Annotated in this window: 51 protein-coding genes; 37 read left to right on the forward strand and 14 right to left on the reverse strand. The window is 64.5% G+C overall.

Annotation, left to right across the window (positions count from 1 at the left end; translation table 11 throughout):
• The first annotated feature begins 213 nt into the window (after positions 1–213).
• On the forward strand, positions 214–2430 hold the full coding sequence (locus tag ACFQX9_RS03585; protein ID WP_377786631.1) for an SLC26A/SulP transporter family protein: 2217 nt from the start codon (positions 214–216) through the stop codon (positions 2428–2430).
• On the opposite strand, the gene ACFQX9_RS03590 is transcribed toward ACFQX9_RS03585, so the two are convergent.
• Positions 2420–3253, reverse strand: a complete 834-nt coding sequence (locus ACFQX9_RS03590; protein ID WP_377786880.1) for an alpha/beta fold hydrolase — start codon at positions 3251–3253, stop codon at positions 2420–2422. The two genes, ACFQX9_RS03585 and ACFQX9_RS03590, sit on opposite strands and share 11 nt — an antisense overlap.
• Positions 3254–3474: 221 nt before the next feature.
• On the opposite strand from ACFQX9_RS03590, the gene ACFQX9_RS03595 reads away from it, so the two are divergent.
• The gene (locus ACFQX9_RS03595) at positions 3475–4416 is read left to right on the forward strand and encodes a GlxA family transcriptional regulator (protein ID WP_018455822.1); all 942 of its coding nucleotides are present in this window, start codon (positions 3475–3477) and stop codon (positions 4414–4416) included.
• An 11-nt stretch (positions 4417–4427) separates the two neighbouring features.
• Here ACFQX9_RS03595 and ACFQX9_RS03600 read toward each other — a convergent pair whose 3' ends face one another.
• From ACFQX9_RS03600 to ACFQX9_RS03610, 3 genes are all read right to left on the reverse strand, one after another.
• Positions 4428–5147 (reverse strand): hypothetical protein, encoded by a 720-nt coding sequence (locus ACFQX9_RS03600; protein ID WP_377786634.1) that lies wholly within the window; start codon positions 5145–5147, stop codon positions 4428–4430.
• A gap of 115 nt (positions 5148–5262) precedes the next feature.
• Complete coding sequence (locus tag ACFQX9_RS03605) at positions 5263–6756, reverse strand: NAD-dependent succinate-semialdehyde dehydrogenase (RefSeq protein WP_018455820.1); 1494 nt, start codon at positions 6754–6756, stop codon at positions 5263–5265.
• 122 nt (positions 6757–6878) lie between these two features.
• The gene (locus ACFQX9_RS03610) at positions 6879–7199 is read right to left on the reverse strand and encodes a hypothetical protein (protein WP_007603877.1); all 321 of its coding nucleotides are present in this window, start codon (positions 7197–7199) and stop codon (positions 6879–6881) included.
• A 346-nt stretch (positions 7200–7545) separates the two neighbouring features.
• Between ACFQX9_RS03610 and ACFQX9_RS03615 the strand changes: the two genes are divergently transcribed.
• Both ACFQX9_RS03615 and ACFQX9_RS03620 read left to right on the forward strand, forming a co-directional pair.
• A complete protein-coding gene (locus tag ACFQX9_RS03615; protein ID WP_085385547.1) occupies positions 7546–8739 on the forward strand; it encodes a serine hydrolase in 1194 nt (397 codons plus the stop codon).
• Positions 8740–8818: 79 nt separating this feature from the next.
• Positions 8819–10513, forward strand: a complete 1695-nt coding sequence (locus ACFQX9_RS03620; RefSeq protein WP_377786637.1) for an AMP-binding protein — start codon at positions 8819–8821, stop codon at positions 10511–10513.
• A 133-nt stretch (positions 10514–10646) separates the two neighbouring features.
• Here the strand turns inward: ACFQX9_RS03620 and ACFQX9_RS03625 are convergent, their stop codons facing one another.
• Complete coding sequence (locus ACFQX9_RS03625; RefSeq protein WP_018455817.1) at positions 10647–11648, reverse strand: adenosine kinase; 1002 nt, start codon at positions 11646–11648, stop codon at positions 10647–10649.
• Between the two features lie 125 nt (positions 11649–11773).
• Between ACFQX9_RS03625 and murJ the strand changes: the two genes are divergently transcribed.
• The 16 genes from murJ to ACFQX9_RS03705 all read left to right on the forward strand — a co-directional run bounded on the left by murJ (position 11774) and on the right by ACFQX9_RS03705 (position 26754).
• Entirely contained in the window at positions 11774–13324 is a 1551-nt protein-coding gene (murJ, locus tag ACFQX9_RS03630; protein ID WP_377786639.1) for a murein biosynthesis integral membrane protein MurJ, read from the forward strand.
• Between the two features lie 73 nt (positions 13325–13397).
• Positions 13398–14450 (forward strand): tryptophan--tRNA ligase, encoded by a 1053-nt coding sequence (trpS, locus tag ACFQX9_RS03635; protein WP_377786641.1) that lies wholly within the window; start codon positions 13398–13400, stop codon positions 14448–14450.
• Positions 14451–14558: 108 nt separating this feature from the next.
• Positions 14559–15053 carry a universal stress protein gene (locus ACFQX9_RS03640; protein WP_377786643.1) on the forward strand — a complete coding sequence of 165 codons (495 nt, stop codon included), beginning with the start codon at positions 14559–14561 and terminating at the stop codon, positions 15051–15053.
• Between the two features lie 174 nt (positions 15054–15227).
• A complete protein-coding gene (locus ACFQX9_RS03645; RefSeq protein ID WP_377786645.1) occupies positions 15228–15797 on the forward strand; it encodes a NifU family protein in 570 nt (189 codons plus the stop codon).
• Positions 15798–15882: 85 nt separating this feature from the next.
• Positions 15883–16581: a tRNA (adenosine(37)-N6)-threonylcarbamoyltransferase complex dimerization subunit type 1 TsaB gene (tsaB, locus tag ACFQX9_RS03650; protein ID WP_018455812.1), complete on the forward strand. Its 699-nt coding sequence runs from the start codon at positions 15883–15885 to the stop codon at positions 16579–16581.
• Positions 16578–17060: a ribosomal protein S18-alanine N-acetyltransferase gene (gene rimI / locus ACFQX9_RS03655; RefSeq protein WP_018455811.1), complete on the forward strand. Its 483-nt coding sequence runs from the start codon at positions 16578–16580 to the stop codon at positions 17058–17060. Before tsaB ends, rimI begins: the two co-directional genes overlap by 4 nt.
• Positions 17061–17098: 38 nt before the next feature.
• Positions 17099–17554 carry a Fur family transcriptional regulator gene (locus ACFQX9_RS03660; RefSeq protein WP_007598312.1) on the forward strand — a complete coding sequence of 152 codons (456 nt, stop codon included), beginning with the start codon at positions 17099–17101 and terminating at the stop codon, positions 17552–17554.
• Positions 17555–18235, forward strand: coding sequence for an HAD family hydrolase (locus ACFQX9_RS03665; protein WP_377786648.1), 681 nt, complete (start codon positions 17555–17557; stop codon positions 18233–18235).
• Positions 18236–18427: 192 nt separating this feature from the next.
• Positions 18428–19816, forward strand: a complete 1389-nt coding sequence (miaB, locus tag ACFQX9_RS03670; RefSeq protein WP_085349873.1) for a tRNA (N6-isopentenyl adenosine(37)-C2)-methylthiotransferase MiaB — start codon at positions 18428–18430, stop codon at positions 19814–19816.
• A 4-nt stretch (positions 19817–19820) separates the two neighbouring features.
• The gene (locus ACFQX9_RS03675; protein WP_085385549.1) at positions 19821–20879 is read left to right on the forward strand and encodes a PhoH family protein; all 1059 of its coding nucleotides are present in this window, start codon (positions 19821–19823) and stop codon (positions 20877–20879) included.
• Between the two features lie 61 nt (positions 20880–20940).
• A complete protein-coding gene (gene ybeY / locus ACFQX9_RS03680) occupies positions 20941–21450 on the forward strand; it encodes an rRNA maturation RNase YbeY (protein ID WP_377786651.1) in 510 nt (169 codons plus the stop codon).
• A 1-nt stretch (position 21451) separates the two neighbouring features.
• A complete protein-coding gene (locus ACFQX9_RS03685) occupies positions 21452–22570 on the forward strand; it encodes a hemolysin family protein (RefSeq protein ID WP_026233030.1) in 1119 nt (372 codons plus the stop codon).
• Positions 22567–24180, forward strand: a complete 1614-nt coding sequence (gene lnt, locus ACFQX9_RS03690) for an apolipoprotein N-acyltransferase (protein WP_377786653.1) — start codon at positions 22567–22569, stop codon at positions 24178–24180. Before ACFQX9_RS03685 ends, lnt begins: the two co-directional genes overlap by 4 nt.
• A 210-nt stretch (positions 24181–24390) precedes the next feature.
• Entirely contained in the window at positions 24391–24804 is a 414-nt protein-coding gene (locus ACFQX9_RS03695) for a helix-turn-helix domain-containing protein (RefSeq protein WP_007598327.1), read from the forward strand.
• 85 nt (positions 24805–24889) lie between these two features.
• Positions 24890–26047 (forward strand): M20 family metallopeptidase, encoded by a 1158-nt coding sequence (locus ACFQX9_RS03700; protein WP_377786655.1) that lies wholly within the window; start codon positions 24890–24892, stop codon positions 26045–26047.
• On the forward strand, positions 26044–26754 hold the full coding sequence (locus ACFQX9_RS03705; RefSeq protein WP_377786657.1) for a tRNA (guanine(46)-N(7))-methyltransferase TrmB: 711 nt from the start codon (positions 26044–26046) through the stop codon (positions 26752–26754). Before ACFQX9_RS03700 ends, ACFQX9_RS03705 begins: the two co-directional genes overlap by 4 nt.
• On the opposite strand, the gene ACFQX9_RS03710 is transcribed toward ACFQX9_RS03705, so the two are convergent.
• Positions 26751–27833 carry a DUF2336 domain-containing protein gene (locus ACFQX9_RS03710; protein ID WP_018455801.1) on the reverse strand — a complete coding sequence of 361 codons (1083 nt, stop codon included), beginning with the start codon at positions 27831–27833 and terminating at the stop codon, positions 26751–26753. The two genes, ACFQX9_RS03705 and ACFQX9_RS03710, sit on opposite strands and share 4 nt — an antisense overlap.
• 364 nt (positions 27834–28197) lie before the next feature.
• On the opposite strand from ACFQX9_RS03710, the gene rimP reads away from it, so the two are divergent.
• The 8 genes from rimP to pnp all read left to right on the forward strand — a co-directional run bounded on the left by rimP (position 28198) and on the right by pnp (position 38574).
• Positions 28198–28977 (forward strand): ribosome maturation factor RimP, encoded by a 780-nt coding sequence (gene rimP / locus ACFQX9_RS03715; RefSeq protein ID WP_018455800.1) that lies wholly within the window; start codon positions 28198–28200, stop codon positions 28975–28977.
• A gap of 2 nt (positions 28978–28979) precedes the next feature.
• Entirely contained in the window at positions 28980–30590 is a 1611-nt protein-coding gene (gene nusA / locus ACFQX9_RS03720) for a transcription termination factor NusA (RefSeq protein WP_007603900.1), read from the forward strand.
• Between the two features lie 22 nt (positions 30591–30612).
• The gene (locus tag ACFQX9_RS03725) at positions 30613–31296 is read left to right on the forward strand and encodes an RNA-binding protein (protein WP_018455799.1); all 684 of its coding nucleotides are present in this window, start codon (positions 30613–30615) and stop codon (positions 31294–31296) included.
• A 70-nt stretch (positions 31297–31366) separates the two neighbouring features.
• Positions 31367–34069 carry a translation initiation factor IF-2 gene (gene infB / locus ACFQX9_RS03730; RefSeq protein ID WP_018455798.1) on the forward strand — a complete coding sequence of 901 codons (2703 nt, stop codon included), beginning with the start codon at positions 31367–31369 and terminating at the stop codon, positions 34067–34069.
• Between the two features lie 156 nt (positions 34070–34225).
• Positions 34226–34657, forward strand: coding sequence for a 30S ribosome-binding factor RbfA (rbfA, locus tag ACFQX9_RS03735; protein ID WP_026233028.1), 432 nt, complete (start codon positions 34226–34228; stop codon positions 34655–34657).
• Positions 34654–35772: a tRNA pseudouridine(55) synthase TruB gene (truB, locus tag ACFQX9_RS03740; protein WP_018455796.1), complete on the forward strand. Its 1119-nt coding sequence runs from the start codon at positions 34654–34656 to the stop codon at positions 35770–35772. Before rbfA ends, truB begins: the two co-directional genes overlap by 4 nt.
• 2 nt (positions 35773–35774) lie before the next feature.
• Complete coding sequence (gene rpsO / locus ACFQX9_RS03745; RefSeq protein ID WP_007598346.1) at positions 35775–36044, forward strand: 30S ribosomal protein S15; 270 nt, start codon at positions 35775–35777, stop codon at positions 36042–36044.
• Between the two features lie 376 nt (positions 36045–36420).
• Positions 36421–38574, forward strand: a complete 2154-nt coding sequence (gene pnp, locus ACFQX9_RS03750) for a polyribonucleotide nucleotidyltransferase (RefSeq protein WP_018455795.1) — start codon at positions 36421–36423, stop codon at positions 38572–38574.
• Between the two features lie 76 nt (positions 38575–38650).
• Here the strand turns inward: pnp and katG are convergent, their stop codons facing one another.
• Positions 38651–40819: a catalase/peroxidase HPI gene (gene katG / locus ACFQX9_RS03755; protein WP_026233027.1), complete on the reverse strand. Its 2169-nt coding sequence runs from the start codon at positions 40817–40819 to the stop codon at positions 38651–38653.
• Positions 40820–40933: 114 nt separating this feature from the next.
• Between katG and ACFQX9_RS03760 the strand changes: the two genes are divergently transcribed.
• The 4 genes from ACFQX9_RS03760 to ACFQX9_RS03775 all read left to right on the forward strand — a co-directional run bounded on the left by ACFQX9_RS03760 (position 40934) and on the right by ACFQX9_RS03775 (position 44221).
• On the forward strand, positions 40934–41860 hold the full coding sequence (locus ACFQX9_RS03760; RefSeq protein ID WP_018455793.1) for a hydrogen peroxide-inducible genes activator: 927 nt from the start codon (positions 40934–40936) through the stop codon (positions 41858–41860).
• Between the two features lie 7 nt (positions 41861–41867).
• Complete coding sequence (locus ACFQX9_RS03765; protein WP_085349880.1) at positions 41868–42332, forward strand: GNAT family N-acetyltransferase; 465 nt, start codon at positions 41868–41870, stop codon at positions 42330–42332.
• Entirely contained in the window at positions 42305–43261 is a 957-nt protein-coding gene (locus tag ACFQX9_RS03770) for a hypothetical protein (protein ID WP_377786663.1), read from the forward strand. The genes ACFQX9_RS03765 and ACFQX9_RS03770 overlap by 28 nt, the downstream gene beginning before the upstream one ends.
• A gap of 72 nt (positions 43262–43333) precedes the next feature.
• On the forward strand, positions 43334–44221 hold the full coding sequence (locus ACFQX9_RS03775) for a hypothetical protein (protein ID WP_377786665.1): 888 nt from the start codon (positions 43334–43336) through the stop codon (positions 44219–44221).
• A gap of 88 nt (positions 44222–44309) precedes the next feature.
• On the opposite strand, the gene fabI is transcribed toward ACFQX9_RS03775, so the two are convergent.
• The 3 genes from fabI to fabA form a co-directional block, all read right to left on the reverse strand.
• Positions 44310–45110, reverse strand: a complete 801-nt coding sequence (gene fabI, locus ACFQX9_RS03780; RefSeq protein ID WP_085349883.1) for an enoyl-ACP reductase FabI — start codon at positions 45108–45110, stop codon at positions 44310–44312.
• 155 nt (positions 45111–45265) lie between these two features.
• Positions 45266–46489, reverse strand: a complete 1224-nt coding sequence (fabB, locus tag ACFQX9_RS03785) for a beta-ketoacyl-ACP synthase I (RefSeq protein ID WP_026233025.1) — start codon at positions 46487–46489, stop codon at positions 45266–45268.
• A 39-nt stretch (positions 46490–46528) separates the two neighbouring features.
• Entirely contained in the window at positions 46529–47050 is a 522-nt protein-coding gene (gene fabA / locus ACFQX9_RS03790) for a bifunctional 3-hydroxydecanoyl-ACP dehydratase/trans-2-decenoyl-ACP isomerase (RefSeq protein WP_007603915.1), read from the reverse strand.
• Between the two features lie 355 nt (positions 47051–47405).
• Between fabA and irrA the strand changes: the two genes are divergently transcribed.
• Entirely contained in the window at positions 47406–47897 is a 492-nt protein-coding gene (gene irrA / locus ACFQX9_RS03795; protein WP_018455787.1) for an iron response transcriptional regulator IrrA, read from the forward strand.
• Positions 47898–48030: 133 nt separating this feature from the next.
• Here the strand turns inward: irrA and ACFQX9_RS03800 are convergent, their stop codons facing one another.
• The gene (locus ACFQX9_RS03800; RefSeq protein ID WP_085349885.1) at positions 48031–48561 is read right to left on the reverse strand and encodes an SH3 domain-containing protein; all 531 of its coding nucleotides are present in this window, start codon (positions 48559–48561) and stop codon (positions 48031–48033) included.
• Positions 48562–48886: 325 nt separating this feature from the next.
• Here ACFQX9_RS03800 and ACFQX9_RS03805 point away from each other — a divergent pair, with 325 nt between their 5' ends.
• Entirely contained in the window at positions 48887–49888 is a 1002-nt protein-coding gene (locus ACFQX9_RS03805; RefSeq protein ID WP_377786668.1) for a 2-hydroxyacid dehydrogenase, read from the forward strand.
• Positions 49889–49891: 3 nt separating this feature from the next.
• Here ACFQX9_RS03805 and ACFQX9_RS03810 read toward each other — a convergent pair whose 3' ends face one another.
• Positions 49892–50803: a LysR family transcriptional regulator gene (locus ACFQX9_RS03810; protein WP_247475020.1), complete on the reverse strand. Its 912-nt coding sequence runs from the start codon at positions 50801–50803 to the stop codon at positions 49892–49894.
• A gap of 115 nt (positions 50804–50918) precedes the next feature.
• Here ACFQX9_RS03810 and ACFQX9_RS03815 point away from each other — a divergent pair, with 115 nt between their 5' ends.
• Positions 50919–51926: an aldo/keto reductase gene (locus ACFQX9_RS03815; RefSeq protein ID WP_377786671.1), complete on the forward strand. Its 1008-nt coding sequence runs from the start codon at positions 50919–50921 to the stop codon at positions 51924–51926.
• A 9-nt stretch (positions 51927–51935) separates the two neighbouring features.
• Here ACFQX9_RS03815 and ACFQX9_RS03820 read toward each other — a convergent pair whose 3' ends face one another.
• Positions 51936–52739: a molybdopterin-synthase adenylyltransferase MoeB gene (locus ACFQX9_RS03820; protein WP_018455782.1), complete on the reverse strand. Its 804-nt coding sequence runs from the start codon at positions 52737–52739 to the stop codon at positions 51936–51938.
• Positions 52740–52968: 229 nt separating this feature from the next.
• On the opposite strand from ACFQX9_RS03820, the gene ACFQX9_RS03825 reads away from it, so the two are divergent.
• On the forward strand, positions 52969–54327 hold the full coding sequence (locus tag ACFQX9_RS03825; protein ID WP_377786673.1) for a serine protease: 1359 nt from the start codon (positions 52969–52971) through the stop codon (positions 54325–54327).
• A gap of 77 nt (positions 54328–54404) precedes the next feature.
• Here the strand turns inward: ACFQX9_RS03825 and ggt are convergent, their stop codons facing one another.
• Positions 54405–56084 carry a gamma-glutamyltransferase gene (ggt, locus tag ACFQX9_RS03830; protein ID WP_377786675.1) on the reverse strand — a complete coding sequence of 560 codons (1680 nt, stop codon included), beginning with the start codon at positions 56082–56084 and terminating at the stop codon, positions 54405–54407.
• Positions 56085–56323: 239 nt separating this feature from the next.
• Here ggt and ACFQX9_RS03835 point away from each other — a divergent pair, with 239 nt between their 5' ends.
• Positions 56324–57067: an AAA family ATPase gene (locus ACFQX9_RS03835; RefSeq protein ID WP_377786677.1), complete on the forward strand. Its 744-nt coding sequence runs from the start codon at positions 56324–56326 to the stop codon at positions 57065–57067.
• Positions 57068–57226: the final 159 nt, after the last annotated feature.

Here is a 57226-nt window from a genome sequence, read left to right on the forward strand (position 1 = left end):
CACCCCGCGCAAATGCCTTGACTTCAGAACCCCGGCCGAGGCCTTCTCCTCTCAACTGTTGCACTTCGAGTGTGAATCCACCTCCTGGCTTTCGCCAGGACGACACCGAATGGCGGGCGCTTCGGTTTCTTCCATCCGGCTTGCAAGAATCTTGTTGCGCTAAGTCTCCAGTCGTCTACCTCTCGGAGGGGAATACTCAGCGAGTGGCACGGCGTGACAGATCCAGCGATTGGCTTCACTCCGTCGACCGGGCTCAATCCGGCCCTCAAGCGCGCGCTGAACGATATATTGGGCGGGAGCGCCGCCAGCGTCCTGACCGTCACGTTCGGACTGTCCTACGCGCTGCTGATCTTCGCGGGGCCGTTGTCGCCCTACCTGTCCTACGGCATCACGGCCACTTTCGTCAGCTCCGCGGTGCTTGCGGCCGTCGTCGGGCTCGGCAGCTCGCTGCCCTTCGCGATTGCAGCCCCCGACAGCTCGACCGCCGCGGTGACGGGTATCCTGGCGGCCTCGGTGGTCGAACGCATCGAGACGGCGAACCTGTCGACGCCGTTGCTGTCCCCGATCCTGATCACGCTCGGCCTGTCGACGATGCTGACAGGATTGGTGCTGTGTGGACTGGGCCTGACGCGGCTTGGCCGCGCCATCCGTTACGTGCCTTATCCGGTGGTCGGCGGCTTCCTCGGCGCCACCGGACTTCTCATCGTCATGGGTGCGGTCCGGGTGATCACCGACCATCCGCTGCAGTTCACGACGCTGTCGCACTTCGCCGACCGCACCATCCTGCTGGAGCTCGGTGCCGCCTGCGCGATGGCGCTGGTGCTGTATCTCACCTGGCACCGCTCGCGCAGCCCGTTCGGACTGCCGATCATCCTGGTCGGCGGCGTGCTCACCGCGCATCTGGCGTTCTGGATCACCGGCGTTTCCTTCGATGAGGCGCGCACATTGGGCTGGACCTTTCAGCCACCGCCGCAAGCGGTCTTCATGCTGCCCTGGCATACCGACGATCTCGCCCGCTATCCCTGGTTTGCCATACCGGACCTGCTTGGCAATGTCGTCGCCGTCATCTTCGTCACGGCCTCCAGCACGCTGTTCAACACCACCGGCATCGAGGTGGCCACGCATCGCGAAGCCAATCTGGAGTGTGAGCTGAACGTCACCGGCGCCGCCAACATCCTGACCGGCATGCTGGGCGGCTACCCCGGTTGCAGCTCGACCAGCCGCTCGATGCTCAATTTCAGCAGCGGCGGCCGCGGGCGACTGTCCGGCCTCACCGCCTCAGCGCTGTCGCTGCTGGTGCTTGCCGTCGCACCCGAGCTGCTCGGCTTCATCCCCAAATGCGTGCTCGGCGGGCTGTTGCTCTATCTCGGCGCCGACCAGTTGCACAAATGGATCATCGAGTCGCGCAAGCGGCTGTCGAAGCTCGAATATCTCTCGCTGATCGCCATCATCGCGATCATCGTGGCCTGGGGTTTCGTTCCGGGCATCCTGATCGGCGTCATCATCGGCTGCGCGACGTTTGCGTTCAGCGCCGCGCGGGTCGAGTCGATCAAATACAGTTTCGACGGCTCGGAGTACCGCTCCTCGCTCGACCGCTCGCGCGACGACCAGGACGTGCTGCTTGCCCACGGGGGCAAGATCCAGGGCCTCAATCTCCAGAGCTATCTCTTCTTCGGCTCCGCCAACCGGCTCTACCAGCACGTCAAGCAGCTGCTGCAGGAACGCCCCGAGTGCCGCTATCTGCTGTTTGACTTCAAGCTCGTCACCGGCGTGGATTCATCGGCTGCCTATAGTTTCGCCCAGATCAAGCGCAGCGCCGGCGATCTCGGAGTCGAGCTGATCCTGGTGCATCTGTCGGCTGCGGCCGAGAAGGTGCTGCGCTCCAGCGACTTCGTCGGCGAGGGCGTCACCATCATCCCCGAGCTCGATCGCGCGCTGGAATGGTGCGAGAACGAGCTCATCTCGCAGCATCAGGAGCTGGCGCAGGAAGAAGCCAGCCTGCGTGACTGGTTCACGCGAATGCTCGGCAGCGAAGACGGCGCCGACGAGCTGATCCGCCGCTGCCAGCGCATCGAGGTCGAAGCCGGCGAGGTCATCGTGCAGGCCGGCGCCCCCGCCGATTCCATGCATTTCATCCTCGACGGCCGCGTCGGCATCATGATCCCGGCCGATCACGACCGCACCACACGCGTGCGCAGCCTCGGCCGTTACACCACGATCGGCGAGATGGGGCTGGTGTCACAGACACCGCGCAGCGCGACCATCCAGGCCGAGGTCGACAGCGTGCTCTACGTGCTGAATACGCACCAGTTCGACGCCATCAAGACCGAGGATCCAGCGCTCAGCCACAAGCTGCTGACCTATTTCGTGTCGGTCATGGCGGAGCGGCTGACCTTTGCGAACCGCACGATCGCGGTGCTCAGGCGGTAGCCCTCGCATCCAGAAACGTTCTGCAATGTGCTACGAACAAATCCGGGTATTGGAAAGGTGCGCCGTGTCCGGAGTCGGGATACAGGATGAGCTGCGCATCACTCATCGCCTTGAACATGTTGTAGGCGTTGATGCTCGGGAACATTGAATCGTCGCTGCCGTGAACAATCAAGGTGGGCTGCGCGATTGCGCGGAGGATGGACGCCTCGTCCTTGCGGGCACACCAGGTGATGATCGCCTTCGCCTGAGGTTCGCTCACACTGTCTCCGCTTTCGGGATCCCGGTCCTGTGCGCGCGCAGTCGCTCGCGCGATAAAGCCCCTACCGGCGCGCTGGCTGGCCTCGGAGGGCGTAAAGAACAGCGGCAGCCTGACATCGGCAGCCCCACGGGCAAAGGCGTCGTTGACGACGGCCATCAGATGCTCCTCGCCGCCGCGCGGCGCCGCTCCCGCCACGATCATCTTGCGGACGAGCCCCGTCCCCCGGGCAGCGAGCACCTGAGCGATCATGCCACCGAGCGAGAAGCCGAGAAGATCGACCTCACCGAGATCGAGCGCCCTGATGAAAGTTTCGGCATCCGCCGCCATCTGCTCGACGTTGTCCGGCGTCGCGCCGGAGCTCGTGCCGACGCCCGCATTGTTAAAAACGATGACCGGCCTGGTTTCCGCGAGCCGGTTCACCACGGCCGGATCCCAGGAATCCATGTTGCCTGTGAAATGCTGAAGCAGGACCAGTGGCATACCCTTTGCCGGGTCGAGGCGCCTGAAGGCAAAGCGCATACCGCCGGCCTCGATGAATTCCGTTCGCGCCGTTTCAAGGGACATGCCTTTTCCTTTTTCTTGAAGTGCACGGATGGCTGCTGGCACGACGGCGAGCACTCCATATATGACGCTCGCCATATGTATGTCGTCTTCCCGCGCTCGAGGGTGGAGACGTATCAGCCGGCTTACGGCATCGACAGGACGTAGATGCCATCATTTCGGCCATCCAATTGGCGAGGGGAGCAGGCGCACAAACAGGTGGTCCGTCGCATCCAGGAGTCATCATGAGAATCGGCTTGGTTCTGTCTCCGAGCTTCCAAGCCGTCTGTTTCGGCGCCGTCGCCGCTTTCGACGTGGCGAACAAGCAGGCTGGAGAAAAAATCTACGATGTTCGTGCGTTCTCGGAAGACGGCGGGCTGGTCACCTCGTCTGCTGGGATGCAAGTCATGACGGAGCCTTTCGATCAGGCCGCTTTCGACACCCTCATCGTCGCGGCGGGCCTCGACATTCCAACCTCATCACCCGGCCTCGTCCGACTGCTTCGCGCAGCGGCCCGGAATGCGCGGCGGGTTTCGTCGATCTGTCTCGGCTCGTTCGTGCTCGGTGACGCCGGGCTGTTGAACGGGCGGCGAGCGACCACGCATTGGCGCTACGCACAGGAGATGCAGGCCAGATTCCCGGGTTGCAATGTGGACGCCGACAAGATCTTCATTGCCGACGGCCAGATCTGGACGTCTGCCGGCATGAGCGCCGGCACCGACATGGTCGTCGGCATGATCGAACGAGACCTCGGTGCCGAGAGGGCTCGCTCCGTGGCCAAAGGCATGGTCATGTACCACAGCCGCCCCGGCGGACAATCGCAGCATTCGGTTTTGCTGGAGGTCGGAACGAGCGAAGACAGGATCCAGAAGGCCCTGAACTACGCCCGGCAAAACCTGCGCGAGAGCCTCACGATCGAGGATTTGGCCCGCGCCGCCTGTCTCAGCCCGCGGCAATTCACGCGACTCTTCCGCTCGGCGACCGGCACGACGCCGGCCAAGGCCGTCGAAGCCTTGCGCCTCGAATCCGCGAAGCTGATGCTGGAGCAGACTCGTTTGCCGATCGAGGTCGTGGCGCGCGAGACCGGCTTTGCGACCCGTGAGCGCATGCGACAGGCTTTTGTCCGCGTGCATGGCGAGGCGCCGCGGACCTTCCGCAAGGAGGCTGGGCCACTCGCCATGCTCTGACGTGCCTCAAATCAGCTCAGCCGGATATTGGACAGATCGATCGAGACGACCAGCGGCTCGGTGCTGAAGCTGCCGTCGGGTTGCCGTGCATAAATGCGACGCTTGGTCGGAAACCGGATGCCCGAGACCTCGACATAGCCATCGATCAGATGCGCGCCGGGCGTATTGCCGGCGATCTCCACGTCGTAATCGTGCCGCTTCAAGAGTCCGTCCGCATCGAAATAGAGCGTCTGCACCGCACTGTGCGTTGCGATGTCATTTGGAAAACGGACCGCAAGACGGCGCCACAGCCCGTCATTCGTACGCACCGGCTCCAGCTCTTCTGCCTCGACTCCCGGCCAGGCGAGCACGAACGGGGTGTTGAGGTAAGTCCACATGGCGCAGCCGGCGAAATAGGCGAGCTGGAGATCGGTCCACGGCGTTTGCAGAGTATGACCTGCAAAGCTGCTGCGCGGGTCACGAAGCTCGTCGAGCACCGTGCCGTCGGCCGCTTCGAGGGCGACCCGCCCCGGCTCGAACCGCGAACGGCGGCGCTCGGCGCCGAAGGGCGAGTGGGACGCCCATTCCTGGCGCAGACCAACCGTCACGGTGGTCTGCTGAAGCGTCTCGGGCTGCCCTTTCAAGGACCACAACACGCCCCCCTGCTGAAGGTCGGCCGCGACCTGCTCGAACTGGTTCCAGCGCTGAAGCCCACCATGGGCTTCGATCGCCAGCTCACTTAGTTTGGTCATCACGTTCTCCTGCGTAGGGGCCGTTGCATTGAGCCCTGCTGCAGAGAACGTTAGGCCCTCACGGGAGGACGGCGAACGCCGTAGATGCCGCGTTTCAGGCCACGGCGACCAGCAGCTAAACCCCCGCCATCATCACATATTTGATCTCGACATATTCTTCCATGCCGTGATGCGAGCCTTCGCGGCCGAGGCCGCTTTCCTTGACGCCGCCGAAGGGCGCCACTTCGGTGGTGATCAGGCCGGTGTTGACGCCGACCATGCCGGATTCCAGCGCCTCGGCGACGCGCCAGACGCGGCCGAGATCGCGGGAGTAGAAGTAGGAGGCGAGCCCGAATGGCGAGGCGTTGCACATCGCGATGACGTCGGCCTCGTCCTTGAAGCGGATCACAGGTGCGAGCGGGCCGAAGGTTTCCTCCTGCGCCACCAGCGAGTCCGGCTCGACGTCGGCAAGCACCGTCGGCTCGAAGAACGAACGCCCGAGCTCGCTGCGCTTGCCGCCGGTGACGATCCTGGCGCCGCGCTTGACGGCGTCCGCAATATGGCGCTCGACCTTGTCGACCGCTTTCAAATTGATCAGTGGGCCCTGCGTGACGCCGTTCTCGGTACCGTCACCGATCTTCATCGCCGCGACTTTCTTCGACAGCTTCTGCACGAACTCGTCGTAGATCTTGTCCTGGGCGTAGATGCGGTTGGCGCAGACGCAGGTCTGGCCCATGTTGCGGTATTTCGAGACGATCGCGCCGTCGACCGCCGCATCGATGTCGGCGTCGTCGAACACCACGAACGGCGCGTTGCCGCCGAGCTCGAGGCCGAGCCGCTTCACGCCGACGGAGGCCTGCCGGTAGAGAATCTTGCCGACCGCGGTCGAGCCGGTGAAGCCGACGAAACGCACGGCCGGATGCTCGCACAACACCTTGCCGATCGGCGCTGCATCGCCCGTGACGATGTTGAACACACCCTTGGGCACGCCGGCTCTCTCCGCGAGCGCGGCAAGCGCCAGCGCCGACAGCGGCGTTTCATTGGCGGGCTTCAGCACCACGGTGCACCCGGCCGCAAGCGCCGGCGAAACCTTTCGTGTGATCATCGAGTTCGGGAAATTCCACGGCGTGATCGCGCCGCAGACGCCGATCGGCTGCTTGATCGCGAGCAAGCGCGCATCCGGCCGCTGCGTCGGAATCGTCTCGCCATAGACGCGGCGGGCCTCCTCGGCGAAAAATTCGACATAGGCGCCGCCGATGTCGACCTCGCCGAGCGCTTCGGCGAGCGGCTTGCCCTGCTCGGAGGTGAGGATCAGCGCGAGGTCCTCGCGATTGGCGATGATCAGCTCGAACCATTTGCGCAAAATATTGGAGCGCTGCTTGGCGGTGTGCTTGGCCCAGCCCGGGAACGCGCGCTCGGCGGCCTCGACCGCCCTGGTGGCGTCATCGGCCGAAAGCTGCGGAACCTTTGCAAGCTCGATGCCGGTTGCGGGATTGTTGACGGCGAAGACCGGCGAGCCGACCCAGGTGCCGTCGATGTAGCAGGCCTCCTTCAGCAGCGACGGGTCCTTCAACCGGTCGCGCAGATTGGACGTGGCGTGCTGGGCACGTGCGGCGGCGGTCGGGGTCATGGCGTTGCTCCTGCGGGGCTTTTGCGGGCTGTTCCGGTTCGGCCGGAATATAGGGAGACGCGGCGCGCAATGCACCGTCCCGCAACGCACATCTGCTGGGAGCCAGGCTCGGAACGGCGGAGTTACGCCGCGCCGCTCAGATAGGTCTCGCGCCGCCCGATCATGCGCTCGGCGGCGGCCTTGGCGTCGGCCTTCGAGGAGGTTGCGCAGGTCCGGTATTCGAGATCAGGAACGTCGGACGCGTTGCGGCGGCCGAACCAGGACTTTGAACCGACCGGCAGCAGCGCCAGCGCCTGTGCCAGATTGTCGACAGCGCCGAAGGAATAAAGTGCGCCGGTGCCGGCGATGCGGACCTCGTAGATGCCGGGCGCGATCGGCGCTTCGAGATTCTCGCCCCGTCCGGGACGGGGATAGCGCTTCCATTCGCTCCAGGTCGAAATCATCTGAGTCCCCCCTCGCGGCCGGTGGGCGGCCGCCAATTTGCATCAAGTCTTAACGTCGACCGTCGATCGGCCGAGAGCTGAACGCCGCAGCTCACAAAATGTTTCAAGTGCTTCAAACGGTCGAAACATCTCGCCAGCACCCATCCACGGTCACGGCTGGTTGCGGCCATCCACCACAGATTGTGACGGAGTGTTGCAGGTCAGCCGCCTTGTCGTCGTGCGAGGGGAGCCGACCGTCAAGTCACGACATCGCGACCGCGGCAGGTACGCGGATGTGCTTGCCGCGCGGCGCACGCGGGAGGACAATCGATCGCTTCCAACAATAATCAAACCGGAGGAAACGCGGATGCAAGGCAAAGCTGAGATCGACCAGATTCTGCGCCAGAAGAGCGAGGCCAGGGAGATTCCCGGCGTCGTCGCCATCGCCGCCAGCGGTACCGAGGTGCTGTATCAGGGCGCGTTCGGCAAACGCGACCTGTCCAAGCCGGATGCGATGACCGCCGACAGCGTGTTCTGGATCGCATCGATGACGAAGGCGGTGACATCAGCGGGCGCGATGCAGCTCGTCGAGCAAGGCAAGCTGTCGCTGGATGCGCCGATCGGCGAGGTGTTGCCCGATCTCGCCAAGCCGCAGGTGCTCGAAGGTTTCGATGCCAAGGGCGAAGCCAAGCTGCGGCCGGCCAAGGGGCCGATCACGCTGCGCCAGCTCATGACCCACACCGCCGGCTTTGCCTACAACATGTGGAACGGCGATCTCGCGATCCATCTCGAGAAATCCGGCATCCCCGCCATCACCACCTGCCAGAACGCGGCGTTGAAGACGCCGGTTATGACCGACCCCGGCACGCGCTGGGAATACGGCACCAATATCGATTTCGTCGGCAAGGCGGTGGAAGCCGTCAGCGGCAAGCGCCTCGATGCCTATCTGCGCGACAATCTGTTCGCACCGCTCGGCATGAGCGATACCGCTTTCAAGATCACCGACGACATGCGCAAGCGTCTGGTCGGCATGCATGCGCGCGGCGAGGATGGCCAGCTCGCCGCGATCCCGTTCGAGCTCGAGCAGGAGCCGGAATTCCACATGGGCGGCGGCGGCCTTTATTCGACCGCGGCCGACTATATCAGGTTTACCCAGATGATCTTGAACAAGGGCCGCGGCAACGGCAATCAGGTGCTGAAGGCCGAGACCATCGCGACGATGGGGCAGAACCACATCGGCGACCTCGCCATGGGCAAGATGACCACGGCGGCGCCGATGTACACCAATGACGTCGATCTCTATCCGGAGCAGGTGAAGAAGTGGGGCCTCAGCTTCATGATCAACACCGCCAAGACCGCCGAGGGCCGCAGCGCGGGCAGCCTCGCCTGGGCGGGCCTCGCCAACACCTATTACTGGATCGACCCGGCGCGCGACGTCACCGGCGTGATCCTGATGCAGCTGCTGCCATTCGCCGACGCAAAGTGTCTCGAGGCTTTTGCCGGCTTCGAGCGCGGCGTCTATGCCGGGCTCGATGCGGGAAGCGGGCAGAAGGCGGCGTGAGGCGCGCCTGACTCTCACGACGCGTCACGGCCGGGCTTGTTGTCCCGGCCGTGCACGCACCTGACTGGAGGACACGATCTTGGCAGACAAAGCCGACAGTTACGTTTGCGGCACCTCCGACACGCCGCTGCTCGGCGACACCATCGGGCGCAGCCTCGATCAGGCCGCGCGGCGCTGGAGCGATCGTGAGGCGCTGGTCTCGCCCAGCCACGGCGTGAGATGGACATGGGGAGAGTTTGCCCAGCGGGTCGACGCGCTCGCCGCCGGCTTTGTCGCGCTCGGCCTCGAACGGGGCGGGCGGATCGGCATCTGGTCGCTGAACCGGCCGGAATGGACACTGACCCAGTTTGCCGCCGCCAAGGCCGGCCTCATCCTGGTGACGATCAATCCGGCCTACCGGCTGAGCGAGCTGGAATTCGCGCTTCACAAGGTCGGATGCAGCGCCATCGTCACCGCGACGGCATTCAAGACCAGCAACTACATGGACATGCTCAACACGCTGTTGCCGGAGCTCGCGAGCGCCAAGCCCGGGCAATTGCGCGCGGCGCGGCTGCCGGCCTTGCGCATCGTGATCCAGATCGGCGGCCCCGCCTGCCCGGGCACGATCCCGTTCGACGAGGTCGCCGGCATGGGCGGTACCCTGCATCGCGAACAGCTCGCCGCGCTCAGTGCCTCGCTGCAATTCGACGATGCCGTCAACATCCAGTTCACCAGCGGAACGACGGGATCGCCCAAGGGCGTGACGCTGACCCATCACAACATTCTCAACAACGGCTATTTCGTCGGCCGCGCCATGCGCCTGACCGAACAGGACCGCATCTGCATTCCGGTGCCGCTCTATCATTGCTTCGGCATGGTGATGGGCAACCTCGCCTCCGTCACGCTCGGCGCAACGATGGTCTATCCCGGCGAGGGGTTTGATCCGCTGGCAACGCTGCGGACGATCGAGCAGGAAAAATGCACCGCGCTGTACGGTGTGCCGACCATGTTCATCGCCGAACTCGACCACCGCGAATTCTCAAACTTCGATCTGACATCGCTGCGCACCGGCATCATGGCCGGTGCACCCTGCCCGATCGAGGTGATGAAGCGCGTCAACAGCGAGATGAACATGGGCGAGGTCACGATCGCCTATGGCATGACCGAGACGAGCCCGGTCAGCTTCCAAAGCGCCGTCGACGACCCGCTCGATCGCCGCGTCTCGACGGTCGGGCGAATCCATCCGCATGTCGAGGTCAAGGTCGTCGATCTCGAGGGCAAGATCGTCAGGCGCGGCGAACGGGGCGAGCTCTGCACCCGCGGCTACAGCGTGATGCTGGGCTACTGGGAGGAGCCGGAGAAGACCGCGGATGTGCTCGACGCCAACGGCTGGATGCATACCGGCGACATCGCCATCATCGACGACCAGGGTTATTGCAACATCGTCGGCCGCATCAAGGACATGGTGATCCGCGGCGGCGAGAACCTCTATCCCCGCGAGATCGAGGAATTTCTCTACCGCCATCCCAAGATTCAGGACGTGCAGATCTTTGGCGTTGCGGATACCCGCTACGGCGAGGAGCTCTGCGCCTGGATCCGCGTCAGGCCCGGCGAGACGCTGACGAAGGAAGAGGTGCGCACCTTCTGCGACGGCCAGATCGCCCACAACAAGATTCCGCGGTACGTGGAATTCGTCGACGAGTTTCCGATGACCGTGACCGGAAAGGTTCAGAAATTCCTGATGCGCGACGACGTGGAGCAACGGCTTGGGCTGAAGGCCGCGAAGACGGCGTGAGTCGCAGCTGTCATTCCCCGCGAAGGCGGGGAATCCAGTACGCCGAAGCTTCTCGATTGAATCACGACCGTCTCGGAGTACGGGATCGCCCGGCCAAGCCGGGCGATGACAGCGAGGATGAGGCTATTCCACCTTAAGACGTCAGCCCGCGCTGCCCGGCGAGCTCCTTCAGCGACACCTGTGGACGCGCGCCGATGTGCTGGATCACTTCGGCGGCCGCGAGCGCGCCGAGTTCGCCGCACTGCTTGTGGGGCAGGTTGCGCGCCAGACCGAACAGGAAGCCGGCGGCGAAGAGATCGCCGGCCCCGGTGGTGTCCACGAGTTTCGCGATCGGAGACGCCGGGGCTGCGACTGCGTCAGTTGGCGTCACCACCACGCAGCCTTTCTCGCTGCGGGTGACCACGCCGAGATTGACGTCGTTGCGCAGCTGCTTGAGCGCGGTGTCGAAGTCCGAGGTCTGGTAGAGCGAATGCAGCTCGGACTCGTTCGCGAACACGATATCGACGGTGCCGTTGCGCATCAGCCCCAGGAACTCGTCGCGATAACGATCGACGCAGAAGGAATCCGACAACGTCAGCGCCACCTTGCGCTTGGCATCATGAGCGATCTTGGCCGCCTTGACGAAGGCGTCCTTGGCGTTCTTGGGGTCCCAGAGATAGCCCTCGAGGTAGACGATGCCGGCCGCGGCGATCTCGGCCGGGTCGATGTCGGCGGGCGACAGGTCCTGCGCGGCGCCGAGATAGGTGTTCATGGTGCGCTCGCCGTCGTCAGTCACCAGGATGTAGGAGCAGCCGGTCGCAGGACCGTCCTTCGCCGCGGGCGTGTTGAAGGCGACGCCGGCCGCGCGGATGTCGTGGACGTAGAGCTTCCCGATCTGGTCGTCCTTGACCTTGCCGACATAGGCGGCGCGCGCCCCGAGGCTGCCGATGCCGACGATGGTGTTGGCGGCCGAACCGCCGGAAACTTCCGTCGCCGGGCCCATGTCCTTGTAGATGGCGGCGGCCCGCGCCTCGTCGATCAGGGACATGCTGCCCTTGGTCATGCCGTGCTTGCCCAGAAAGGCTTCGTCGGTCTTGACCAGCACGTCGAACAGCGCGTTGCCGATGCCGAGAACGTCATATTTCACGTCAGCCATTCACCTTGATCCTGTTTGGCGGATTGCGATACCCGCGGAAATCCGCTTCCTGTCGGTCTGAAATCTGGCTCGCGGCCTATCACGGCCGGCCCTTCGCGGGCAAGCAACGGTATTATGCAGTTCCGATGATCCGCTCCTTCCTGACCGTCTCGACGGGGACACTGGCTTCACGGCTGCTGGGCTTTGCACGCGATTCCCTGATCGCGGCGCTGCTCGGCACCGGCGCCGTGGCGGACGCGTTTCTGGCGGCATTTCAGCTCGTCAATGTGGTGCGGCGCCTGCTCAGCGAGGGGGCCCTGAATGCGGCGCTGATCCCGGCCTGGCTGCGCGTTCGTGACCGCGACGGCGAGGCGGCTGCCGCGGCGTTCGCGGGACGCGTGCTCAGCTCCGTGAGCGCGGGCCTGATCGCAATCTCAATCGTGATTGCACTGCTGATGCGGCTGATCATCATGATCATCGCGCCGGGCTTCGTCGGCAGCGCATCGCTCGATCTCGCCGTCCAGAATGCGCGGCTGATGCTGCCTTATCTTGCCTTCGCGGGACCCGTCACGGTGCTGATGGGCCTGCTCAACGCGCAGGGTCGCTTTGCACTCACCGCGTTCTCGCCGCTGCTGTTCAACATCGCCCTGATCGCTGCGATCACAACACTCCTGCTGTGGCACGTCGACGCGACCGTCGCCGCGTGGATATTGGCGGCCTCCGTCGGCATCGCCGGCCTGTTGCAGCTCCTGATGCTGCTGTCGCAGCGAAGTGCGCGTCTGGCGACACCGTTGCGCGTGAGCTTCGACAAGGACATGCGCGGCTTCTTCGCCAAGGCGATCCCGGGCATGATCGCGAGCTCCGGCCCGCAATGGCTGATGGTTGCCGGCGCGATCATCGCCTCCGCCACGCCGGCCGCGGTCTCCTGGCTCTATTTCGCCAACCGCTTGATCGAGCTGCCGCTTGGCATTGTCGGCGTCGCCATGGGTACGGTGCTGGTGCCGGAGCTGACGCGCGCGGTGAGGAGCGGTCACCGTGACGCGGTTGCGCATGCGGAATCGCGTGCGCTGGAACTCGCGACCGGGCTGGCATTGCCGGCGACGCTCGGCCTGATCGTGCTGGCCGAGCCGATCGTGCGGCTGCTGTTCGAACACGGCGCCTTTGGCGCGGAGGACAGCGCGGCCACGGCGCGCGCCCTGATGTGGCTGGCGCTGGGACTGCCGGCGCACGTGCTGATCAAGGCGCTGTCCCCGGCCTATTTTGCCCGCAGCGACACGATGACGCCGCTGCTTGCGACTGCCAAAGGGTTCGTGGTCGCGGTCGCGCTCGCGATCCTGCTCGGTCACTTCTTCGGCGCGAGCGGGATCGCCGCCAGCATCGCCGCCGGCGCCTGGAGCAGTGCGATCTCGCTGCTCCGGAAAGGCACGCGTGAATTCGGCTTCTCGGTCGACGCCGCCGCCCGCAAGCGGCTGCCGCGAATCGTGCTCGCCGCGCTCGCCATGGGCGGCCTGCTGTGGCTGACCGCGGGCCTCTTGCCTTCACAGGCCCATGGGCTCATCCGCTTCATTGCGCTGGGATCACAGATCGCCGCCGGAATCGTCGTCTATGGCTTGCTCCTGCAAATCCTCCGCGTCGCGTCCTGGCGCGAGGCGGCCGGTGCCTTGAAGCGCCCCGCCCAGCCCGATCCCGGCGCCTGAAGTCAGCGAAATTCCCTTGACGGGGCAGCGCCGCTGTTGGAAACGACGCCCCGTATCTTGCAGGGAAGCTGCCATGCCATTCGTTGAACGGGTTTTTTCGGGCGTCCAGCCGACGGGCAATCTGCACCTCGGCAATTATCTCGGCGCAATCGTCAACTTCGTGAAGATGCAGGAAACCCACAACTGCATCTATTGCGTCGTCGACATGCACGCGATCACGCAGGGCGTGGACGTCTGGGGCGGACCGGTCGAGCTCGCGCGCAACACCCGCGAGGTGACCGCGGCGTTCATCGCCAGCGGCATCGATCCGAGCAAGCACATCGTGTTCAACCAGAGCCAGGTCTCGGGTCACGCCGAGCTCGCCTGGATCTTCAACTGCGTCGCGCGCATGGGCTGGCTCGGCCGTATGACCCAGTTCAAGGAGAAGGCCGGCAAGGACCGCGAGAACGCCTCCGTCGGTCTGTTCGACTATCCCGTGCTGATGGCGGCTGACATTCTGCTCTACCGCGCCACCCACGTGCCGGTCGGCGAGGACCAGAAGCAGCATCTTGAGCTCTCGCGCGACATCGCGCAGAAGTTCAACAACGACTTCGCCGACTCGATCCGCAGCCAGGGCGCCAATGACGGCCTGTTTTTCCCGCTGCCGGAACCCTTGATCACGGGCCCGGCGACGCGCGTGATGAGCTTGCGCGACGGCACCAAGAAGATGTCGAAGTCGGATGCGTCGGATAATTCGCGCATCAATCTGACCGACGACGCCGACACCATCGCGCAGAAGGTCCGCAAGGCCAAGACCGACCCGGAGCCGCTGCCGACCGAGGAGAAGGGTCTGGAAGCGCGTCCCGAGGCCGACAATCTCGTCGGTATCTTCGCCGCGCTCTCCGGCCGCTCCAAGGCCGACGTGCTCAGGGATTTCGGCGGCGGCCAGTTCTCCAGCTTCAAGAACGCGCTGGTGGATTTGTGCGTCACGAAGCTCGCGCCGATTGCCGGCGAGATGAAGCGCCTCGTCGCCGACCCCGGCCATATCGACGCGATCCTGAACGATGGCGCCGACCGCGCGCGCGCGATTGCCGACGAGACCATGACGCTCTCGAAGGACATCGTGGGCTTCATCCGTCGGCGCTGATAATAAGTTCGCGAAAACGCGGCCGACGCCACGGCGCCGGCTCGCTTCTGCTCTCCCCAAGTACTACGGAGTGTGGCAGCATGTCAGCGTGGACATTCCGGGACATGCATGACCAGCAAGCGACTTTGCTTCGAGCCGGGTCACAAGCCCAAATGCCTCGTCATCGTCGACGACACCGCCGAATGGGATCGCGCGGTCTATTACGCCAGCCGCTGGGCGATTCGGGCCGGTGGCGGCGTGGTGATGCTCCGCATCATCGAGCCCGAACAGCAGAGCCAGGAATGGCTGGGGGTCGCCGACATCATGCGCGCCGAAGCGCATGAGGCGGCCGAAGCCGCGCTCGACCGTGCCGCCGGCCGCGCCAACGGCATCGCCGCGATCACGCCGGAACGGGTGATCCGCGAAGGCGCTGCGATGGAACAGCTGCTGGCGGTGATCGACGAGGACCCCGACATCGCCATGCTGGTGCTCGCCGCGAACCCGGGCGCGGAAGGCCCGGGGCCATGGGTCGCGCTGCTCGCGCACGCGCTGGGCACGTTCCCGGTGCCGGTGACGGTCATTTCCGGCGCGCTCAGCGACCAGAGCGTGGATTCGCTGTCCTAGACTGCTGCTCGTTCGCCTCGCCCCGTTAGCCGGCAGAGGGAAGAAGCGGGTACCCTAACCCGCTGATATAACAGGTGAACGGCCAGCTTACCCCTTGACCGTGCGTTCGCCGTCGCCATCTGCTAGTGGATAGAGCACGCGCCGGCCTTGAACCGGCGACGTCTGGAGAAAACCATGTTCATTCAAACCGAAGCCACCCCCAATCCCGCCACGCTGAAGTTCATTCCCGGCCGCGTCGTGGTCGACGGCGGACCGATGGAATTTGCCAACCGCGAATCGGCCGCACGCTCGCCGCTCGCCGAAAAGCTGTTCGAAGTCCCCGGCGTCACCGGCGTGTTCTACGGCTCGGACTTCATCACCGTGACCAAGGCGAACGGTGAATGGCAACAGCTCAAGCCCGCGATCCTCGGCGCCATCATGGAGCACTACATGTCCGGCGCGCCGCTGCTCGCCGACGGTACGGCCGCGAGCGATGTCGATCTCGACGACGAGGACGAGTTCTTTGACGAAGCCGATGCCGAGACGGTCGACATGATCAAGGATCTGATCGAGACCCGCGTGCGGCCAGCGGTCGCCAATGACGGCGGCGACATCACTTTCCGCGGCTTCAAGGATGGTATCGTCTATCTCAACATGAAGGGCTCCTGCGCCGGCTGCCCGTCATCGACCGCGACGCTCCAGCACGGCATCCAGAACCTGCTCAAGCACTTCGTCCCCGACGTGGTCGAAGTCCGGCCGATGTAGGCTGGGGCCGCAAAGGCGTGGATGGCCGGGACAAGCCCGGCCATGATGACGAGCATTCCATGACGGATGGTGCTACCATCGTTCCATGCTGATCCTTGCCATCGATACCGCGCTGGAAGCGTGCGCGGTTGCCGTTCTCGACACCGATGCCGGCCAGCTCCTCGCGCAGGAGCAGCTTCTGATGAAGCGCGGCCACGCCGAAGCGCTGATGCCGATGATCGCGCGCGTGATGCAGTCAGCCAACCTCGCCTTCACAGCGCTCGAGCGCATCGCGGTCACCATGGGCCCCGGAAGTTTCACCGGCCTGCGCGTCGGCATTTCGGCCGCCCGCGGCCTTGCGCTTGCTGCGAAGCGGCCCGCCGTCGGCCTGACCACCTTGTCGGCCTATGCCGCCGCCGTCGTCGGCCAGAGCGGAGCGGCGCCGGTGATCTCGGCGATCGACGCGCGGCACGACCACGTCTATTTCCAGATCGTGGCCGGTGACGGCAGTCAGCTGGTGCGGCCGGGCGTCGCTCCCATCGACGAGGCGATCGCGGCGTCGCAATTCGGCGCGCCGCATCTGGTCGGCAATGCCGCGAAGATCCTCGCCGAGCGCTGGCCGAAAGATATGCCGCAGCCGGTCGCGGTCGACGCGCAGCCCGCGCCCGACATCGGCTGGGTCGCATGGCTTGGCGCCGCCGCCGATCCCGCGACAAATCCGGCGCGGCCGTTCTATCTGCGGGCGCCCGACGCAAAGCCGCCCGCACAACTGCCGCTTGCAGCACAAGCCGCAAGCTCACGATGAAATGGTTGTCGGAATGGTGGCGCGGCGGTACGGCCGTCGTCGAGCCGGCTGTCGCGCGCGACGTCGCACGGCTTGCGCAACTCCACGGCGCCTCCTTCGCGCGCGGTTGGGGCGAAGGCGAGTTCGAGAGCATGCTCAGCGAGCGCAACACGCTGGTGCACCGGTTGCGGCTCGGCCGCAAGACCGTGGGCTTCGCGGTGTCGCGGATCGGCGCAGACGAAGCAGAGATTCTCTCGATCGCGGTCGATCAGGCCCATCGCGGCCGCGGCCTCTCTCGCACGCTGCTGATGACCCATCTCGGCCACCTGGCAGGACGCGGCGTGCGCACAATATTTCTTGAGGTCGAGGAAAATAACCAGCCGGCGCGGCGGCTCTACGACCGAGCCGGATTCATGGTGGTCGGACGCCGCGAACGCTACTATAAGCAGCCGAACGGGGAACAATTGAACGCACTTCTGATGCGACGTGACTTGTCGTAACATTGATGGCAGAAAGCGCCCCGTCAGGCGGACATCACATGACTGGTCTTAAACCTTCCCCCGCTTCCAAGGCGTCCGGCATCGAGGCGCGCTGTGCCGCCACAGGCATGCGCATGACCGAGCAGCGTCGTGTCATCGCCCGCGTGCTCGCGGAGGCGGTCGATCATCCCGATGTGGAGGAACTATATCGCCGCTGTGTCGCGGTCGACGACAAGATCTCGATCTCGACCGTGTATCGGACCGTCAAGCTGTTCGAAGATGCGGGCATCATCGAGCGCCATGATTTCCGCGAAGGCCGCGCGCGCTACGAGCAGATGCGCGACAGCCATCACGACCACCTCATCAACCTGCGCGACGGCAAGGTGATCGAGTTCACCTCCGAGGAGATCGAGAAGCTCCAGGCGGAGATCGCCCGCAAGCTCGGCTACAAGCTGGTCGATCATCGGCTCGAACTCTATTGCGTCCCGCTCGACGACGACAAACCCACAAGTTAAGTGGCGATCGATCTCGTCATCTTCGATTGCGACGGCGTGCTCGTGGACAGCGAGGTGATCTCCTGTCGCGCGCATGCAGATGTGCTGTCGAGGCACGGCTATCCGATCACATCGGAGCAGGTGCTGGTCCGCTTCCTCGGCGTATCCGAGAAAGATGCACGGCGAATGGTCGAACAGGAGATCGGCCGCAATCTTCCCGATGATCTCGAAAGCCAAGTGAATGCTGCGACGCTGCAATTTTATGCCAGCGATTTGCAGCCGATCACCCATGTGGCCGCAGCGATTGGCGCAATCGATTTGCCCAAATGCGTTGCGTCGAGCGGCACACCGGAGAAGATCCATCATGGCCTGACCTGCGCCGGTCTCTACGATCTGCTTGCGCCGAACATCTTTTCCGCGAGCCAGGTCGCGCGCGGCAAGCCCGCGCCCGATCTTTTTCTGTTCGCCGCCGCGCAGATGAAAGTCGCGCCGGAGCGGTGCCTCGTGATCGAGGACAGCGTCCCCGGGGTGACCGGCGCGCATGCCGCCGGGATGACCGTGCTGGGCTTTTACGGTGGCAGCCATTGCCCGCCGGGCCACGCTGAAAGGCTCCGGGCCGCCGGGGCCGGATTGACGTTCGACGATATGCGGCAATTGCCGGAGCTGGTCCGGCGGGTCGCGGCGGACACCCTGGCGGGCTGATTCAGGGTATTTTCTGAGTGCAGCTGGCGGCTGCCGGGACACGCACACGCCCGGAATCCCGAGGTTTTGGCGGGATTCCGCACTTCCCGCCAGCGCTCGCCCCGGAATGACAGCCCAAAGGGCGCCAATCGCTGGATTTTCGCCTCCCCAGCCTATATCTGAGGGCGGTCCTCCACCTCAATTCCGGATTCCATGACGCCGCCGCGCAAGCTGCACATCAAATCATATGGCTGCCAGATGAACGTCTACGATGCCCAGCGCATGGTGGACACGCTGGCCCCGGAAGGATTCGTGGAGACGGCCAGCGCTGATGACGCCGACCTCGTCATCCTCAACACCTGCCATATCCGCGAGAAGGCCTCGGAAAAGGTCTATTCGGAGCTCGGCCGCCTGCGCGTCGCCAAGGACGCCGCCGCGCGCGACGGGCGTACCATGCAGATCGCGGTCGCAGGCTGCGTGGCACAGGCCGAGGGCGAGGAGATCGTGCGCCGTGCACCCGCGGTCGACGTCGTGGTGGGACCGCAGAGCTATCATCATTTGCCGCAGCTGTTGAAGCGCGCCGGCAATGAAGGCCGCGCCATCGAGACCGAATTTCCGGCTCAGGACAAGTTCGGCTTCCTGGCCCAACCCAAGCCCGGCGCGATCCGCGCCCGCGGCATTTCCGCTTTCGTCACGGTGCAGGAAGGCTGCGACAAGTTCTGCACCTTCTGCGTCGTGCCTTACACGCGTGGCTCGGAAGTCTCGCGGCCGGTGACAAAGATCGTCGACGACGTGAAGCGGCTCACCGAGAACGGCGTGCGCGAGCTCACGCTGATCGGACAGAACGTCAACGCCTATCACGGCGAGGGACCGGACGGAAAAAGCTGGCCGCTCGGCAGGCTGCTGGAGCACCTCGCGGCGCTCCCGGGCGTCGCGCGGCTGCGTTATTCGACCAGCCATCCGCGCGATGTCGATGACAGTCTGATTGCAGCCCATCGCGATCTCGATGCCTTGATGCCGTTCGTGCACCTGCCGGTGCAGTCGGGCTCGGACCGGATTCTGGCTGCCATGAACCGGAAACATACCGCCGATGATTATCGGCGTGTCGTCGACCGTTTCCGGTCCGCACGCCAAGACATTGCTTTCTCATCAGATTTTATCGTCGGCTTCCCCGGCGAGAGCGAGCAAGATTTTCTCGCGACCCTCGCGCTTGTCACGCAAATCGGCTACGCTGCGGCATATTCGTTCAAATACTCCGCCCGGCCGGGAACGCCGGCCGCGGACATGCAGGAGACGGTGTCCCCCTCCGAGATGGACCAGCGATTGGAGCGGCTCCAGGAACTGATCGACAGCCAGCAATCGGCCTTCAACAAGGCTGCGATTGGCTCAACGGTCGATGTGCTGTTCGAGCGCCCGGCCCGCAAGGACGGCCAGATCGTCGGCCGCACCGCCTTCCTCCAGCCCGCGCATGTGATGGCCTCCCCCGACATCATCGGACAGATCCTGCCGGTCCGGATCGACAGTCTCGAACGCTACAGCTTCCTCGGCGAGCTCGCCATGGCGCGCGTGCCCGCTTTATCGCCCATCGCCACTGGAGCCTGAACCCTTGCCAAAAAGCGCATCGGATTCGTCTTCTTCCATCGCTCCCAGCCGCAAATTTGACCGCGACATGCAGGTTCCGCCCGAGACCCAGGTCGTCATCGACTTCGACGACAACCGCGCCGCGTCGGCGCTGGTCGGTCCTTACGGCCAGCATCTGGCACAGATCGAACGGCGGCTCGGCGTCGTCGTCGATTCCAAGGGCAACCACATCACGATTGGCGGCTCGCGCGACGGCTGCGATGCCGCGCGCCGGGTGCTGGAGACGCTCTACGCCCAGGCCGTGAAGGGACAGGATCTCGACCAGGGCGAGGTCGAGGGCGCGATCCGAGCCGTGATCGCGCAGGGCTCGCTGTTCGAGTTCGATGCCAAGTCGGCCAAATCCAGCTTCGACAGCATCAATCTGCGCAAGCGCCCGGTGCGTGCGCGCACGGCGGCGCAGGATTCCTACATCCGCGCGCTGAAGCGCCACGAGCTGGTGTTCGGCATCGGCCCCGCCGGCACCGGCAAGACCTGGCTCGCGGTCGCGCATGCCGCGCAGCTATTCGAGCGCAAGGAAGTCGACAAGATCATCCTGTCGCGCCCGGCGGTGGAAGCCGGCGAGCGGCTCGGCTTTTTGCCCGGCGATCTCCGCGAGAAGGTCGATCCTTATCTCCGCCCTATCTACGACGCGCTCTATGACCTGATGGACGCGCGCATTGTCGAGCGCGCGCTGCAGACCGGCGAGATCGAGATCGCGCCACTCGCCTTCATGCGCGGTCGCACGCTGACCAACGCGGCCATCATCCTGGACGAGGCGCAAAACACCACGTCCATGCAGATGAAGATGTTCTTGACCCGCCTTGGCGAGAACAGCCGCATGATCGTCACCGGCGATCCCTCGCAGATCGACTTGCCGAACGGCCAGACCTCGGGCCTCGCCGAGGCGACGCGCCTGCTGAGCGGCGTCGAAGGCATTGCGCAAGTTCATTTCAAGGCCGAAGACGTGATCCGCCACGAGCTCGTGGCGCGGATCGTCTCCGCCTACGAAGGGTCGCCGCAGCGGCCGGCCGCCGGTAAATCCTGACGAGACAGCAACCGGACCATATGGGCGCGGACACGGCGCCCCTTCGTTCGGAACAAGGACAATGTCACACCCCAACCTTCCCATCACCGAGGTCCTCGTCGTCGCCGATTGCTGGCAGCGGGAGCCCGAATCCGAAGCCGTGATCCAGCGCGCCGTGGCGGCCGCCGCCGAGAATGTCGACGAAGACGTTGCGGAGGCGGAAGTGGCGGTGATGCTGACCGATGATGCCGGCATCCGCATCCTGAACAGCAACTGGCGCGGCATCGACAAGCCGACCAACGTGCTGTCGTTTCCCGCGCTGCAGCCGGAAGGCGACTGGAAGCCTGGCGATGCGCCGCGCATGCTGGGCGACATCGCGATCGCCTACGAGACCACGCGGCGTGAGGCGGACGAGGAACAAAAGCCGTTCGATCATCATTTGAGCCATCTCGCCGTGCACGGTTTCCTGCATCTGGTCGGCTACGACCACGAAAACGAAGACGACGCCGAGGAAATGGAAGCGCTCGAACGAGAGATCCTGGCTCATCTCGGCATTCCCGACCCCTATGCCGACCGCCCAGGGACGCATTGAGATGCCGGATTCGGACCCGACTCACGACAATCCGCGCAACACGGCCAATTTACCGGTCGTGGTGACCTCAGGCGAGGTGATGCGCCCGACCGCGGAGGGCTGGCTGCTGCGTGCCATTCGCAGCCTGTTCGGCTGGAAGGCAGGTTCGGTGCGCGACGACCTCCAGGTCGTACTCGACGCCACGACGCCCGACGACACCGGCTTCTCGACGGTCGAGCGCACCATGCTGCGCAACATCCTCGGCCTGCACGAGCGTCGCATCGCCGACGTCATGGTGCATCGCGCCGACATCGTCGCGGTCAAGCGCGACATCCCGCTCGGCGAGTTGATGGACCGTTTCGAGAGCGCCGGCCATTCGCGCCTCGTGGTCTACAACGAGACGCTCGACGATCCTGTCGGCATCGTCCATATCCGCGATCTGCTCGCCTTCATGACCGCGCGTGCGCGCGTGTCGGGGGTCACGAAAACCAAGCGCAAGAAACCGCTGCCGGCCGGGCTCGATCTGCGTACGGTCGATCTCGCGCTGCCGCTCGAGGAAGCGCGCATCATCCGCAAGCTGCTCTACGTGCCGCCGTCGATGCGGGCGATCGACCTGCTTGCGCAGATGCAGGCCACCCGCATCCATCTGGCGCTGGTGGTCGACGAATATGGCGGCAGCGACGGCCTGGTCTCGCTCGAGGACATCGTCGAGCAGATCGTCGGCGAGATCGACGACGAGCATGACAGCGACGAGCCGCCCTCGATCGTGCGGCTGCCCGACAACGCCTTCATCGCCGACGCCCGCGCCAGCCTCGACGACGTCCGCACCGTGATCGGCGAGGACTTCGTCACCGGCGAGGCCGGCGAGGAAGTGGAGACGCTGGGCGGCTATCTCGTCAGCTTCGTCGGGCGCCTGCCGGTGCGCGGCGAGGTGATCTCGGGCCCCGGCCATTACGAGATCGAGGTGCTCGATGCCGATCCGCGCCGGGTCAAGCGACTGCGGATCTCGACGCGAAAGGAGCGCCCCGCGCCGCGCACCCAGCGCGAGAGCCGGCGCCGCGAGGCTGCGCCGGATGGCAGCCAGCCGACGGCCAGCGACACGCCCACCCCGCCGCCAAGCGACGGGACCGGTCCGCAGTGAGCCCTTTCCAGCGATTTCGCCAGATCGCGCTTGCCATCATCCTGACCTGGGGATGGAAGCGCGCGCTCGTCGCGATGGCTGCCGGCGCGCTCTCGGTGCTGGCGCTGGCGCCGTTCAATGTATTCCCGGTGCTATTCGTCACCTTCCCGGTGCTGGTCTGGCTGATCGACGGCACCGGCGCCGGACGATATCGCGGCGTCCCCGCCGCGGCGCTTACCGGCTACTGGTTCGGCCTCGGCTATTTCGTGCCCGGCCTCTACTGGATCGGCTACGCCTTCTTCGTCGACGCCGATGTATTCGCCTGGCTGACGCCGTTCGCCGTGCTGGGCCTGCCGGCCTATCTGTCGATCTTCACGGCAATGGGCTTTGCGCTCGCCCGCCTGCTCTGGACCAAGAACGCGACGCGCGTGCTTGCGCTCGCGGCAAGCCTCACCATCACGGAATGGCTGCGGGGTCATGCGCTGACCGGCTTTCCCTGGAACGCGTTCGGCTATGCGCTGTCCGAGCCGCTGCCGCTGGCACAAACGGCGTCGCTGATCGGCCTGTGGGGCATGACGTTCCTGACGGTTGCGATCTTCGCAAGCCCCGCGGCGCTGATCGACCGCACGCCCGATCGCCGCCTGGCGTGGCGCGCACCGGCCGCGGCCCTGGCGCTCCTGCTGGTCATGAGTATCTTCGGCGCGATCCGCCTGTCGCTGCATCCGACCACGATGGTCGCGGGCCCCAAATTGCGCCTGATGCAGCCGGATCTCCAGCAGGACGCGAAATTCAACTACGCCGCCAAGGCGGAGGTGATGAAGAAATATCTGGCCTTGTCGGACCGCGCCTCCGGACCGCAATCGACCGGCGTGCGCGATGCCACCATCCTGATCTGGCCGGAATCCGCCTTTCCGTTCTTCCTGACTCGCGAAGCCGATGCGATGGCGCAAATCGCGGAGCTTCTGCCCAAGGGCACGGTGCTGATCACGGGCTCGGTCCGCGCGCCCGACCTGCCGCGGGGCACGCCGATCACACGCGCCTATAATTCGATCTACGTGATCGACCATGACGGCAGCGTGCTCTCTATGTACGACAAGCTGCATTTGGTGCCGTTCGGCGAGTTTCTTCCCTACCAGGGCCTGATGGAGAAGCTCGGTTTCGAGCAACTCACGCGTGTGCGCGGCGGCTTCATTGCCGGCACCGTGCGCCATGCGCTGCCGGTCCCCGGCGCGCCGTCCGCGCTGCCGCTGATCTGCTACGAAGCAATCTTTCCCGGCGAGGTGGCCGGACGCAATGAACGTCCGGGCTGGATCGTGAATCTCACCAATGACGGTTGGTTCGGAATTTCGACCGGTCCCTACCAACACCTCGAACAGGCGCGGATGCGCGCGATCGAGCTCGGATTGCCGCTGGTTCGCTCCGCCAATACCGGCGTTTCCGCAGTGATCGATCCGGTGGGACGCATCGTCGCCAGCCTCGGTCTCGGGATCGAAGGCATTTTGGATGCAAATCTGCCCGCCGCGATCCCGCCGACTATCTATGCGCGCGTGGGCGATGTCCCCGCGGCCATGTTTGTCGCGCTCGCCGTGTTTCTGGCGGTCCGCCGACGTGTTGCCAAACGGCGTCCCTGATCACGCAGCCGCGGCCGATAGCTTTTGACAACCGTAGTCCCACGGTTGACAGACTGCACGCGGCCTCCTCATTCTGCACCGGCTGCAAAAGACAGTGGGTATTGCTAAATTTCTCCGCAATGTTTCCCAATAACAGGGTCTGATTTTGACGTTGCTTACACCTCAGGCATTCCTGATTGCGCCGAAGGTGATGTTTGGAGGGCTGAGGAAATGTCGAAAGCGCCCAACCCTGTTGACAAATATGTCGGCAGTCGCGTGCGGATGCGCCGCATCATGTTGGGCATGAGCCAGGAAAAGCTCGGTGAAGCTTTGGGCCTGACTTTCCAACAAGTTCAGAAATACGAGAAGGGCACAAACCGGGTCGGCGCGAGCCGCATCCAGCAAATTGCCGAAATTCTCCAGGTGCCGGTGTCCTTCCTGTTCGAGGGCGGTCCGAGCGGCGTGGCGGGGCCGGACGGCTTCGCAGAAGGCGCATCGCCGTCTTACGTCTCGGATTTCCTCGCGACTTCCGAAGGACTCGCTTTGACCAAGGCGTTCACCCGAATCACCGATTCGAAGATGCGCCGCTCGATCGTCGATCTCGTCGAGCAGATTGCGGCCCGCGAAGGCCCCGACAAGCGCTGACGCGCCATCTCAATCCGATTTGAGACTGCGTCAAATCTGGCCTATGTCGTCATTTGTGGCCGCGCTTTGATGCGCGTCCTCCTTGATGATGCGATTCAAAGGCACAGATGCGCCCATGGCCAGCTCCAATTGGTTCGATTCTCAAACTATTCTCGATGGCATCCGCCGCTGGGCGGAGGTCGAGACGCCAACGGACACGCCTGAACAGGTCAACAAGCTCGTCTCGATGGTCGCGGAGCAATACCGCGATCTCCCTGTTACGCTCGAGCGCATCGCCGGTGTCGATGGTTGCGGCGATCATCTCGTGGCGCGCTCGACCTGGGGCCAGGACCGGCCGGGCATCCTGGTGCTGAGCCACCTCGATACCGTTCACCCTATGGGATTCATCGAGCGCCTGCCGTTCAAGGTCGAAGGCGACAGCGCGTTCGGTCCCGGCATCTACGACATGAAGGGCGGCGCCTACATCGCCCACCACGCCTTTCGCGCGCTTTGCGCCACGGCCGATCGCCCGCCGCTCGGCATCACCCATCTGTTCACTTCGGACGAGGAGATCGGCAGCCCCACCTCTCGCGCACTCATCGAGACCGAAGGGCGCAAGGCGAAATACGTGCTGGTGACGGAGCCGGCGCGCGAGGGCGGCAAGATCGTCACCGGCCGCAAGGGCGTCGGGCGATTCGAAGTGTTCATCAAGGGCGTGCCCGCGCATGCCGGCACGCGGCCCCAGGATGGCCGCAGCGCGATCCGCGAACTCGCCAACATCATCCTGGCGCTGGAGGCGATGAACGATCTGGCGCGCGGCGTCACGGTCAATGTCGGCGTGGTGCGCGGCGGCACGCGGCCCAACGTGACGCCGGAAGAAGCCCATGCCGAAATCGATCTGCGCGTGCCGAGCCTCAAGGACGCGGATGAATTCGTCGGCAAGATCCTCGCTTTGACATCGAAGACAGATGGCGTCACCGTCAAGGTCACGGGCGGGCTCAATCGTCCGCCTTACGAGAAGAGCAATGCAGGCGCTTCGCTGTTCGAACATGCGAAGACCGTTGCCACGGAGATCGGCTTCGAACTGGTCGACGTTCACACCGGCGGCGGCTCGGACGGTAATTTCACCGCCGCCCACACCGCGACGCTCGACGGGCTCGGCGTCGACGGCAAGGGCGCGCACACCCATTATGAGCAGCTCTATGTCTCGTCGCTCGCACCGCGCGCACGGCTGCTCCACCGCCTCTACCAGACGCTACGATGAGTGAGCGCAAATCAGATCCGGATCGCGAGGACAGCGAGCGCGCCTTCTTCGGACGCCGCAAGGGCCACAAGCTCAGGCAGCACCAGGCCGAGCTGATCGATCATCTGCTGCCGCGCCTTGCGCTCGCCATCGGCCGCGAAGCACCGGCGGATGCCCGCGAGATCTTCGTCCCCGCAGCCGACGATTTGCGGCTCGAGATCGGCTTCGGCGGCGGCGAGCATCTTGCGGCGGAAGCGCAGACCTTCGCCACAACCGGCTTCATTGGCTGCGAGCCTTACGTCAACGGCATGGCGAAGATCCTCGCGCAGATCGAGGCCGCCGAGATCGGCAACATCCGCCTGTTCGCAGGCGATGCCGCCGAGCTCCTGGCCTGGCTGCCGGAAGCTTCGCTGTCGCGGATTGACCTGATCCATCCCGATCCCTGGCCGAAACGGCGGCACTGGAAGCGGCGCTTCGTCCAGGACCGGACCATCGCCGCGATGGCGCGCGTGCTGAAAGCCGGCGGCGAATTTCGTTTCGTCTGCGACATCGACGATTACTGCGCCTGGACGCTGTCGCATCTGTCGCGCTCGCAGGACTTTGTCTGGCTCGCGGAGCGCGCCGATGATTTTCGCCTGCCGTGGGCCGGATACACGATGACGCGTTACGGCGGAAAGGCCACGCGCGAGGGGCGCAAGGCGGCGTATCTGCGGTTCAGGCGGGTCTAGATCGTCTGCCGGTTGCGCCAGAAATTCACGACGCGCTCGGCGGTCGTCGGCATCAAGCGCGTGAAATTCGCGCGCGCCTGCTCAAGATCGGCATCGGCTGGCGTGCGATTCGGGCCGTGCCACATCAGGATCAGCGCCCGCACCGTCGGCCAGCTGACATTCAGCACACGCCCCAGAACCAGGATTGGATCGTAGCGGTCGCCCGTGATCAGGCGGTCGAGGACCGAGAGGCGGACTCCGGACATCGCCGAGAGCGAAGCGATCGCCTCCTCGTATTTGTAGGCCTTCGCGAAGCCAAACAGCGCGCTCTCGCCAAGATGGCCCCCGCGATGCAAGGCCAGCACCGTACGTTGCGCTCCCGAGAAATCGCGACGCGGGCCCGGCGGCAGCGTGGCTTCCTCGATGGCCGCCATGGCGCGCGTGATCTCGACCTGGCGCACGGGATTGACCACGCTCGAGAGGCGACGGCGGATGACGTCGAGCGTACCGTCGAGAAGCTGTTTCAGGTTCTCACCCGAAAGATCGCTGCGCTGGCCGATCCTGAGCGTCAGCACGCCATCCTGCGCGGCACGCTTGATCAGCTCCGAATAGCTGCCAAGCGAGAACACCGCGCCGGCATTGCCCGCGGCGCGGCGCACCACGTCGCGATCGCCGCGCTCGACCAGCACGTCGGTGATGACAGCCGACAGCGTGGGGCGTTCGCTCATCGCCAGCAGATGTCCCTGGCCCTTCAGTCGCGCGATTTCGACGAGAGCGGCGTCGTCGAGCACGGGCGAATGGCGCAGCACGGGGCCCGCCACCGCGATTTCGTTTTCGCGCGCGAGCTCGCTCACGAGACGCCGCGGCGCGTTGTTCAGGCGCGAGAAGCGTTCGGCGAGATCGACGCGCGAGGCGAGCTCGGCATGCGGGACGAGATCGATCAGCAGATTGTCGAAGAGATCGATGACATCGGGACGGAGGTTCTCGGCGTCCTGAAAGAACAATTGGGAAATGGCATGCGCGATCTCGCCGCGACGCCGCGGGTCGCCGCGTTTGACGATATCGTCCAGTCCGGGAATGAGCGACGTGGCAACGGTCATGAAAACGCAAACTCGTAGGGGGCACGCCGCGGGTACGCCCTGGTCCAAGCCGCCCCACAATCAGGGAATCTAGGCCTTGGAGGTGAAGGAAGCGTTGCGCCAGCGGGCCGCACAGCGGGCGCAAAAAGCCTCGCGCGCCGTGCAATGGGCCTTGTCCGAGAGGGCGGAAAGGGCTATATCATCGGCAATTCATCTTCTCATACGATCCGCGTAGTGAGAGTGGGCCCGAAAGGACCCGCTCTTTTTTATTACCTGAACGCGGCCTGGTGGAAGATGTGCGGCCCGCCGATCTGTCGGGAGAGTTCCGAAGCGGGCTTGAAAGCTTAACCAAGCCTTAACCATACCGAGCGCCTTGACCTCTGACATGACCGAACCGAACCCTGGTTCCACGGATGCCGAATTGCTGGCCGAGCCGAGGCTCGTGGTCGAGCCGGGCGTCGCGGCGCGGGTGTCCGCGGTCGCGGGGCCGGTGCTCGAAGGCATGGGCTACCGCCTGGTGCGGATCCGCATTTCCGGGGAATCCGGCTGCACCGTGCAGGTTATGGCAGAGCGGCCGGACGGCTCCATGCAGATCGAGGATTGCGAGGCGATCTCGCGGGCACTGTCGCCCGTGCTCGACGTCGCCGATCCCGTCGATCGCGCGTATCGGCTGGAAATCTCCTCACCGGGGATCGACCGCCCGCTGGTGCGCCGCTCCGATTTCGAGCGTTATGCCGGCCATCTGGTGAAGGTCGAAATGGCTGTCGCCCATGAGGGGCGGAAGCGGTTCCGCGGCACGATCGGCCCCGTCGAAGGCGACCGCGTGCATCTGCATCGCGACGACATCAAGGCGGGCGAGGCTGCCGACGTTCTCCTGACGATGGAAGACATCGCCGAGGCACGGCTGGTGCTGACGGACGAGCTGATCGCGGAATCCATGCGCCGCGGCAAGGCCCAGGCCCGCGAAATGCGCCGCAATCTCGGCCTCGAGCCGCCGGCGGCGCCGCACGCCAGCATCAGCGAAAAAACGACCAAGAACACCAAGCCGACTAAGAAACCGACGCCGGCCGCGACGAAGAAGCCGGCTCCGACCAATACCAAGAAACATCGCCTGGCCGCCGAACGCGCGCGACGGGGCGAAATCGATCCTGACGAAGGAGACTAGCCATGGCAGTCAGCGCCAATCGACTTGAATTGCTTCAGATCGCCGACGCCGTTGCGCGCGAGAAATCGATCGACCGCGGCATCGTCATCGCGGCGATGGAGGATGCCATCGCCAAGGCGGCGCGGGCCCGCTACGGCAGCGAGACCGACGTTCACGCCGAGATCGACCCGAAGAAGGGCGAGCTGCGGCTGTCGCGCCACATGCTGGTGGTCGAGACGGTCGAAAACCATTCCAACCAGATTTCGCTGGTGGATGCGCAGCGCGCCAATCCCGGTGCCCAGGTCGGTGACACCATCGCCGACACCCTGCCGCCGCTGGAATATGGCCGCATCGCCGCGCAATCCGCCAAGCAGGTGATCGTGCAAAAGGTGCGCGAAGCCGAGCGCGACCGGCAATATATGGAATTCAAGGACCGCATCGGCGACATCGTCAACGGCGTCGTCAAGCGCGTCGAATATGGCAGTGTGATCGTCGATCTCGGCCGCGGCGAGGCCATCATCCGCCGCGACGAGATGCTGCCGCGCGAAGTGTTCCGCAACGGCGACCGCGTCCGCGCCTACATCTTCGATGTCCGCCGCGAGACCCGCGGGCCGCAGATCTTCCTCTCCCGCACCCATCCGCAGTTCATGGCAAAGCTGTTCGCGCAGGAAGTGCCCGAGATCTATGACGGCATCGTCGAGATCAAGGCGGTCGCCCGCGATCCCGGCTCGCGCGCAAAAATCGGCGTGATTTCTCGTGATTCCTCGGTCGATCCGGTCGGCGCCTGCGTCGGTATGCGCGGTTCGCGCGTGCAGGCGGTGGTGAACGAATTGCAGGGCGAGAAGATCGACATCATCCCCTGGTCGCCCGACATCGCGACCTTCGTGGTCAACGCGCTGGCGCCGGCCGAAGTCTCCAAGGTCGTCATCGACGAAGACCGCGAGCGCATCGAGGTCGTCGTGCCCGACACCAACAACCAGCTCTCGCTGGCGATCGGCCGCCGCGGCCAGAATGTGCGTCTGGCCTCGCAGCTCACCGGCTGGGACATCGACATCCTGACCGAGCAGGAGGAATCGGAGCGCCGCCAGGCCGACTTCGAGAACTCCACCCGCGTCTTCATGGAATCGCTCAATGTCGACGAAGTGGTCGGCCAGTTGCTGGCGTCCGAAGGCTTCACGTCGGTCGAGGAACTCGCGATGGTGGACGTCAAGGAACTCGCCGGCATCGAAGGTTTCGACGAGGAGACCGCGCAGGAACTCCAGAACCGCGCCCGGGAATATCTCGAACAGCTGGAAGCCGAGCTCGAGGCCAGGCGCAAGGAACTCGGCGTCGAGGACGCCGTGAAGGACGTGCCCGGCGTCACCTCGAAGATGCTGGTGAAGTTCGGCGAGAACGACATCAAGACGGTCGACGACCTCGCCGGTTGCGCCACGGACGATCTGGTCGGCTGGACCGAGCGCAAGGAAGGCGGCGAGCAGACCAAATATCCGGGCGCGCTCGATGGCCTGGAGATCTCCCGTGACGATGCTGAAGCGATGATCATGCAGGCCCGCGTCAAGGCCGGATGGATCACCGAGGCCGATCTCGCCAAGCCTGCTGAAGAGGCCGAGGCGACCGAAGATCAGCCGGCTTAGGGCGCAGGAGGATGTCACCCGGATGCTCGCCGATACTGACCCCGAACTCGACCATGGACCGCGGACCGAAAGGTCCGCGACCGTGCGGATGTGTGCGGTCAGCCGCGAGGTCCGGCCGATCGACGAGCTGATCCGCTTCGTCGTCTCGCCGCAAGGGCACATAGTTCCCGATCTCAAGCGCAAGCTGCCCGGACGCGGCATGTGGGTCACCGCCTCGCGCGAGGTGGTTGCGGAAGCCGTTCGGCGTCACCATTTTACGAAAGCCTTCAAGCGCGAGCTGCGCATCCCTCAGACGTTTCCCGCCGACCTCGAGGCGCTCCTGGTCCGGAGCGTGGTCGAAGCCCTTGGGATTGCGGCCAAGGCGCGCCAGATCGTCGCCGGTTTCGGCAAGGTCGAAAGCGCGCTTCGGGAGGGTACGGTCGAGGTCCTGATCCATGCCAGCGACGGGGCCGCGGACGGAATCCGCAAATTGGACATGCTGGCGCGTCAAAATGAGGGAAATCGCGGCGCCAAGCCGGAGATTCCCGTCGTCACTGCACTAAAATCGACAGAATTGGATTTGGCACTTACCCGGTCAAATGTGATACATGCTGCCCTGCTCGCGGGCCCGGCGAGCAAGTCATTCCTGTCACGTAGCCAGATGCTGGTCCGATACCGGATGGCGGACGCTGACAGGACTGCCGAAAAGCCCGGCCAGGATTTCTGAGAGACAACGACCACCCGATAGCACGGTGCGGCAACGCACAAGACAACAAGATCAGGATTAGGACTGCTTAATGGTTGATACCAAGACCCCTGGCGACAAGAAGCTGAGCGTTCCGAGCAAGACGCTATCGCTCAAGCCGCGCGTCGAAACGGGCACCGTGCGCCAGAGCTTCAGTCATGGCCGTAGCAAGCAGGTCGTGGTCGAGAAGCGTGGCAAGCGCCGTGTCGACGGCAGCCCTGAACCGCAGGTGGCCGAAGTGGCGAAGCCCGCGCCGGCCGCCGCGCCCAAGCCTGCCCCGGCACGCCCCGCGCCGCCGCGCAACGCCGGCTCCGGCGTGGTGCTGCGCACGCTGACCGAGGACGAACGTTCCGCCCGCGCCAGCGCGCTGGCCGATGCCAAGGTGCGCGAAGTCGAAGAGCGCCGCCATGCCGAGGAAGAGGCCCAGCGCCGCGCGGTCCGCGAAAGCGCCGAGCGTGCTGATCGTGAGGCCGCCGAAGCCCGCCGCAAGGCCGAGGAGGAGCGTCACCGTCACGAGGAGGAAGCCAAGCGGAAGGCCGAAACCGAGGCCAAGAAGCGTTTTGGCGAAGGCGAGCAGCCGCAATCTGTGGCGCGCCCTGCAACGGGGACCTCGGCCGCTCCTGCAGCGCGGCCCGGAGCGCCGATGGCGCGACCCGGCACAACCACCACGGCACGCCCGGGAACAACGACCGCGCGACCCGGAACGACCACGCAGCGGCCGGGAGGCCCGGTGGGCCGCGCCCCCGCCGTCGCAGCCGGACCGGACGAGGACGACGGTCCGCGCCAGATCCGTCGCGGCCCCGGCGGCGCTGCGCGGCCTGTGGTCGCTCCCAAGCCCACCCACAAGCCCGGCCCGCAGAAGGAGCGCGGCCGCCTGACGGTCGTCACCGCCTTCAATGCCGACGACGTCCGCGAGCGCTCGATCGCCTCGTTCCGCCGCCGCACCCAGCGCCTGAAGGGCCATGCCGCGAACGAGCCGAAGGAAAAGCTCATCCGCGAGGTGGTCATTCCGGAAGCGATCACCATCCAGGAGCTCGCCAACCGCATGTCGGAGCGCGCGGTGGAAATCATCCGCATGCTGATGAAGCAGGGCGCGATCCACAAGATCACCGACGTGATCGATGCCGACACTGCGCAGCTGATCGCCGAGGAGCTTGGTCACACCGTCAAGCGCGTTGCCGCGTCCGACGTTGAAGAAGGCCTGTTCGACGCCATCGACGATTCGACCGACACCGAGCCGCGCTCGCCGGTGGTGACGGTGATGGGTCACGTCGACCACGGCAAGACCTCGCTGCTCGATGCGCTCCGTCATGCCAACGTGGTCTCCGGCGAAGCCGGCGGCATCACCCAGCATATCGGCGCCTATCAGGTGCTGTCGCCCGAAAGCGGCAAGAAGATCACCTTCATCGACACGCCCGGCCACGCCGCGTTCACCGCGATGCGCGCGCGCGGCGCCAAGGTGACCGACATCGTCGTGCTGGTGGTTGCGGCCGACGACGGCGTGATGCCGCAGACGATCGAAGCCATCAACCACGCCAAGGCGGCGCGGGTGCCGATCATTGTTGCCATCAACAAGATCGACAAGCCCGACGCCAAGCCCGAGCGCGTGCGCACCGAGCTGCTCCAGCACGAGGTGCAGGTCGAATCCTTCGGCGGCGAAGTCGTCGATGTCGAAGTGTCGGCGAAGAACAAGACGAATCTCGACAAGCTGCTCGAGATGATCGCGCTCCAGGCCGACATCCTCGACCTCAAGACCAATTCGGATCGTCCGGCCGAAGGCACCGTGATCGAAGCCAAGCTCGATCGTGGCCGCGGTCCGGTCGCGACCGTTCTGGTCCAGCGCGGCACGCTCCGTGTCGGTGACATCATCGTCGCCGGCGCCGAAATGGGCCGCGTCCGCGCGCTGATCTCGGATCAGGGCGAGACGGTGCAGGAGGCAGGTCCATCCGTGCCGGTCGAGGTGCTCGGCTTCAACGGTCCGCCGGAAGCCGGCGATCGTCTCGCCGTGGTCGAGAACGAAGCCCGCGCCCGCCAGGTCACCAGCTACCGCGCGCACCAGAAGCGCGAGAACGCGGCTGCCTCGATCTCCGGCATGCGCGGCTCGCTCGAGCAGATGATGTCGCAGTTGAAGACGGCGGGCCGCAAGGAATTCCCGCTGATCATCAAGGCCGACGTGCAGGGCTCGCTGGAAGCGATCCTCGGCTCGCTGGAGAAGCTCGGCACCGACGAAGTCGCCGCGCGCATCCTGCATGCGGGTGTCGGCGGCATCTCGGAATCGGACGTGACGCTCGCGGAGGGCTTCAACGCCGCGATCATCGGCTTCTCGGTTCGTGCGAACAAGGAGGCCGCTGCGGCCGCCAAGCGCAACGGCATCGAGATCCGCTACTACAACATCATCTACGACCTCGTGGACGACGTGAAGAAGGCCATGAGCGGCCTGCTCGCGCCGACCCTGCGGGAAACAATGCTCGGCAATGCCGCGATCCTGGAGATCTTCAACATCTCCAAGGTCGGCAAGGTCGCCGGCTGCCGCGTCACCGACGGCACCGTGGAACGCGGCGCCAACGTGCGCCTGATCCGCGACAACGTCGTCGTGCACGAAGGCAAGCTGTCGACGCTGAAGCGCTTCAAGGACGAAGTGAAGGAAGTCCAGTCCGGTCAGGAATGCGGCATGGCCTTCGAGAACTATCACGACATGCGCGCCGGTGACGTCATCGAGTGTTACCGCGTGGAGACGATCCAGCGCTCCCTGTAAGTCCAAATCTTACCGAAGCGCCTGGATCTTTTTTGAACTGAATTGCGGGAGTGCGATGGCCGGATTTTTTCCGGCCATCCACCCCTCTTCGTTTCAGCAAGACAAATGACAATGCCCGTGTCCCAAAAGCGGGCATGACGAGGTGATTTTCAGACCATGCCCCGCCATCATCAAAAAAAGAGTTCCGCGTCTGGCGGCTCGCAACGTCAGTTGCGGGTCGGCGAGCAGGTTCGCCATGCGATAGCCGAGATTCTGGCGCAAGGCAGCGTGCATGATGCTGACCTCGAAGGTCACATCATCACCGTGCCGGAGGTGCGGATGTCGCCCGACCTGAAGCTCGCAACAGTCTACGTGATGCCGCTCGGTGGCCGCGACACCGAGATCGTCCTCGCTGCGCTCGAGCGCAACAAGAAATTCCTGCGCGGCGAGGTCGCGCGGCGCGTTAACCTGAAATTTGCACCTGACCTTCGCTTCCGCGTCGACGAACGATTCGACGAAGCGGAACGGATCGAGAAGCTTTTGCGAACACCCGCGGTGCAGAAGGACCTGGAACAGGATCCGGATACGGATCGGGAAGAAGAACGATGACGATGGACCCGGCTCACGGCACGATCGGCGGCGAAGAGGCCGATCAGCTCGACGTGCAGAAGAATAATTTTGCGGACATGAGCGGCAATTCTCAGCCCGCTCAAGAGCCGCGCCGCGTCAACAACGATCCGCGCGCCAACAAGCAGAAGGGCAACCAGCCGCGCCGCGACCGCCGCGACGTGCACGGCTGGGTCGTGCTCGACAAGCCGATCGGCATGACCTCGACGCAGGCCGTTGCCGTGCTCAAGCGCCTGTTCAACGCCAAGCGCGCCGGCCATGCCGGCACGCTCGATCCGCTGGCCTCCGGCGGCCTGCCGATCGCGCTCGGCGAGGCCACCAAGACCGTCCCCTTCGTCATGGACGGCCGCAAGCGCTACCGGTTCACGGTGTGCTGGGGCGAGGAGCGCGACACCGACGACATCGAGGGCCGGGCGACCGCAACCTCGGACCAGCGCCCGACTCGGGAGGCCATCGAGGCCCTGCTGCCCCGTTTCACCGGGGTGATCCAGCAGATCCCGCCGCGCTATTCCGCGATCAAGGTCCAGGGCGAGCGCGCCTACGACCTCGCCCGCGACGGCGAGATCGTGGAACTGGCCTCGCGCCCGGTCGAGATTCACCGATTAAGCCTTGTAGATCAACCGGATAGCGACCGGGCCGTGTTCGAGGCCGAGTGCGGCAAGGGCACCTATGTCCGCGCGCTGGCCCGCGATATGGGCCGGATTCTCGGCACTTACGGCCATATCTGCGCACTGCGGCGGACCCTGGTCGGCCCATTTGGCGAGAACGACATGATTCCGCTGGATCAGCTGGAGGCTTTGTGCGATAGAGCCGCGTCCGGCGAGGGTAGCCTCGCCGACGCGCTTATGCCCGTTGAGACCGCGCTGGACGACATCCCGGCACTGGCCGTCACTCGGGCTGATGCGGCAAGGCTCCATCGGGGCCAGGCCGTTTTGTTGCGCGGACGGGATGCGCCCACTTGTAGCGGCACAGTCTATGTCACGGTGGCAGGCCGGCTTCTCGCGCTTGCCGAAGTCGGCAATGGCGAAATCATCCCCAAGCGTGTGTTCAACCTGACCGGCCTGACTGCCAGCGCCGATCGCAACGAGAGAAATTGACGATGTCGATTGCCGCAGAACGCAAAGCGGAAGTCATCAAGACGAATGCCAACAAGGCCGGCGATACCGGCTCGCCAGAGGTTCAGGTCGCGATCCTGTCGGAACGCATCGCCAACCTCACCAACCATTTCAAGACCCACGTGAAGGACAATCATTCGCGTCGCGGTCTCTTGAAGCTGGTCTCGACCCGCCGCTCGCTCCTCGACTATGTGAAGAAGAAGGACGAGGCGCGCTACAAGGCGCTGCTCGAGAAGCACAACATTCGTCGTTAAGAGTTCTTGCGCGCGCCAACCGGCGCGCGTTTTCGCGCGTGATTTCGAACGAAAGCGTTTGTTTAAAGGTTTTTCGTCGAGGCTGCGTGCGCGTCGGATGCGAGCCGTTGACGGCGAGCATCCGGGCATGATGGGCGAACACCGCGCTTCGGTGTTCGCGTTCGTGCCGACTGACAGTCCAGCAGCAATCCGGCGGCTGGGCACAACGGGCAAGGCGCCCGTATGACCCGAAGGGATGGACGCCATCCGAAATCCAAAAACCATGGCAGGATCGCAGGACGCTGATCGCCCGCTTCGATCAACGTCCCGCAATCTTGCGCATGGTTTTTGTTTTTCGACCCGTCCTTCTTTCGAGAACCCATGAAAGAAGACCTCTATGTTCAATAAGCATTCAGTCGAGATCGACTGGGGTGGACGCCCTCTCAAGCTCGAAACCGGCAAGATCGCCCGTCAGGCCGACGGTGCCGTCGTCGCGACCTACGGCGAGACCGTGGTGCTCGCGACCGTCGTAGCCGCGAAGTCGCCGCGCGAAGGCGTTGACTTCCTGCCGCTGACCGTCGACTACCAAGAGAAGACCTACGCAGCCGGCCGCATTCCCGGTGGCTATTTCAAGCGCGAGGGTCGTCCGACCGAGAAGGAAACGCTGGTCTCCCGCCTGATCGACCGTCCGATCCGTCCGCTGTTCGTCGACGGCTGGCGCAACGAGACCCAGGTGATCGTGACCGTGCTCTCGCACGATATGGAGAACGATCCCGATATCGTCGCGCTGGTGGCCTCATCGGCTGCGCTGACCCTGTCGGGCGCTCCCTTCAAGGGCCCGATCGGCGCCGCGCGCGTCGGCTTCGCCAATGACGAGTTCATCCTCAACCCGACGCTCGACGAGATGGTCGACACTCAGCTCGACCTCGTCGTCGCCGGCACTGCGGACGCCGTGCTGATGGTGGAATCGGAAGCCAAGGAGCTGAACGAAGAGATCATGCTCGGCGCCGTGATGTTCGGTCACCGCCACTTCCAGCCGGTGATCAACGCGATCATCGAGCTCGCCGAAAAGGCCGCGAAGGAGCCGCGCGAGGTCACCGCGATCGACAATTCGGCGCTCGAAAAGGAAATGCTCGGCATGGTCGAGCAGGAACTGCGCGCCGCCTACGCCATTCCGGTCAAGCAGGATCGCTACGCCGCGGTCGGCAAGGTCAAGGAAAAGGTGATCGCGCACTACTTCCCGGAAGGCCAAGAGCCGAAATACGACAAGCTGCGCATCGGCGGCGTGTTCAAGGAGCTCGAAGCCAAGATCGTTCGCTGGAACATTCTCGACACCGGCAAGCGCATCGACGGCCGCGATTCCAAGACCGTGCGCAACATCGTCGCCGAAGTCGGCGTGCTGCCCCGCGCCCACGGTTCGGCGCTGTTCACCCGCGGCGAGACCCAGGCGCTGGTCGTGACCACGCTCGGCACCGGCGAGGACGAGCAGTACATCGACGCGCTGTCGGGAACGTACAAAGAGACGTTCCTGCTACACTACAATTTCCCTCCCTACTCGGTCGGTGAGACCGGCCGCCTCGGCGGTACCAAGCGCCGCGAGATCGGCCACGGCAAGCTCGCCTGGCGTGCGATCCACCCGGTGCTGCCGCCGCACCACGAATTCCCCTACACCACGCGCGTGGTGTCGGAGATCACCGAATCCAACGGCTCCTCGTCGATGGCATCGGTCTGCGGCGCCTCGCTCGCGCTGATGGACGCCGGCGTGCCGTTGAAGCGGCCGACCGCGGGCATCGCAATGGGCCTGATCCTCGAAGACAAGCGCTTCGCGGTTCTCTCGGACATCCTCGGTGACGAGGACCATCTCGGCGACATGGACTTCAAGGTCGCCGGTACCGAGCAGGGCATCACCTCGCTCCAGATGGACATCAAGATCGAGGGCATCACCGAGGAGATCATGAAGGTCGCGCTCGGTCAGGCCAAGGATGGGCGTATCTACATTCTCGGCGAGATGTCGAAGGCGCTCACCAACGCCCGCGCCGAGCTCGGCGAATACGCGCCGCGCATCGAGACCTTCAAGATCGCCACCGACAAGATCCGCGAAGTGATCGGCACCGGCGGCAAGGTGATCCGCGAGATCGTCGAGAAGACCGGCGCCAAGGTCAACATCGAGGACGACGGCACCGTGAAGGTCGCCTCCAGCGACGGCGAGGCGATGAAGGCCGCGATCAAGTGGATCAAGTCGATCGCCTCCGATCCGGAAGTCGGCCAGATCTATGACGGCACCGTCGTCAAGGTGATGGAGTTCGGCGCTTTCGTGAACTTCTTCGGCTCCAAGGACGGCCTTGTCCACATCAGCCAGCTCGCCTCGGCGCGAGTGCAGAAGACCTCCGACGTCGTCAAGGAAGGCGACAAGGTCAAGGTCAAGCTGCTCGGCTTCGACGACCGCGGCAAGACCCGCCTGTCGATGAAGGTGGTCGACCAGGAGACCGGCGAAGACCTCGAGGGCAAGGGCGAGAGCCAGCAGCCCGCGCGCGAAGCGGCCGGCGAGTAAATCTCGCTACCTGCCAGAAACACGAAGGGCGGCCTCGCGGCCGCCCTTTTTGTTTGTCGCTTGCCGAACTTTGGAATCAGGCCGCGATGTCGTAGCGATCGAGGTTCATCACCTTGGTCCAGGCCTTGGCGAAGTCCTTGACGAACTGCTCTTTGGAATCCGACGTGGCATAGACCTCTGCGTAGGCGCGAAGCTGCGAGTGTGCGCCGAAGATCAGGTCGACGCGCGTGCCGGTCCACTTGACCGCGTTGGTCTTGCGGTCGCGGGCCTCATAGGTGCCGTCGGTGCCGGCCGGCGTCCACTGCGTGCTCATGTCGAGCAGGTTGACGAAGAAGTCGTTGCTCAGCGTTCCCACCTTCGAGGTGAGGACGCCGTTCTTCGAACCGTTCGCATTGGCACCGAGCACGCGCAGACCGCCGACGAGCACCGTCATCTCCGGGCCGGTAAGCCGGAGCAGCTGCGCACGATCGACCAGAGCCTCCTCGGGCATCATGAACTGCTGCCGCTTGCCGATGAAGTTGCGGAAGCCATCGGCCCGCGGCTCCAGCGGAGCAAACGAAGCGGCGTCGGTCTGCTCCTGCGAGGCATCCATGCGGCCCGGCGTGAAGCCGACCTTGACGTCGACGCCGGCATCCTTGGCGGCCTTCTCGACCGCGGCGGTGCCGCCGAGCACGATGAGGTCCGCCAGCGAGACCTTCTTCGCACCGGATGACGCGTTGAAGTCCTTCTGGATCGCTTCGAGCTTGCCCAGGACCTTCGAGAGCTGAGCCGGCTCGTTCACTTCCCAATCCTTCTGCGGGGCGAGGCGGATACGCGCGCCGTTGGCGCCGCCGCGCTTGTCCGAGCCGCGGAACGTCGAGGCCGACGCCCAGGCGGTCGAGACCAGCTCCGAGACCGACAGACCCGAGGCCAGGATCTTGGTCTTCAGCGAGGCGATATCCTGCTCGCTGGCCAGCTCGTGATTCACAGCAGGGATCGGATCCTGCCAGATCAGGGTTTCCTTCGGCACCAGCGGACCGAGATAGCGCACCACCGGACCCATGTCGCGATGGGTGAGCTTGAACCAGGCACGGGCGAAGGCGTCCGCGAACTGATCGGGATTCTCGAGGAAGCGGCGCGAGATCTTCTCATAGGCCGGATCCATACGCAGCGAGAGGTCGGTCGTCAGCATCGTCGGCCGATGCTTCTTGGACTTGTCGAAGGCATCGGGAATGATCGCCTCGGCGCCCTTGGCCGTCCACTGCTGCGCACCGCCCGGGCTCTTAGTCAGCTCCCATTCGTACTTGAACAGGTTCTCGAAGAAGTTGTTGCTCCACTTCGTCGGCGTCGTGGTCCAGGTCACCTCGAGACCGCTGGTGATGGAATCGCCGCCAATGCCCGACGCGTGCTTGCTCTTCCAGCCGAGGCCCTGATCTTCGAGCGCGCCCGCTTCCGGCTCCGGTCCGACCAGCGACGGATCGCCGGCGCCGTGGGTCTTGCCGAAGGTGTGGCCGCCGGCGATCAGTGCGACGGTTTCCTCGTCGTTCATCGCCATGCGGAAAAAGGTCTCGCGAATGTCCTTGGCCGCGGCGATCGGATCCGGCTTGCCGTTCGGGCCTTCCGGATTGACGTAGATGAGGCCCATCTGCACCGCGCCGAGCGGCTCGGCGAGCTGGCGTTCGCCGCTGTAGCGCTCATCGCCCAGCCAGGTGCCTTCCGGACCCCAATAGAGCTCTTCCGGCTCCCAGACGTCGACGCGGCCGCCGGCAAAGCCAAAGGTCTTGAAGCCCATCGACTCCAGCGCGACGTTGCCCGCCAGCACCATCAGATCGGCCCAGGAAATCTTGCGGCCGTATTTCTGCTTGATCGGCCAGAGCAGACGGCGTGCCTTGTCGAGATTTGCGTTATCGGGCCAGCTGTTGAGCGGCGCGAAACGCTGCTGTCCGGCGCCGGCGCCACCGCGACCGTCGGTGGTGCGGTAGGTGCCCGCGCTGTGCCAGGCCATGCGGATCATGAGGCCGCCGTAGTGACCGAAGTCGGCGGGCCACCATTCCTGCGATTCCGTCATCAGAGCGGTCAGGTCCTTGATGACCGCGTTCAGGTCGAGCGACTTGAATTCCTTGGCGTAGTCGAAGTCCTTGTCCATCGGGTCGGACTTGGCGGAATTCTTGTGCAGCATCTCGATGCTGAGCTGGGTCGGCCACCAATCGCGGTTCGCCGGCACACGTTTTCCACCCGAAAACGGGCACTTTGAAGTGTCGTCCATGAATACCTCCTCTGGTGGCGTCGAACTCGCGCCTTTGACCAGGTAGAAACACTCTAAGCTTCACGTTCGATCAGGGGAAGTTGACTTTAATGATCGCAGCGATAAGATTTTCTGATGCTAAACCTCACGCTGCGCCAGCTCCGGTATTTCGACGCCCTGGCCCGTCACAGTCATTTCGGCCGCGCGGCTGAGTCCTGCTCGATCTCGCAGCCTGCCCTGTCGATGCAGATCAAGGAGCTGGAGGAGGCGCTCGGCGGTCTGCTGCTGGAGCGCAGCGCCCGGCAGGTGGCGCTGACCCGATTTGGCGAGGAGCTCGCGCAGCGCGTCCGCGACATCTTGCGCTCGGTCGACGAGCTCGGCGATTTCGCCCGCGCCTCGCAGGACCGGTTCTCCGGACGGCTGCGCATCGGCATGATTCCGACGATCGCGCCCTATCTGCTGCCGACGATCACCAAGAATCTGACGCGCATGCATCCGGAGCTCGACATCCGCGTGCGCGAGACGATGACGCCGCGGCTGATTCAGGAACTGGTGGAGGGTCGGCTCGATACCGCCATCGTGGCGCTGCCGGTGTCCGAGCCCTCGCTCACCGAGGTCGCCCTGTTCGAGGAAAAATTCCTGCTGGTGCGGCCGAGTGCGGATGAGGGAACGCCGGCACCGTCGCGGGAGATGATGCGCGAGATGCGGCTGCTGTTGCTCGAAGAGGGGCACTGCTTCCGCGATCAGGCGCTGTCATTCTGCAACATGCAATCGGCGCCGCCACGCGAGATGCTGGATGCCAATTCGCTGTCGACGCTGGTCCAGATGGTCAGCGCCGGCATCGGCGTCACGTTGATCCCCGAGATGGCGGTGTCAGTTGAGACGCGATCGGCCTCGGTCTCGCTCGCGCGCTTCCGCGACCCGCAGCCGTCGCGCACCATCGGCATGGTCTGGCGCAAGACCAGCCCGCTGGCGCGGCAACTCCTGCAAATCTCCGAGGTGGTGTGCCTGTCGGCGGGCAAGGTGCGCGCACGTCCATCCGTGCGCAGCAAGCCAACCTGAGGCCTCGATGTCGCATCCCATCATTCGCCCAGCCCGCGCGGACGAATACGACGAGATCGGCCGTATCTGGATGGAGAGCTGGGTCTCGACCGGCCTCGGCGAGACGAGCGACTTCCTGCTGGCAAACCTGCGTGCACGGATCCGGCGCGAGACCGAGGACGGCTGGAGCCTGTTCGTCGCCGACGACGACGGCACGATCGCCGCGATGCTGGCGCTGCATTTGCCAAAACTCTATCTCGACATGCTGTTCGTCGCGCCCGCCTATCAGGGCCAATCGCTCGGCCGCCAATTGCTCGCCTTCACGCGCACGCAAATGCCGGACGAGATGTATCTGCGCTGCGTCCGCGAGAACGAAAAAGCCTGGCGCTGGTATGAGCGCGAGGGCTTTGTGTTCGAGAAGCAGGAGATCGAGCCCTCGAACGGGTTCATGATGAAGTATTATCGGTGGCAGCGGCAGCGGCCCGCCGGATAGGCAGTGGTCGCCGGGTGCAGCTTGCGGTTGTCGCGGTTCCAATTTACTGTGGCGTATCCGCCGTCCTCCTGCCCCCTTATCTCCCGGAATCGATGCTTCGAATTGCTGTCTCGCTGATCGCGTTGCTGTGCCTGCTCACCACGGCAGCCGCGCAAACCCCTCCCGCAACCACCGCGCCTCCCGCTCAGACGGCGGCGCCAGCCAAGAAGGCAGTCAAGAAGGCGGCGCCGAAGGCCAAACCGGCTGCACAACAGCCAGTTGCGGCGGAGAGCGGCCCCTGTCAGATCGGCGTCATTTCCGCGATCGGAGACCAGTTCTCGGTGCAACATGTCGGCCTCACGATGTTCGGCAACGAGTATATGGAGGCGCCGATCGAGACGTGGGGTATCGATGATCTGTTCGTCGCGAGGGTTCGCGCCACGGCTCCCGGCACGGCTGTCCGAAAGGTCGCTTACGCAAGCGGAGCCTTCAGGCCGTACTATCATCCGGAAGCGAAACTGTTCCGCAATGACCGCGACGACCTGACGGCGCTGGTGCGGCAGATCGCCGGAGCTGCAAATTGCGAACGCTACGTCGTAGCCACGAAAGCCCGCGTTTCGGTGGATGGCACCAATCAATCAATCGAGGGCCTCGGGGTCTACAAGAATTGGGCGAGCCCTTCCGGGCGCGGCGTCGTGGTTTCCTATTTCCGCATAAACGTTTTCGACGGACGGACTTTCGACATCCATCGGGCGCCTACCCGCAGCTTCGGCGATGTGATTGCTTCGAGTTTCTCCAACAAGAACGACAATATGCAAATCCTCAACAATCTCGAATTTCCCAAGACCCCTGAACAGGTGACCAGCAGTGCATTGCTGCGTGACAGCACACGCAGCCTGCTCACGGCCCAGCTGGACAGGTATCTACCCGCGTATATCAAGGGCGAGTAAGCGCCTTTGCCGAGGGGACGCGACAAAGACTATCGCTCGTCCGCTTCCTGCGGCTGGGCTGCATTTGACGTTTTGGCCCGGCTCGTCGTCCTTGCGGCCGTCGCGTGGTGCTTTTCGACATCTGCTTGGGCGCAGACCAAATTGGTACCACCAGGGGCGGAAACGGCAGGATCAGCCGTCAAGCAAAGCAACAACAAGACGACCACGCGGCGTGAAGCGACGGGCAAACCCGCTCCCGTGGTCGGCGGCCCGTGCGACTTCGGTGTCGTCGTCACCACCGGCGATGAGTTCACCGTGCTGACGACCGGCCTGACCGTATTTCAGCACAAGAAGACGGTCGTCCCGATCCCGGGCTGGGGACTCAATGATCTGATCTTCGCGCGGATTCGCGCCACGATCCCTGCCGGCGTGTCCGTTCTGAGAATCCCCTACAACCCGGCGAAATTTCCTCCCCGCGATGAGTCCAAGGACACATTGAAGGACAGGTTGTTCCGCGATCTCAATGCGGAGCTGGCCCAATACATGCGCGACGTCGTGAAAGGAACGAATTGCCGGCACTACATCCAGATCCTCAATTCAATCAGCCCTTTCGGGTCATCCAACTATACGGTCCGCGGCTTCGGCATCCTCAACCATGATGTGGTGCTCGGGCGTCGCATCTATCTCTACGCCCCGGCGTTTGTCCGCATCTTCGATGGGCGCGACTTCTCCGTTGTCAGACAGAGTTCTGCGCTGATCAACACGCATCATTCCCTTATGGTGCAGAGGCTCTTGGGCGTGCAAATCGGCGGCCCCTATCGCGAACTACCCGCAGAATCGTTTCCAACCCGCCCTGAAGATGCCGCCGACAATCCCGCACTGCGCGACGACGTGCGTGCCATGCTGACGGAAAGCCTCGACAAGACGCTGCCGCTGCTGATCGGGGTTCAACGAGCGGCGCGCAACAGCGACGCGCGCTGATCGACACGTCCTTCGCAGCAGGAACTGGTCTCGATTATTGAGAAATCGTGGGCACGTCGCTTGCGCGCCTTTGCCCACTCTACGAGAGCTAATCCTGCGCCTTCAAATCGTCCGGCCGCGGCATCAGGACGGTGTTGTAGCCGGAATCGACATAGTGGATCTCGCCGGTCACGCCGCCGGAGAGATCCGACAACAGATACAGCGCCGAGCCGCCGAGCTCGTCGAGCGTCACGCCCCGGCGGAGCGGCGAATGTTTTTGCATGAAGGCGAACATGGCGCGCGCCTCGCCGATGCCGGAGCCGGCGAGCGTGCGGATCGGGCCGGCGGAGATCGCGTTGACGCGGATGCCGCGCGGTCCGAAATCCGAGGCGAGATAGCGCACCGAGGCTTCCAGCGCCGCCTTGGCCACGCCCATCACGTTGTAGTTCGGCATCGCGCGTTCCGAGGCGCCGAAGGTCAGCGTGATCATGCTGCCGCCCTCCGTCATCAGCTCGGCGGCGCGTTTTGCCACTTCCGTGAAGGAGAAGCAGGAGATCACCATGGTGCGCGAAAAATTCTCGCGGCTGGTGTCGGCGTAGCGACCCTTGAGCTCGTTCTTGTCGGCGAAGCCGATCGCGTGGATCACGAAATCCAGCCGGCCCCACTTTTCGCGCAAGGCCGTGAATGTGGCGTCGACGCTGGTGATGTCCTCGACGTCGCAGGGCAGCACCATGTCGACGCCAAGCTGCTCCGCCAGCGGCTTAACACGCTTGCCCAGCGCCTCGCCCTGGAAGGTGAAGGCAAGCTCGGCGCCGTGGGCATGCAGCGTCTTCGCCATGCCCCAGGCGATCGAATGATCATTGGCGATGCCCATGATCAGACCGCGCTTGCCTTTCATTAAACCTTCCATTGCCTGATAGCTCCCATTATTCCGGCGTCATCGCCCGCCTTGCGCGCACTTGCGCACTGGGGCAGGCGATCCAGTATTTCGAGGCGATTACAGCAAATCGAGAAGTTGCGGCGTGCTGGATGCCCGCCTTCGCGGGGCATGACAGCGTGCCAAAATTACGCATCCAGCCGGCTGAACACCAGCGTGGCGTTGGTGCCGCCGAAGCCGAAGGAGTTCGACAGCACGGTGCCGATTTTGACGTTGTCGATGCGCTTGCGCACGATCGGCATGTCGGCGAACACGGGGTCGAGCTCCTGGATGTGGGCGCTCTCGCAGATGAAACCATTGTTCATCATCAGCAGCGAATAGATCGCTTCCTGCACGCCGGTTGCGCCCAGGGAGTGACCGGTCAGCGCCTTGGTCGCCGAGATCGGCGGGCACTTCTCGCCGCTTCCGAACACCCTGCGGAGTGCGTCGATCTCCGGCGGATCGCCGGCCGGGGTCGATGTCGCGTGCGGATTGATGTAGTCGACCTTGGTCTTCACGGTCGACATCGCCATGCGCATGCAGCGCTCGGCGCCCTCACCTGATGGTGCGACCATGTCGTAGCCGTCGGACGTCGCGCCATAGCCGACGATCTCGCCGTAAATGCGTGCGCCCCGCGCCTTGGCATGCTCGAGCTCTTCCAGCACCAGCACGCCGGCTCCGCCGGCAATCACGAAGCCGTCGCGGTTGACGTCGTAGGGACGGGAGGCCGTCGCAGGCGTGTCGTTGTACTTCGAGGACATCGCGCCCATGGCGTCGAACAGCACCGACAGCGACCAGTCCAGCTCCTCGCAGCCGCCGGCGAAGATGACGTCCTGCTTGCCGATCTGGATCGTTTCATAGGCATTGCCGACGCAATGGTTCGACGTCGCGCAGGCCGACGAGATAGAATAGTTCACGCCCTTGATCTTGAACCAGGTCGCAAGCGTTGCGGAGGCCGTGGAGGACATCGCCTTCGGCACTGCAAACGGCCCGACACGCTTCGGTCCCTTGGTGCGGGTGATGTCGGCGGCTTCGACGATGGTGCGCGCCGACGGACCGCCGGAGCCCATGATGATGCCGGTGCGAATATTGGAAATTTCGTCGGGCGAAAGACCGGAATCCTGGATCGCCTGTTCCATCGCGACGTGATTCCACGCCGCGCCCTGACCGAGGAAACGCATGGCGCGGCGGTCGACCACCGTCGAAGGATCGAGCGTCGGCGCACCCTGCACCTGGGAGCGGAAGCCGAGCTCGGCATATTTTTCAGCCCGCGAAATGCCCGACTTCGCCTCGTGAAGGCTCGCAAGCACCTCCTGGGTGTTGTTTCCGATGGAGGAGACAATGCCCATCCCGGTGACCACAACCCGCCTCATGACAGCCTCGCCTCAATCGTTGTCTTCGTGGTGATGCGCTCAGCCCAGGCTCGTGCCCTGCTTGAACAGGCCGACCTTCAAATCCTTTGCGCGATAGATAATCTGGTCATCCACCGAAAGCCATCCGTCGGCGATACCGAGCACCAGCTTTGAACGCATCACGCGCTTGATATCGATGTTGTACACAACCTTGCGGGCCTCCGGCAGCACCTGGCCGCTGAACTTCAGCTCGTTCAGGCCAAGCGCGCGACCGCGACCTTCACCGCCGCTCCAGCCCAGATAAAAGCCGACCATTTGCCACAGCGCATCGAGCCCGAGGCAGCCGGGCATCACCGGATCGTTCTTGAAGTGGCAGCCGAAGAACCAGAGGTCGGGCTTCACGTCGAGCTCGGCGCGCACCACCCCCTTGCCGAATTCGCCGCCGGTCTCGCTGATGTCCGTGATGCGGTCGAACATCAGCATCGGCGGCAGCGGCAATTGCGCATTGCCAGGGCCGAACATCTCGCCGCGGGCACATGCCAGCAGATCTTCATATTCGTAACCGTTGCGCCTGTTCAGCATGCGGAAGCCTTTGTGTTCAAACCCCGATTGAGCGGCGTTTCCGGCGAAAATGGGCCCCATCCTGTTCGAAAGGCGACATCTGTTGCCATTGTCAGACGAGAATACCGAAGGACCCTGGATGGATAGCGAGCGGCCCTCAATGCCGGGTCGCGCCAAAATGGGTTAAGCGGAACCGCGGGCTCTCTAACACAGGCCATTTCGGGTAGCAAAGCGCTCTCATGAAGGTAAAATGACGGGCCGCCACCCCGGTTCCCTGCCTGATTAGAACCACTCTAGTTGCGAGAAACTTGCATCTGCATCTATCTCTCCATATATGTTGGGCAACGACAGTGTTCACGCGTGCCCGAAGCTGGAAATGAACGAAAATAACGCGCCCCATCGCGACGAAGAGGCCCATGCGGCGGCTCTTATGTCCGGCCGCCAGCCGGCGTTGACCGGCTGCCCGTGGCACGACGTCAACGAAATGCTCCAGTCCGCAGGGCTTCGCCCCACGCGCCAGCGCATGGCGCTCGGCTGGCTCCTGTTCGGCAAGGGTGCACGTCACCTCACGGCTGAAATGCTTTACGAGGAAGCGACGCTGGCCAAGGTGCCGGTCTCGCTGGCGACCGTCTACAACACGCTGAACCAGCTCACCGATGCCGGTCTGCTGCGTCAGGTCAGCGTCGACGGCACCAAGACCTATTTCGACACCAACGTCACGACCCACCATCACTACTACCTCGAGAACAGCCATGAGCTGGTCGACATCGAGGATCCGCATCTGGCGCTGTCCAAGATGCCTGAGGTGCCCGCGGGTTACGAGATCGCCCGCATCGACATGGTCGTACGGTTGCGCAAGAAGCGCTGAGATCTATCCTGAACTGCTGATTTGATCGTCATGGCCGGGCTTGTCCCGGCTATCCACGTTATTCGGTCAGGCGTCGAAAAATGCGTGGATGCCCGGGCATGACGGTGGAGCAACAGTTCCGCTCCCGCCCAGATCAATTCACCTGCTCGTCCGAGTAGACGCCCCAGAGGCGCTCCTGCTGGATCCAGCCGTCAAAGCCGTTACCGCTGACGCGGCACCAGTTTGCAGTGCACTTCTTCACCTGGGTGACGACACCGGCCTGGAGCCTGGCCGCAACCGCGCTGTCGGGATCGGCGCGGTCGTAGATCGGCGCGAGCTCGTCCTTGTGCTTCATGGTGACGACAGCAGTACGGCGGCCTGACAGCAGCGAGTGATAGACCCAGCCCTCGGCGCCCTCGGAATCGCGGATCCGGCGCCAGTTCTCGAACTCGGCGGTGATTTCGACCGGCAGGCCGGATCGGGTGTAGACCCAGGCGACGTCGTTGTCCTTGGTCGGGCCGGCGCGGACGTTGACGTGATCCGATTTCAGGCTGACGTAGCGCGGCACCGGGAGGCCCGAGGCCGTCTGGGGGGTGTTGTCCTTTGCCGAATGCCCGGGACTGACCGAAGCGCTCAACCAGGTGCAAACGAGCGCCATCACCGAACAAAAACGCCCCAACGCCATCAACCCGTCTCCTGTCGAAGGTCCGGCCGAGCCGGTCCCTCGCCCCTAAATTCCAAACCAGGCCGCTGTCGCCCCTGACCCCGCCCCACGCGGGTGTTCCCGAGCCCTTTACCCGTGGTTCTTGTCTTGGCCCGGCCTTCTGCTAGAGAGGACGGACATCTGAACAACCGGTTTGTCCCGATTTTCCGGCCGGAAATGTCGGGAGAGCTTGAAGGAAACGCCGGGACGACGCGGCAAGCGCAGTGTCGAACAACCGGGTTAATGAGGCCTCAACGGCCGGCCTTTGGCGACAGAGGCGGCTCCCAACGCCTCATGAGGGCAGGACATGTCGGTGAAGAAAAAGCCCCTCGTCGTGGTGACGCGCAAGCTTCCGGACTCGATCGAGACCCGGATGCGCGAGCTGTTCGACGCGCGGATCAATCTCGACGACACGCCGATGTCGCCCGAGCAGATCGCGGAAGCCGCCCGTACCGCCGATGTGCTGGTCCCAACCGTGACCGATCACATCTCCGCCGATATCGTCAACCAGCCCGACTGCAGGCTGAAACTGATCGCGAATTTCGGCAACGGCGTCGACAACATCGATGTCGAGGCCGCGCATGCCCGCGGCATCACCGTCACCAACACGCCGAAAGTTCTGACCGAAGACACCGCCGACATGACCATGGCGCTGATCCTCGCTGTGCCCAGGCGGATGATCGAAGGCGCCTCGATCCTGACGGAAGGAAAACCCTGGCCGGGCTGGTCGCCGACCTGGATGCTCGGCCATCGCATCGGCGGAAAGCGCCTCGGCATCATCGGCATGGGCCGCATCGGCCAGGCAGTCGCACGTCGCGCCCGCGCCTTCGGCTTGCAGATCCACTACCACAACCGACGGCCCGTCGCGCCGAAGATCGCCGAAGAGCTGGGCGCGACCTATTGGGAAAGCCTCGACCAGATGCTGGCACGGATGGACATCATCTCGGTGAACTGTCCGCACACGCCGGCGACCTACCATCTGCTGTCGGCGCGCCGGCTGAAGCTGATCCGCAAGGACGCCTACATCGTCAACACCGCGCGCGGCGGGGTCACCGACGAGGACACCCTGATCAAGCTGATCGAAGGCGGCGAGATCGGCGGCGCCGGCCTCGATGTCTATGAGCACGAGCCCGCGGTGAACCCGAAGCTGGTGCGGCTCGCCAAGGCCGGCAAGGTGACGTTGCTGCCGCATATGGGCTCGGCCACGATCGAGGGCCGCGTCGAGATGGGCGAGAAGGTGATCATCAACATCCGCACCTTACTCGACGCGCACAAGCCGCCGGATCGCGTGCTGCCGAGCATGCTGTGACGTCTATTTGCTGCGTGTTTCGCGCTTGCGCCAGTCGGCAACGAAATCGATGAAGGCCCGCAGCGCCGGCGGCGTCTGGCGCCGGCTTGGATAGTACAGGAACGGCCCGGGAAACGGCTCGCACCAATCCTGAATCAGGCTGACCAGCGCGCCGGACTTCAGGGCTTCGCCGACATAGCCATCAAGCGTCGCCCAGATGCCGGCGCCGTCGAGCGCGGCGCGCATGGAAAGGCCCATGTTGGTCGAGATCAGCTTTGCCGGCGGATCGACCTTCACCAACTGGCCGGCCTTCTCGAACTCCCAATCATGCATGACACCGCTGGAGTAGCGGGCGCGGATGCAATCATGGTCGAGCAGATCCTTCGGATGCTCCGGCTTGCCGCGGCGCGCGAGGTAATCGGGCGAAGCGACTACGACATAGCTCTGCGGGCCGCTGAGCGAGATCGCCACCATGTCCTGCGCGAGATGCTCGCCATAACGTACGCCGGCATCGAAGCCCGCGCTGACGATATCGACGAACCCGCTCTCGGAAACGATCTCGAGGTCGATCTGCGGATAGGCCTTAAGGAACGGCCCGATCATGGGGGCCAGCACGAGATCGACCGCGGGCGGCGGTGCGTTGATGCGCAGCCGGCCCGAGGCCATCTCGCGCAGGCCCCGGACCTGATCGAGGGCATCGCCGACATCGCGCAGCGCCGGCGCCAAGCGCGACAGCAGCAGCTCGCCCGCCTCGGTCAGGGCAACGCTGCGGGTGGTGCGGTTCATCAGGCGGACGCCGAGGCGCTCCTCGAGGTCGCGCAATCGTTGGCTAAGGCTCGACACCGACACGCGAATATCGATCGCCGCGCGCCGGAAATTGCGGGTGCGGGCGACCGCCATGAAGACGTCGAGATCACGCAGGTCGGGCTCAGCCATTGTTCGTTAATGTGAACAAGCCATTCTCGATTGTCCAGCTTATCGGCGCAATCGATCAAGCGCATATCAGGCCTCGTCACGCGGCGCAGTCAGCGCCTTTTCGAGGAGAGCCATCATGGAACAGCGCAAACTCGGTTCGACCGGTCCCACCGTCTCCGCTCTCGGTCTCGGGTGCATGGGCATGTCCGAGGTCTACGGCCCCGCCGATCGCGGCGAGAGCATCGCCACGATCCACGCCGCACTGGATGCCGGCATTACCCTAGTCGACACCGGCGATTTCTACGCCATGGGCCACAATGAAATGCTGGTGCGCGAAGCGCTCAAGGAGGTGCCGCGCGACAAGGTGCAGATCAGTGTCAAGTTCGGTGCGCTGCGCGGTCCTACCGGCGAATTCACCGGCATGGACACGAGGCCGGCCGCAACGAGGAACTTCCTAGCCTATTCGCTGCAGCGGCTCGGCACCGACTACATCGACGTCTACCGTCCGGCGCGGCTCGATCCCAACATTCCGATCGAGGAGACCATCGGCGGCATCGCCGATCTCGTGAAGGCCGGCTACATCAAACATATCGGCCTGTCCGAGGTCGGCTCCGCCACCATCCGCCGCGCGCATGCCGTGCACCCGATCGCCGATCTCCAGATCGAATATTCGCTGATCGAGCGTGGCATCGAACGCGACATCCTGACGACCTGCCGCGAGCTCGGCATCGGCATCACGGCTTACGGCGTGTTGGCGCGCGGCCTCATCAGCGGCCATTGGTCGAAGGACTCCGGCAAGACAGGCAAGGACTACCGGCTGATGACGCCGCGCTTCCAGGGATCGAATCTCGATGCCAATCTCGCATTGGTGGAGCAGCTGCGCGCCATCTCCGCTGAGATTGGCGCGACGCCGGCACAGGTCGCGATCGCCTGGGTGGCGGCGCAAGGCAAGCAGATCGTGCCGCTGGTCGGCGCCCGCACCCGCAACCGCCTCACCGAAGCACTCGGCGCGGCCAAGGTCACGCTGACGCCGGCTCATCTCGCCGTGCTGGCAACGGCCTTCCCGCCCGATGTCGCTGCCGGCACGCGTTACGCCGCCGAGCAGATGGCGCATCTCGACAGCGAGAAGCCGGCCACAGCATAACGTCTGCAATCAAGTGCGATGGGCGCTGAGATCGGTGATCACAGGCCCATCGCCATTGAGCGGATTGGCGGGATCGCGCGCGTAACGCAGCGTCTCGAAGCGCATCGCGCGCGCATCGATCATCAGGAGGCGGCCGACGAGGCCGTCGCCAAAGCCGACGATCTCGCGGATCGCCTCCAGCGCCATCATCGAGCCCATCACGCCCGCGAGCGCGCCCATGACGCCGGCTTCCGCGCACGCCGGCACGGTCCCGGGCGGCGGCGCTTCCGGGAATAGGCAGCGATAGGTCGGATTGAATTCGCCCTGCTCGTTTGTCTCATGCGCGCGGATGGTGGTCAGCGAGCCATCGAAGGTGCCGAGCGCCGCCGTGATCAGCGGCCTCTTGGCGAAGAAGCAGGCGTCCGAGGCCAGATAGCGGGTCGAGAAATTGTCGGAGCCGTCGAGCACGAGGTCATAGTCCCCGATCAGCGACAGCGCATTGTCGGCATTGAGCCAGGTGGCGTGACCGACGAAGCGGACATGCGGGTTGAGCGCCGAGATCCGTTCGGCCGCGCTCTCGACCTTGTGCCGGCCGATATCGGGCGTGGTGTGAATGACCTGGCGCTGGAGGTTCGACAGCGACACCACGTCGTCATCGACCACGCCGAGCGTACCGATGCCGGCGGCCGCCAGATACATCAAAGCGGGCGCACCGAGCCCGCCGGCGCCGATCACCAGCACGGAGGCCCGCTTCAGCGCAGCCTGGCCGGGGCCACCGACATCGCGCAGCACGATATGGCGGGCATAACGTTCGAGTTCGTCCGGGCTCAGCATCGTTATCCTTCCAGATCCTCTCCTCATGGTGAGGAGGCGCGAAGCGCCGTCTCGAACCATGCAGGCCCCGCTGCGGCTGCACGGCCTTCATCCTTCGAGACGCCGCTTACGCGGCTCCTCAGGATGAGGAGCTAGACCTCTCCTGCCGGTCTGAACCACCGCAACATTGTTCGCGACCAACGAGATGTGCTTCAATGGCATTGCGTTCAATGGGCTGGCTGGATTTGTCATGAGATCGATGCTTGCGGCAACACTGATGTTTGCGGCTGCGACAGGCGCGAACGCCCAGATGACGACCCCGCAGATTCCCGGCACCAAGCCGAAGCCGGTCCAGACCGTTCCGATCCGGCCTCCTGCATTGCAGACGGCGGCTGCGACGGCCGATGCCATGGCGCAGGCGGAGCGGCTGTCGCTGCAGTCCGACCTTGCCTGGGTCGGCCAATATAACGGCGCCATCACCGGCGACGTCAGCGCGCGCCTGGTCGAGGCCATCAAGGAGTATCAGAAGGCCAAGGGCGGTAAGCCGACCGGCGTGCTCAATCCGCAGGAACGCGCAGCGCTCGCCGAGACCGCGCGCCGCAAACAGGACAGCGTCGGCTGGAAGATCGTGACGGAAATGACCAGCGGCGCGCGGCTCGGCATTCCCTCAAAGCTGGTGCCGCAGCAGGCGACCGACGCCAACGGCTCGAAATGGACCTCGCCCACTGGCACGGTGGAGGTTCTGCTCAGCCGCCGCAAGGAGGCGAACCCGACTACAGCCAAGCTTGCCGAAGCGGAGAAGAAAGGGCCGGGTCGCAAGGTCGACTACACCGTGGTAAAGCCCGACTTCTTCGTGCTGTCGGGTCTGCAGGGCCTGAAGAAATTCTATTTGCGCGGCACCTCCAGGGGTGACGAGGTCCGCATCATGACGATCCTCTACGATCAGGCGACCGAGAACACGGTCGAGCCGGTCGTGATCGCGATGTCGAGCGCCTTCAACGCGTTTCCGTCGGGGCCACAGGCGGGGCCGCCGCCACGCAAGACCGTCGAATATGGCACCGGCATTGTCGTCAGCGACGATGGCGCGATCCTCACGGACCGCCTCGTCACTGATAGCTGCCTCGCGATCACGATCGCCGGCTATGGCAGCGCCGACCGTCTCGCCGAGGACCGGGAACACGACCTCGCGCTGCTGCATATTTACGGCGCCCGCGGCCTGAAGCCCCTCAACCTCGCGGCCGGCGCAGCGAAGACTGCTGTCGATGTCATTGGTATCGCGGATCCGCAGAGCCAGGGCGGAGCCGCGGGTGTGTCGAGCCTCAAGGCTACGCTGGCATCCGTCGGTGGTGGCGATTCCCCACTCTCACCGCCACCGTCTGTCGGCTTCTCCGGCAGCCCCGCCATCGACGGCGACGGCAAGTTCGCCGGCATCGCACTGTTGAAGCCGGCGATGGTTGCGGGCCCCGCGACGTCGGTGCCGGGGTCGCAGGCGGTGATGGTCTCCGCGGAGACGGTGCGCGATTTCCTGAAGGCGAACGGTGTCGCGGCGAACGGAACGTCCACAGATGCGAAAGCCGCTGTCGTGCGCGTGATCTGCGTGCGCAAGTAGCTCTCGTGTCCCGGGCGCGGTGCGGCATGAAATGCGCGCCGCTGAAGAAGCGCTGCGCTGCGTCCGGGGCATGAGACCTAGCTCAGCCTGAACCTGATCCCGGCCTTCGCAAGACCACCCGAGATCCCGACCGGCGTGCCGTCCGCACGCCAGCAAGCGGCGCCACTCATGGTGCCGTCGTCGTGGAAGGCGATACCATTCATGCCGCCGGCGACTGCCGCGACAGGCTGCAACTTGTGGCCGAGCCCCGCGAGCTTCGCGCGCACGCTCTCCGGCACCTTCTGCTCGACCTCAAGCGCATTGCCGTCGGTCCAGACCCGCGGCGCCTCGACTGCTTCCTGCAAGCTCATACCGTGGTCGATCAGATTGAGCAGCGCCTGCATCGCGCTCGGGAAGATTCGTTTTCCGCCGGGCAAGCCGAGCGCATAGCGCAACTTTCCATCACGGAGTGCCATCATCGGCGACATCGAGGTCGTCACCCGCTTGCCCGACGCCAGCGACAGGGCGTGGCCTGGACGCGGATCGAACAGGTTCATGTAGTTGTTGGCGATGGCGCCCAGGCCCGGGATCATGATCTTGGCGCCGAACAGATTGTTGATGGTCTGCGTGGTCGCAACCACGTTGCCGAACGCATCCGCCGCCGTCATGTGCGTGGTGTGAGCGCCTTCAAGCTGCGACACGCCGGCGCCCCAGCTCTGCGCCCGTGCCGGATCGATCGCAGCGCGGCGCTCCTCGGCATAGGCCTTCGAGGTCAGCCGCTCCACGGGGACGCCGACATAATCAGGATCACCGCTTGCCGCAGCGCGATCGGCGAATGCGATCTTCAGGACTTCGGCGAGATAGTGGATGGTCTCGGGCGTGCCGAAGCCGAGGCCTTCGATGTCGTAGCCCTCCAGAATGTTCAGCATCTGCGCGATGTGCACGCCGGAAGCCGCAGGCGGCGGCGGGCCAAAGATAGTCCAGCCGCGGTAATCGGCGCGGATCGGCTGCCGTTCAACAGTCTTGTAGCTGGTGAGATCGTTGCGCCGGATAAAGCCGCCGGCCTTTTCCATATAGTCGACCAGGATATCGCCAAGCGGCCCCTCATAGAGCGCCTTTTCGCCGTGGTCGGCGATATGCCGCAACGTCTCGGCATATTCGGGCTGTACCACGCGCTCGCCGACCTTGAGCGGCTCGCCGTCTGGCAGATAGATCGCCGCGATCGGCTTGTCCTTGCGCATCTCGGTGGCGCTCTCGGTGATGCATTCGTGCAGATAGGGTGTCGTTGCATAGCCGCGCGCGGCGTGCTTGATCGCGGGCTGCATGACGTCGGCAAGGCTCATGATGCCGAAGCGGCGCAGCGTCTCGCACCAGGCTTTCAGCGAGCCCGGCGTAGCGACCGCCTTTGGTCCGTTGAGATTTTCATTGCCGACGGTGTCGAACACATCATGCGCGGAACCCGGCGTGGGGGTGTAGCTGGTGTCAAGCACCGCCGCAGGCACGGTGCTCTGCCCGTCGATGAAACGGTGGCTGCCGTCGGCGAGCCGGATGTGCGCCATGCCACCGCCGATGATGCCCACCATCATCGGCTCGACCACGGTCAGCGTGAACAGGGTCGCTATCGCGGCGTCGATGGCGTTGCCGCCGGCGGCCAGCATCTCCGCGCCGGCGCTGGAGGCCAGTGGATGGTTGCTGACCACCATGCCGCGGCTCGATACCGCGGGCATCTTCTGGCATTCGAAATTCGCCGTCGTCCGGTCGCGCCAGTTTCCGCCCATGCCGCTTGTCCTTATTATTCACGGCTGCAAGCACAGCACACGTACGAGTACGGGTCCAGTAATGGTACGGATTCGTTGGCATTCCCGATTCCGCCATCATCGTGACTGCTGATTCGGACCTCCGCGATCCCCTTTGGATCGGGCCGGCACGTCCTGAGCGAGAAGAGCTCAGCATCGAGATCGATGCACGTTCGCGTGGCGTTTCCCGAGACCCAAGCACTCCAAAGGATTGATCTTCAATGCACACGATCGCACTGGCCACCCAAAAGGGTGGCAGCGGCAAGAGCACGCTCGCCATCGGCCTCGCGCTGGCAGCCAAGCAGGCTGGCTTCACCGTTCGCCTGATCGAAACCGACCCGCAGGGCACACTGTCCAACTGGCAGCGCCGCCGCACCACCGATGATCTCGTCGTCGAGCCGATCTATCACGCCGCCGACATCGAACCGCGCCTGAAGATGCTGGCCGACAGCGGCCTCCAGCTCGCGATCGTCGATACCGCCGCCGGCCTCAGCGCAGCGACCACCGCCGCGATCCGCCATTCTGACCTCTGCCTGATCCCGGCCCGTCCGAGCGTCGCCGACATCGAAGCGACCGTTTCGACGCTGAGCGTCGCGCGCGCCTGGAAGCGGCCTTACAGCTTCGTGCTGAACCAAACCCCGATCCGCGGCCAGCGCATCGACAACGCCGCCAACACGCTCGCCGAGGAAGCAGCGCTTGATCTCGCCGAGGTGCTCGCGCGTCCCCTGATCGTGATGCGCAACGATCACCAGGACTCGCTCGCCAGCGGCCTAGCGGTGAGCGAATTCGCGCCGAACGGCAAGTCGACCGAGGAGATCCGCGGCCTCTGGCATTGGATTGAGACCCGGCTCGAGCTCGACGTCACCACCAATGTCTTGATCGACCAGGTCATCGCGGCCGCGGACGGAATGTTGCACGTCGCCGCCGAGCTGGCCGCCGATGAAACTACGATACTGGCGTCCTGAGCGGGGGTATCGCTCGGATGGCAGCCGGACCTTCACCATCCGGAAGGGCCTTAGCGACGAAGCAATCCGGCCACCAGCCCGGCCGGATTGCTTCGCTTCGCGTTTTTGGGAAACTCTATCTCCGCTGTCATTGCGAGGAGCTTTGCGACGAAGCAATCC

Source organism: Bradyrhizobium sp. GCM10028915, assembly GCF_042666195.1.
Lineage (GTDB): Bacteria > Pseudomonadota > Alphaproteobacteria > Rhizobiales > Xanthobacteraceae > Bradyrhizobium > Bradyrhizobium canariense_D.

Excerpts from the sequence above, each read along its gene's own strand:
- ACFQX9_RS03590 (WP_377786880.1), bottom strand. The coding sequence starts at position 3,253 with ATGTCCCTTGAAACGGCGCGAACGGAATTCATCGAGGCCGGCGGTATG.
- ACFQX9_RS03595 (WP_018455822.1), top strand. The coding sequence starts at position 3,475 with ATGAGAATCGGCTTGGTTCTGTCTCCGAGCTTCCAAGCCGTCTGTTTC.
- ACFQX9_RS03600 (WP_377786634.1), bottom strand. The coding sequence starts at position 5,147 with ATGACCAAACTAAGTGAGCTGGCGATCGAAGCCCATGGTGGGCTTCAG.
- ACFQX9_RS03605 (WP_018455820.1), bottom strand. The coding sequence starts at position 6,756 with ATGACCCCGACCGCCGCCGCACGTGCCCAGCACGCCACGTCCAATCTG.
- ACFQX9_RS03610 (WP_007603877.1), bottom strand. The coding sequence starts at position 7,199 with ATGATTTCGACCTGGAGCGAATGGAAGCGCTATCCCCGTCCCGGACGG.
- ACFQX9_RS03615 (WP_085385547.1), top strand. The coding sequence starts at position 7,546 with ATGCAAGGCAAAGCTGAGATCGACCAGATTCTGCGCCAGAAGAGCGAG.
- ACFQX9_RS03625 (WP_018455817.1), bottom strand. The coding sequence starts at position 11,648 with ATGGCTGACGTGAAATATGACGTTCTCGGCATCGGCAACGCGCTGTTC.
- murJ (WP_377786639.1), top strand. The coding sequence starts at position 11,774 with ATGATCCGCTCCTTCCTGACCGTCTCGACGGGGACACTGGCTTCACGG.
- trpS (WP_377786641.1), top strand. The coding sequence starts at position 13,398 with ATGCCATTCGTTGAACGGGTTTTTTCGGGCGTCCAGCCGACGGGCAAT.
- ACFQX9_RS03640 (WP_377786643.1), top strand. The coding sequence starts at position 14,559 with ATGACCAGCAAGCGACTTTGCTTCGAGCCGGGTCACAAGCCCAAATGC.
- ACFQX9_RS03645 (WP_377786645.1), top strand. The coding sequence starts at position 15,228 with ATGTTCATTCAAACCGAAGCCACCCCCAATCCCGCCACGCTGAAGTTC.
- tsaB (WP_018455812.1), top strand. The coding sequence starts at position 15,883 with ATGCTGATCCTTGCCATCGATACCGCGCTGGAAGCGTGCGCGGTTGCC.
- rimI (WP_018455811.1), top strand. The coding sequence starts at position 16,578 with ATGAAATGGTTGTCGGAATGGTGGCGCGGCGGTACGGCCGTCGTCGAG.
- ACFQX9_RS03660 (WP_007598312.1), top strand. The coding sequence starts at position 17,099 with ATGACTGGTCTTAAACCTTCCCCCGCTTCCAAGGCGTCCGGCATCGAG.
- miaB (WP_085349873.1), top strand. The coding sequence starts at position 18,428 with ATGACGCCGCCGCGCAAGCTGCACATCAAATCATATGGCTGCCAGATG.
- ybeY (WP_377786651.1), top strand. The coding sequence starts at position 20,941 with ATGTCACACCCCAACCTTCCCATCACCGAGGTCCTCGTCGTCGCCGAT.
- ACFQX9_RS03685 (WP_026233030.1), top strand. The coding sequence starts at position 21,452 with ATGCCGGATTCGGACCCGACTCACGACAATCCGCGCAACACGGCCAAT.
- ACFQX9_RS03695 (WP_007598327.1), top strand. The coding sequence starts at position 24,391 with ATGTCGAAAGCGCCCAACCCTGTTGACAAATATGTCGGCAGTCGCGTG.
- ACFQX9_RS03700 (WP_377786655.1), top strand. The coding sequence starts at position 24,890 with ATGATGCGATTCAAAGGCACAGATGCGCCCATGGCCAGCTCCAATTGG.
- ACFQX9_RS03705 (WP_377786657.1), top strand. The coding sequence starts at position 26,044 with ATGAGTGAGCGCAAATCAGATCCGGATCGCGAGGACAGCGAGCGCGCC.
- ACFQX9_RS03710 (WP_018455801.1), bottom strand. The coding sequence starts at position 27,833 with ATGACCGTTGCCACGTCGCTCATTCCCGGACTGGACGATATCGTCAAA.
- rimP (WP_018455800.1), top strand. The coding sequence starts at position 28,198 with ATGACCGAACCGAACCCTGGTTCCACGGATGCCGAATTGCTGGCCGAG.
- nusA (WP_007603900.1), top strand. The coding sequence starts at position 28,980 with ATGGCAGTCAGCGCCAATCGACTTGAATTGCTTCAGATCGCCGACGCC.
- ACFQX9_RS03725 (WP_018455799.1), top strand. The coding sequence starts at position 30,613 with ATGCTCGCCGATACTGACCCCGAACTCGACCATGGACCGCGGACCGAA.
- infB (WP_018455798.1), top strand. The coding sequence starts at position 31,367 with ATGGTTGATACCAAGACCCCTGGCGACAAGAAGCTGAGCGTTCCGAGC.
- rbfA (WP_026233028.1), top strand. The coding sequence starts at position 34,226 with ATGCCCCGCCATCATCAAAAAAAGAGTTCCGCGTCTGGCGGCTCGCAA.
- truB (WP_018455796.1), top strand. The coding sequence starts at position 34,654 with ATGACGATGGACCCGGCTCACGGCACGATCGGCGGCGAAGAGGCCGAT.
- rpsO (WP_007598346.1), top strand. The coding sequence starts at position 35,775 with ATGTCGATTGCCGCAGAACGCAAAGCGGAAGTCATCAAGACGAATGCC.
- pnp (WP_018455795.1), top strand. The coding sequence starts at position 36,421 with ATGTTCAATAAGCATTCAGTCGAGATCGACTGGGGTGGACGCCCTCTC.
- katG (WP_026233027.1), bottom strand. The coding sequence starts at position 40,819 with ATGGACGACACTTCAAAGTGCCCGTTTTCGGGTGGAAAACGTGTGCCG.
- ACFQX9_RS03760 (WP_018455793.1), top strand. The coding sequence starts at position 40,934 with ATGCTAAACCTCACGCTGCGCCAGCTCCGGTATTTCGACGCCCTGGCC.
- ACFQX9_RS03765 (WP_085349880.1), top strand. The coding sequence starts at position 41,868 with ATGTCGCATCCCATCATTCGCCCAGCCCGCGCGGACGAATACGACGAG.
- fabI (WP_085349883.1), bottom strand. The coding sequence starts at position 45,110 with ATGGAAGGTTTAATGAAAGGCAAGCGCGGTCTGATCATGGGCATCGCC.
- fabB (WP_026233025.1), bottom strand. The coding sequence starts at position 46,489 with ATGAGGCGGGTTGTGGTCACCGGGATGGGCATTGTCTCCTCCATCGGA.
- fabA (WP_007603915.1), bottom strand. The coding sequence starts at position 47,050 with ATGCTGAACAGGCGCAACGGTTACGAATATGAAGATCTGCTGGCATGT.
- irrA (WP_018455787.1), top strand. The coding sequence starts at position 47,406 with ATGAACGAAAATAACGCGCCCCATCGCGACGAAGAGGCCCATGCGGCG.
- ACFQX9_RS03800 (WP_085349885.1), bottom strand. The coding sequence starts at position 48,561 with ATGGCGTTGGGGCGTTTTTGTTCGGTGATGGCGCTCGTTTGCACCTGG.
- ACFQX9_RS03805 (WP_377786668.1), top strand. The coding sequence starts at position 48,887 with ATGTCGGTGAAGAAAAAGCCCCTCGTCGTGGTGACGCGCAAGCTTCCG.
- ACFQX9_RS03810 (WP_247475020.1), bottom strand. The coding sequence starts at position 50,803 with ATGGCTGAGCCCGACCTGCGTGATCTCGACGTCTTCATGGCGGTCGCC.
- ACFQX9_RS03815 (WP_377786671.1), top strand. The coding sequence starts at position 50,919 with ATGGAACAGCGCAAACTCGGTTCGACCGGTCCCACCGTCTCCGCTCTC.
- ACFQX9_RS03820 (WP_018455782.1), bottom strand. The coding sequence starts at position 52,739 with ATGCTGAGCCCGGACGAACTCGAACGTTATGCCCGCCATATCGTGCTG.
- ACFQX9_RS03825 (WP_377786673.1), top strand. The coding sequence starts at position 52,969 with ATGAGATCGATGCTTGCGGCAACACTGATGTTTGCGGCTGCGACAGGC.
- ggt (WP_377786675.1), bottom strand. The coding sequence starts at position 56,084 with ATGGGCGGAAACTGGCGCGACCGGACGACGGCGAATTTCGAATGCCAG.
- ACFQX9_RS03835 (WP_377786677.1), top strand. The coding sequence starts at position 56,324 with ATGCACACGATCGCACTGGCCACCCAAAAGGGTGGCAGCGGCAAGAGC.